This window comes from Viridibacillus sp. FSL H8-0110 (assembly GCF_038003565.1).
In the GTDB taxonomy this organism is placed as follows: domain Bacteria; phylum Bacillota; class Bacilli; order Bacillales_A; family Planococcaceae; genus Viridibacillus; species Viridibacillus arenosi.
Map to the genome: position 1 here is coordinate 1 of NZ_JBBOPJ010000001.1, position 57,671 is coordinate 57,671.

Here is a 57,671-nt window from a genome sequence, read left to right on the forward strand (position 1 = left end):
TTGGAACATTTAGAAGAGTTATGGGACAAAGTGCTCTCACAAGTTAAACAAAAGATCTCAAAACCAAGCTTTGAAACTTGGCTTAAATCCACGAAGCTACTTTCATACAAGGGTGATACCGTAACTATTGCAGCGCCAAATTCATTTGGGCGTGAATGGTTGGAAAATCACTATGTACAGCTAATTGCTTCTATTTTGGCAGAATTAACAGGAAAAGATTTGCATATCCGTTTTGTGGTTCAACAAGACCCAGGCTTTGATGATTTTGATATTCCATCGCCACGTGTTCAAGAAAAACAAGATGATCGTCCAGATTTCTCTCCTGGTATGCTGAACTTAAAAAACACATTTGATACATTCGTTATTGGATCTGGTAACCGCTTCGCACATGCTGCTTCGCTAGCCGTTGCAGAAGCACCAGCAAAAGCATATAACCCATTATTTATATATGGGGGAGTAGGTTTAGGAAAAACCCATTTAATGCACGCAATTGGCCACTATGTATTGGAACATAACCCTAATGCTAAGGTGGTTTATTTGTCATCTGAAAAATTTACAAATGAGTTCATTAACTCTATCCGCGACAACAAAGCTGTAGAATTTCGTAATAAGTATCGCAGTGTAGATGTCCTACTAATTGATGATATTCAATTCCTAGCTGGAAAAGAATCAACTCAGGAAGAATTTTTCCATACATTTAATACTTTGCACGAAGAATCGAAACAAATAGTTATCTCTAGTGATCGACCTCCAAAAGAGATTCCAACTTTGGAAGACCGCTTACGCTCACGCTTTGAATGGGGTCTAATAACGGATATCGCTCCACCTGATTTAGAAACGAGAATTGCAATATTACGAAAAAAAGCAAAGGCTGATGGATTAGATATTCCAAATGAGGTTATGCTATATATTGCAAACCAAATTGACTCTAATATTCGTGAATTAGAAGGTGCTTTAATCCGCGTAGTTGCTTACTCATCGCTTGTAAATCAAGATATTACGGCTGAATTAGCTGCACAAGCATTAAAGGATATTATTCCTAACTCCGTACCTAGAATGGTAACAATTTTAGATATTCAAAAGGCTGTTGGAGAACACTTTCATGTGAAATTAGAAGATTTTACTGCAAAAAAACGTACAAAATCAATTGCATTTCCACGTCAAATTGCTATGTATTTATCACGCGAGTTGACCGATTTTTCATTACCTAAAATTGGTGAAGAATTTGGTGGTCGTGATCATACAACGGTCATCCATGCACATGAGAAAATCTCAACCATGTTTAAAGAAGATCAGAAATTACAGCAAGATATTAAACAGATAAAGAGTATGCTAGGTAAGTAAAAACCTGTGGATAACCCGGAAAGTTAACAACATACTTATACACAGCCTGTCTACACACGGATAGGCTGATTTTATTCGTTAAATTGGACTTATCCACAAATCCACAGGCCCTACTACTATATCTATTAATCTTTTAATAAATAATAATATATATAAGTGAGGTATAATTTTATGAAATTTGATATCATGCGAGATCGTTTATTGGATGGACTAAATGATGTCATGAAGGCAGTTAGTTCAAAAACAACAATCCCTATTTTGACAGGAATAAAAATTGATGTAAGCGAAGAAGGAATGCGTTTAACTGGTAGTGATGCAGATATTACAATCCAAACGTATATACCTGTTGAAGAAAATGGCGAACAATTAATCAATGTTGAAAAACCAGGTTCAATTGTGTTGCAAGCAAAAATGTTCAATGAGATTGTACGTAAGTTACCTACTAATGACGTTGAATTTGAAGTATCAGAAAAATTCCAAACACGTATTCGTTCAGGTAAATCTGACTTTCACCTAATTGGTTTAGATTCAACTGAATATCCTTTATTACCAGAGTTGAGTGAAGACAATCAATTTACTGTTCCTGCTGATCTATTAAAATCAATTATTCGCGAAACAGTATTTGCAGTATCAACAAGTGAAAGTCGTCCAGTATTAACAGGTGTTCATTGGCAAATTAAAGACGGAGAGCTTGTATGTGTTGCAACTGATAGCCATCGTCTTGCTCGTCGTAAAGTTACTTTAGAACATTTACCAAGTGAACAATCTAGTGTTGTTGTACCTGGAAAAAGTTTGACTGAATTAAGTAAAATATTGAACGATGCAACTACTCCTGTAGATATTGTTATGACAAACCAACAAGTTTTATTCAAAACAAATGATGTTTTATTCTTCTCACGCTTACTAGAAGGGAATTATCCTGATACATCTCGTCTAATTCCTGAAGAATATAAAACAGATGTGACTGTAAATGGTCGCTCTTTACTTCAAGCCATTGACCGTGCTTCTTTACTTGCACGTGAAGATCGTAACAATGTAGTACGTTTTACAACTATGCAAGATGACACGATTGAAATTTCTTCGAATTCACCTGAGGTAGGAAAAGTAGAAGAACAAATTCAAGTTAGTTCACTTGTAGGGGAAGAATTGAAAATTTCTTTCAGTGCAAAATATATGATGGATGCATTAAAAGCAATTGATGGCCAAGATGTTGTTATTCAATTTACAGGTGCTATGAGACCATTTATTATTCGCTCTGTACATGACGATGCTATATTACAATTGATTTTACCTGTTCGTACTTACTAAAAATAACTATTTCGATATAACGATAGACGCAAATTATTTCCCAAGATTATTTATGACCTGGTCATAAATAACTGATTTTACTAAAGGATAGTCGTTTCGATGACTATCCTTTTTACTTATGAACAAAAGTTCGGTAAAATATAGGGATAGAGAAAAATAGAAGAGGATGAAATTAACTGTGAATGAAATTGCTATTGATACTGAATTTGTAACGCTTGGCCAATTATTAAAAATAACAGATGCTATTAGCTCAGGTGGAATGGCTAAATGGTTCTTGCAAGAGAATGATGTCTATGTAAACGGGGAAGTAGATAATCGCCGTGGACGTAAATTATATGTTGGCGATACTGTGAACATTCCTGGGACAGGGAGATTTCAGATAACTGGTCCAACGAACGGAGAATAACATGTATATAGATCGGTTAAAGCTGACGAATTACCGTAATTATGAATCGTTAGACTTGTCATTTTCTCCGAAAATCAATGTTTTCTTAGGAGAAAATGCACAAGGAAAAACAAATGTTATGGAATCTATATATGTTTTATCGATGGCAAAATCGCATCGTACCTCGAATGAGAAAGAATTGATACGGTGGAGCGAAGATTATGGTAAAATAGAAGGTGACGTTCAAAAAAAATATGGTCATCTACCTTTGGAATTAACCCTTTCTAAAAAAGGAAAAAAAGCAAGGGTTAACCATTTAGAACAAAGCCGTTTAAGTGATTATATTGGACAGATGAATGTCGTGATGTTTGCCCCGGAAGATTTAACTGTAGTAAAAGGCAGTCCCCAAATCAGAAGACGTTTTCTCGATATGGAAATCGGGCAAATTTCTCCAGTATATTTACATGATCTATTAACATTTCAAAAGCTATTAAAGCAACGGAATCACTTATTGAAAAAAAACCAAGGAAAATCGGCATTGCAAGATGTAATGTTTGAAGTATATACCGAACAATATATTCAAGCTGCAGTAAAAGTTATTCATAAAAGATTTCAATTTATGGATTTACTCCAGGAGTGGGCAGAACCAATTCATTTTGGTATCTCTCGAAATTTAGAGAGATTACAAATTCGTTATCGTCCAGTAAGTGGTATGGACCCGCATTGGACAACTGCTGAAATGGCGAATTTCTTAGAGAAGAAGTTACAAGATGCCTTGCCACGAGAGCTTGAACGAGGTGTCACATTAATTGGACCACATAGAGATGATTTGCAGTTTCTTGTGAATGACTATGATGTACAAACATATGGATCTCAAGGTCAGCAACGTACGACGGCTCTATCACTCAAATTAGCTGAAATTGAACTTATTAAACAAGAAGTTGGGGAAGCGCCAATTTTGTTACTAGATGATGTTCTTTCAGAGTTAGATGATTACCGTCAGTCACACTTACTGAATACTATTCAAGGTGAAGTTCAGACCTTTGTGACAACAACAAGTGTTGAAGGAATTGACCATGATACAATCCGAGAAGCAGCAATGTTTCATGTGAAACAAGGTTCTGTTGAGGTAGAAGAAACCTAGTATTAATACAGGTCAGTGGTTAGTAAAATAATTTAAAACGCATACTGATGTCATGAAAGAGTAGGTGGAACAAATGGCAATGGAAGAAAATAAACAGCCTGCTGCATATGATGCAGATCAGATACAAGTATTAGAAGGTTTAGAAGCAGTTCGTAAACGCCCGGGTATGTATATTGGTACTACAAGTTCTAAAGGTCTTCACCATTTGGTGTGGGAGATTGTAGATAACAGTATCGATGAAGCCTTAGCTGGATATTGTGATGAAATTAAAGTAACAATCGAAAAAGATAACTGGATTCGTGTTGACGATAATGGCCGTGGTATACCTGTAAGCAATCAAGAAAAAATGGGAAAACCAGCTGTTGAAGTTATCATGACAGTGCTACATGCCGGAGGTAAATTTGGTGGTGGCGGATACAAAGTATCTGGTGGTTTACATGGTGTTGGTGCATCTGTAGTAAACGCATTATCAGTTTCAACTGAAGTGTATGTAAAACGTGATGGTCATATACATTTCTTGAGTTTTAGTCGTGGTAAAACAGATCAGCCACTTCAAGTTATTGGCGAATCTGAAGAAACAGGAACAACAACACGCTTTAAAGCTGATCCTGAAATTTTCAAAGAAACAACAGTTTATGAATTTGATATATTAGCGCACCGTATACGCGAGCTAGCTTACTTAAATCGTGGTATTAGTATTACGATTGCTGATGAACGTGGTGAAGAAGTACGTTCAAATACATACCACTATGAAGGTGGTATTAAATCGTATGTTGAACATATTAACGAAAAGAAAGAACCTCTTCATGAAGCAATTGATTTAAAGGGCGAAAAAGATGGCATTTCAGTTGAAATTGCTATGCAGTATAATGCTGGATTTGCCTCTAATATTTTCTCGTTTGCTAACAATATCAATACGTATGAAGGCGGTACGCATGAATCTGGATTTAAAACAGCTTTAACACGAGTTATTAACGATTATGCGCGTAAAAATAATCTAATTAAAGATGCAGATGCGAATCTTTCAGGTGAAGATGTACGTGAAGGTTTAGTTGCTATTGTATCGATTAAACACCCTGATCCTCAATTTGAGGGGCAAACGAAAACAAAATTAGGTAACTCTGAAGTTAGTACAATTACAAACTCATTGTTCTCAGAACGTTTTGAGCGATTTTTATTAGAAAATCCTGCAGTTTCTAGAACAATTGTTGATAAGGGTTTAATGGCGGCTCGTGCACGCGTTGCAGCTAAAAAGGCACGTGAATTTACTCGACGTAAATCCGCTTTAGAAGTTTCTAGCTTACCAGGTAAATTAGCTGATTGTTCTTCTCGCCATCCTGATGAGAGTGAAATTTATATCGTAGAGGGTGACTCTGCCGGTGGTTCTGCTAAGTCTGGTCGTGATCGTCATTTCCAGGCAATATTACCTTTGCGTGGTAAAATTTTAAACGTTGAAAAAGCACGTCTTGATAGAATTCTATCCAATGCTGAAATTCGAGCAATGATTACAGCGATAGGTACTGGTATCGGCGAAGATTTCGAACTAAAAAAAGCACGTTATCATAAAATTGTTATCATGACCGATGCAGACGTCGATGGAGCACATATTCGAACGCTATTATTAACATTCTTCTTCCGATTCCTGCGACCGATAATTGAAGCGGGATATATCTATATTGCACAGCCCCCTTTGTACCAAGTAAAACAAGGGAAACATATTGAATATTGCTATAGTGATGAAGAACTTCAAGAAATTTTAGAGCGTCTTCCAAATTTACCAAAGCCAGGTATTCAGCGTTATAAAGGACTTGGAGAAATGAATGCCGAGCAATTATGGGATACGACAATGGATCCAGAACATCGTACATTACTGCAAGTTGAACTAGATGACGCAATAGAAGCGGACCGCACATTTGAACAATTGATGGGGGACGAAGTAGAACCGCGTCGTCAATTTATCGAGGAAAATGCTGTTTACGTGAAAAATCTAGATATTTAACGAGCTAGTGAAGGGAGGTAAGCACTTTGTCAGAAATTAATAATCCTGGTGTTAAGGGGATTAACATAAGTAAAGAAATTAAGACTTCATTTTTAAGTTATGCAATGAGTGTTATCGTCTCTCGTGCTTTACCAGATGTCCGCGATGGTTTAAAACCAGTACATCGTCGTATTTTGTACGGTATGCAAGAGTTAGGTAGTACTTCTGATAAGCCATATAAAAAATCCGCACGTATCGTTGGTGACGTAATGGGTAAGTACCATCCTCATGGTGACTCATCTATTTATGATGCAATGGTACGTATGGCGCAAGATTTTAGCTATCGATATATGTTAGTTGATGGTCATGGTAACTTCGGTTCTGTCGATGGTGATGGAGCCGCTGCCATGCGTTATACGGAATCCCGTATGTCTAAAATCGCAATGGAAATGCTGCGTGATATTAATAAAGACACTATTGATTACCAAGATAACTATGATGGCAATGAAAAAGAGCCAATCGTGTTACCGGCACGTTATCCAAACTTACTTGTCAACGGTGCTTCAGGTATTGCTGTTGGTATGGCAACTAACATTCCTCCTCATCAATTAGGTGAGGTTATTGATGGTGTTTTAGCAATCTCTGATAATCCAGCAATTACAACTGAAGAGCTAATGGAAATTATTCCAGGACCAGACTTTCCTACAGGTGGTACAATCTTAGGCCGAAGCGGAATCCGCCGTGCCTATGAAACCGGCCGTGGTTCTATTATTATTCGTGCTAAAGTTGAAATAGAACAAAAATCAAATGGTAAAGATACAATTGTTATTCACGAACTTCCTTTCCAGGTAAATAAAGCGAAATTAATCGAAAAAATTGCAGAGTTAGTACGAGATAAGAAAATTGATGGTATTACAAATATTAATGATGAGTCTGACCGTAACGGTATGCGTGTAGCTATCGATATTCGCAAAGATGCAAATTCTAATGTTGTATTGAATAACTTATATAAACAAACAGCGATGCAGTCGAGTTTCGGTATTAACATGCTTGCGTTAGTAGATGGACAACCAAAAGTTTTGAGTTTGAAAGAATCTCTTTATCATTACTTAGAACACCAAAAAGTAGTAATTCGCAGACGTACGCAATTCGAACTGAAAAAAGCTGAAGATCGTGCACATATTTTAGAAGGTTTACGTATTGCACTTGATCATATTGATGAGATTATTCACTTAATTCGCAGCTCACAGACAGGTGACGAAGCAAAAAGTGGCCTAATGGAAAAATTCAGCCTAAGTGAACGTCAAGCACAAGCGATTTTAGATATGCGTTTACAACGCTTAACAGGTTTAGAACGTGAGAAAATTGAAGGTGAATATCAAGAATTACAAGCTTTAATTGCTAAATTACGTGAAATTCTTGCAGACGAAGGTAAAATTCGCAAAATCATTCATGACGAATTACTTGAAGTGAAAGAACGTTTCAATGATAAACGTCGTACTGAAATCACTGCTGGCGGTATGGAAATGATTGAAGACGAAGATTTAATTCCTCGTGAGAATTCAGTTATTACTCTTACTCACAATGGCTATATCAAACGTTTACCTGCGAACACATATCGAAGTCAAAAACGTGGAGGTCGTGGCGTTCAAGGGATGGGTACAAATGATGATGACTTTGTTGAACATCTAATGAATACGTCTACGCATGATACAATTGTATTCTTTACATCTAAGGGTAAGGCATTCCGTGCAAAAGGCTATGAAATCCCTGAGTATGGTCGTACAGCCAAAGGTTTACCAATTGTTAACTTATTAAGTGTTGATAAGGATGAACAAGTAACAGCAATGATACGCGTTCCTTCGTTTGAAGATGATGCTTACTTTATCTTCACAACACGTACTGGTGTAACGAAACGTACTCCTGTATCATACTTTGCTAATATTCGTAACAATGGTTTAATAGCTATATCTCTACGTGAAGATGATGAATTAATTTCTGTCCGTCTTACAGATGGGAAAAAAGAAATCATCATTGGTACACGTAATGGTATGCTTGTACGATTTAATGAAGAAGACATCCGATCAATGGGGCGTACAGCTGCAGGGGTTCGTGGTATCCGCTTAAAAGATGATGACTATGTTGTCGGAATGGAAATGATTGAGCCAGGACAAGAAATTTTAGTTGTAACAGAAAAAGGTTACGGAAAACGCACGCCAGAAGAAGAATATAGAATTCAATCTCGTGGTGGTGTAGGTATTAAAACTTGTCAAATTACAGATAAGAACGGTCCCTTATCTGCTGTGAAAACAGTGGATGGTTCAGAAGACTTAATGCTTATTACAATTAACGGTATGTTGATTCGTATGGATATTAATGATATCTCTGTAACAGGACGTAGCACACAAGGTGTACGTCTAATTCGTCTAGGCGATGAAGAGCTTGTTGCAACAGTTGCAAAAGTTGCAAAAGAATCTGAAGAAGATGAAGAGTTAGATGAAAATGTAGAATCTGCTGGATTAGGAGAAGTAACAGTAGAAGAAACTGATGCAAGTTCTGAACCAACAGATACAGAATAATTGTATTTATTAATACGAAGAACCTCGATTAAAGCTAATCGAGGTTCTTTTTTTATTATTATTTTCATAACTTTATTAGACAGAGTGAAATTAAAATTGGAAATTAACTGTAATTTTTGTGGCTTTAGGAAAGAACAATTGACGAGGTGACATGATAAACAAAAAAACCAAATATTATAGGGTTTTTCTAGGAAATTTTATTTATAATTCTACAAAAAACGACAAAAAGTGTTATCACTCTAGGAATAAATATAATACTATAGAAAATTGTATATTATATTAAAATATTTTATTTAAATACTTTCTTACTTTAAAGTAATAGATTAATAGACGCTGTTAAGCGCTTTACATTACAAATAGATTGAATTTTCATATTTTTATACTATATTGAGAAAAAATAATTAAATAGATTGACTAAAATTGGAATGAGTGTGTAAAATGTAAATCAATATATAACATTTGTATGAGTTTTTTAAAGTAATTTACATATTATTTAATTTTATGTATATATTTTCGCTCAATACACTGTTATTATTTTCTTAATATTCTATCTACACTACGAGATTTTGAAAGGAGATACATTTTGGCTAGCTCAGAGAATTTATTAACCATCAGGAATTTACACACCGGTTTTCGAATAAAGGATACATATTATAATGCTGTAGATGATATTTCTATTAACTTAAATAAAAATGAGATTTTAGCAATTGTTGGAGAATCGGGTTGTGGTAAAAGTACACTTGCTACTTCCATTCTTGGATTACACGTTGCAAACAATACCAAAGTCACAGGTGAGATTCTTTATAAAGATTTAAACCTTGCGGGACTTTCAGAAGATAAGTTTAATGATATTCGTGGTAATGATATAGGGATGATATTCCAGGATCCATTATCTGCATTAAATCCTTTAATGCGAATCGGTGAACAGATTTCAGAATCTTTAGTTTACCATACGAAGTTTACAAAAGAGCAGAGAGCAGAACGTGTTCTTGAACTGTTAAATCAAGTTGGAATACCTAATCCTGCAAGAGTAGCAAATCAGTTTCCACACCAATTATCAGGGGGAATGCGTCAACGTGTCATGATTGCCATTGCCATTGCTTGTAAACCAGCTATTATCGTAGCAGATGAGCCAACAACTGCGCTGGATGTTACGATTCAAGCACAAATACTAGATTTATTGAAAGAATTACAAGCAGAGACAAAGAGTGGGATTATATTAATTACACATGACCTTGGAGTTGTTGCAGAAGTTGCAGATCGTGTTGCGGTTATGTATGCAGGTCAAATTATTGAAGAAGCGCCAGTAGAGGAGTTATTTAATAACCCTAAGCATCCTTATACAAGATCACTACTTAACTCAATTCCGCAGATGAATAGCGAAAATGAGAAACTTCAAGTAATTAAAGGTTTAGTACCATCACTTAAAAATTTACCGCGTCAAGGATGCCGTTTTTCATCTCGAATTCCGTGGCTTGCTGCAGATACACATGAGGAAGACCCAGTATTACATGAAGTTTCCCCTGGTCACCTTGTAAGATGTACTTGCTGGAAACACTTTGATTTCGAAGGTGCAGAAGGGGGACAACTAAGATGAGTTTTATGCAAATAAAAGATTTATGTGTACATTACCCAATTCGTGGTGGCTTTTTCAATACAGTTGTTGATCATGTTTATGCAGTTGATGGTGTTAGCATGGAATTTGAAAAAGGTAAAACATATGGTCTAGTTGGTGAATCTGGTTCTGGTAAATCAACCACAGGGAAAGCAATTATCGGACTTGAGAAAATTACATCGGGTAGCATTATTTATGAAGGAGAAAATGTTACTAATCAACGTCGCGAAAGAACTTCACCATATAACAGAGATATACAGATGATTTTCCAAGATTCACATTCTAGTATGAATCCAAGAAAACGTATTAAAGATATAATTGCTGAGCCAATTCGGAATTTTTTGAAGTTAAGTGATCAAGAGGAAAATAAACGGATTAATGAATTGCTAGCAATTGTAGGGATGCCAGAGGACGCTAAATATAAATATCCGCATGAATTTTCAGGAGGACAAAAGCAGCGTATTGGTATTGCACGAGCAGTTGCTTGTAATCCAAAAATGATTATTGCAGATGAACCTGTTTCGGCGCTTGATTTATCAGTACAGGCTCAAGTATTAAACTTTATGAAGGATATTCAACAGGAATATGGCTTGAGTTATCTATTTATCTCGCATGATTTAGGTGTTGTAAAACATATGTGTGATCATATCTCAATTATGTATAAGGGGCGCTTTGTTGAAACTGGTCGTCGTGAGGATGTTTATAAAAATCCTCAACATATATATACACAGCGCTTATTATCAGCAATACCTAATATTGAACCTTCTACTCGTATTGCACGCAAAGCAGAGCGTCAAGGAGTAGAAGCGCTTTATCAAACGGAACAACATAAGTATTATGATGAAAATGGCAAAGTCTATGCTCTAAAACAATTAAGTAGTACGCATTCGGTTGCCATGAATACGCAAGAAAAAGGAGGCAATTGAAATGTGGAAAACAGTATTAAGACGATTTTTAGTTATGATTCCACAGTTATTTGTCCTTAGTCTACTTATCTTTGTCATGGCGAAGTTTATGCCTGGTGATCCGTTTACAGGGTTAATAACACCAGAAACAGATCCAAACGTAATAGAAGAGTTAAGGATAAAAGCTGGATTCTATGATCCTTGGTATGTCCAATACTACAATTGGATTACAAATGCTTTCCAAGGTGACTTTGGTGATAGCTATACATTTAAAGTAGCGGTTTCATCACTTATTGGTGAGCGTGCTTTAAATACATTTTGGCTATCGTTATTAAGTGTTGTTTTACTATATGCTATTGCCATTCCGTTAGGTATTTTGGCTGGACGCTATCAGGATTCGTTGTTAGATAAGGGAATTGTTTTATATAGCTTTATTAGTTATGCGATTCCTACATTTGTATTATCGTTGATTTTCTTATTTATGTTTGGGTATCATATTCCAATTTTCCCAACTAGCGGAACGGTGGATGTTTCTCACGATCCTGGTACTTGGGGCTATTTCTGGAGCAAAGTGTATCATATGCTTTTGCCAGCTATCACTTATGCATTACTAGCTACTACTGGAGTAATTCAATACTTACGTTCGGAAATAATCGATTCGAAATCAATGGATTATGTTAAGACAGCACGAAGTAAAGGTCTTCCGATTTCGAAAGTTTATACTAAACATATTTTTAGAAACTCATTATTACCAATCGCTGCCTTCTTCGGATTTACTATTACAGGATTATTGGGCGGATCAGTATTTATCGAAACAATCTTTGGCTACCCGGGGATGGGGCAGTTATTTATTTCATCTATTGCATCGCGTGATTATAGCGTAATTACAACGCTTGTCATGCTATTCGGCTTCTTAACATTATTAGGTAGTCTACTGTCCGATATTATTATGAGTATTGTTGATCCAAGAATTCGGATAGAATGATGAATCTTAATGACAAAGGAGAGGTGAATAGAGATGACACAGCAAACAGAAAGTACTGCAATCACGACAAAAGATACAATTAGCTCTCCACCGACTGGATTCCAAGTCATATTAAGGGAGTTTAAAAAAGATAAACTAGCAATGTTCTCTTTAATTTTATTAGGGTTAATCATTGTAGGCATTTACGTAGCCTCATTTTTCATTGATCAAGAGGAATTAATGCGTATTAGCATAAGAGGTAAATATGCGGAACCAGGTGACGGCTTTATACTTGGAGCAGACCATGGTGGGCGATCCATTTTAGGGCAATTAATTATTGGGGCTAGAAACTCAATTACAATTGCAATTATTATTACGATTATCACTGGAGTTGCCGGTGTTGTTATAGGTTTAGTAACAGGCTACTTTGGTGGGCTTATCGATAATATATTTATGCGTATTATTGACTTCTTTTTGACACTGCCAACGACTATGATTATTATCGTGTTCGTTACAATTATTCCTAAATATACTGTAACGACTTTTATATTGATAATGAGTCTCTTCTTATGGATAGGTACTGCAAGACTTATACGTAGTAAATCCCTATCAGAAAGCAGAAGAGATTATGTTAGTGCTTCTAAGACAATGGGAACTCGTAATTCAACTATTATTTTCAAAGAAATCATGCCGAATATAAGTTCTCTTATTATTGTTGAATTGACATTGAACTTTGCAGGAAATGTCGGCATTGAAACAGGATTATCCTTCCTTGGCTTCGGTTTACCACCATCAACACCAAGTTTAGGAACTCTTGTTAGTTACGCAGCAAATCCCGAAGTATTGTCTACGAAGTTATGGGTTTGGTTACCTGCAGCATTACTAATTTTAGTATTGATGTTAGGAATAAATTATGTTGGACAGGCTTTACGTCGTTCAGCAGATGCAAGGCAGAGATTAGGATGATAAAGGAGGAAAAAAGATGAAGAAAAAGAATTGGTTTTTAGTTTCTATGCTATTAGCTTTAGTGTTAGTTTTAGCAGCATGTGGCGGAGACAAAGACAAGAAAAATGAATCTAGCGGTGGCGGGGATAAGCCGAAAGATGAAGAAAAAATAGATACAAGCGCATTCCCAGTAGCTGTAGAAAACAATGACGAGGCAATCAAAGGTGGTACTTTACAAGTCGCTCTTGTAAATGATTCACCGTTCAAAGGGATTTTCTCAGCGGAATTATACGAAGATGCATATGACAGTGAAATTATGGCCTTTGCAAGTAATTCAATCTTTAAGACAAAAGAAGATTTCTTAATCAGTGATGAAGGTATCGCTTCATTAAAAGTAGACGCTGATAACAAAAAAGTAACGGTTAAAATTCGTGAAGGCGTAAAATGGTCTGATGGTGAACCTTTAACTATAGACGACGTTATTTACCCATATGAGATCATTGGTCACAAAGATTACACTGGTGTTCGTTATGATGGGGATTTCAAAAATATTATTGGTGCTACAGAGTACCATGCAGGTAAAGCAAAAACTATCTCAGGTTTGAAAAAAATTGATGATTTAACTTTAGAAATTACATTCAAAAAATTATCACCAGCTATTTATAATGGTGGTGACGGTTTATGGGGCTATGCAGCACCAAAACATTACTTAAAAGACGTAGCAATCAAAGAATTAATCAAATCGGATAAAATCCGTAAAACACCAGTTACTCTTGGTGCATTTAAATTTGATAAAATTGTAAATGGTGAATCAGTACAATTCTTAGCTAACGAACATTACTGGAATGGCCAACCTAAAATTGATAAAGTTGTTTTAACAACTGTTCCTTCAACTCAAATTGCAGAAGGTCTAAAAGCTGGTAAGTATGACATCGCTACATCGTATAGATCAACGAATTATGATGCAGTTAAAGATTTAGAAAACTTAACAGTACTAGGTCGTAAAGAATTGGCTTACTCTTATGTTGGTTTTAAACTTGGTAAGTTTGACACTAAAAAAGGTGAAAACGTAACAGATCCAAACGCTAAAATGGGAGATGTTAGTCTACGCCAAGCATTTGCATATGCAATGGATGTTGAGCAAGTAGCTGAAGAATATTATGGTGGCTTACGTACACGTTCTAACTCATTGATTCCACCAGTATTCTCTGCATTCTATGACGATTCATTAGAAGGATTCAAATATGATCCTGAAAAAGCAAAAAAATTATTAGATGATGCAGGATATAAAGATGTTGATGGTGATGGATTACGAGAAGATAAAAACGGTAAAAAACTTGAAATCAAACTTGCTGGTATGGCTGGCGATGATAAAGATGAAGCTATGATGCAATTTTACTTGCAAAATTGGAAAGATGCTGGTTTAAATGTTGTTTTAACAACAGGTCGTTTAATCGAATTCAACAGTTTCTACGATAAAGTAAAAGCTGATGACAAAGATATTGACGTATATATGGCTGCGTGGGGTACTGGTACTAACCCATCTCCATCAGGTATTTATGCGCGTGATGCATCTTACAGTTATAGTCGTTTCACTTCTCCAGAGCTAGATAAATTACTAGCTAATATTGATTCTGAAGAAGCAATTGATCCAGAATACCGTGCAAAGGCATTTAAGGATTGGCAAGTCTACATGGCTGAACAAGCGCCAGTATTCCCAATTTACTACCGCACAGAAATCATGCCAGTTAACAAACGTGTGAAAAACTACAATAAAGACTGGGTTAACGAATCTGATTTAAACCAATTGGAACTTACTGCTGAAGAGCCAATTAAATAACAAAGTATGTAACCAAATTAAAGAAACTCCGAGCAACTGCACTATATGTGCAATGCTCGGAGTTTTTTTGTTCTAACAAAAATTTAATTAATTTGATAAAAGGACTGAATATTTATATTACAATTAAAGTAAGTTTTAGATACAATATATACTAGGACAAATTAATTATCTTTTAAAGGAGTGCGTGCATATGAGCGCTACATTAGTGAAAGTGGCTGATTTGCGATTGGGTAGTATTGTGGCAGAAGATATAATGGCAAATACACAATATCCTATTGTATATAAAGATACTAAAATTACTAGAGAGCATTTAATTGTATTTCAGGCTTTCCAAATTCCAAAAATTCCAGTGCTCACTACATCAATCATTGAAAAAAAAGAAAAGGAAATTACGGTAGTTCCTGATAATGTTAAGGAAGATGAAGTGGTAGTAGAAAGTATGACACCATTTGCTAGCCAATATGGAAAGAGTGTTGCGGAATTTAAAGCCGAATTTTTTAAATGGCAGGCGGGTAGTAAAGTTGATATTGTAAAGGTTCGTACTATTATACTTCCGTTAATAGATTATGTATTAAGAGATCGTGCACTTATTTTTTCGTTGAATGAACTTTCAGATTCTAAAAACTATATTTATCATCATTCAGTTGCACTGAGTTTAATCTCGGCTGTAATTGCGCATAAGATGGGCTTAACAAAAGGTGATATTATTCAAATTGCCAGTGCAGCTGCTTTAGCTGATTGCGGTATGGCAAAAGTAAATAAAAAGATTCTTGAAAAAGCAGGGGCTTTAACTGAGCTAGAACTTAAAGAAATTCAAGAACATCCCTTTTATAGTGCACAATTAGTGAAAGATATTCCTCTTTTAAAATCTGATATGAAAATTGCTATATATCAGCATCATGAGCGATTAGATGGTAGTGGTTATCCATTAGGTGAGAAAGGTAATTCCATTGCTGTGTACTCTCATATTATTGCAGTAGCTGATGTTTTTCATGCTATGACATGCGAACGAGTATACAGAGAAAAGGAATCATCATTTAAAGTATTAGAAATGATTCGCGAATCGCAATTCGGTAAATTTAATATTGAAGTTGTCCACACATTGTTTAGCTGTATAGCTGATTTACCGTTAGGAACAAAAGTAGAATTATCTAATTTTGCATTAGCAACAATTGTTTTTGTAAATAAGGATACCCCTACTCGTCCAGTTGTAAAGTTAATAGATACATCAGAAATTATAGACTTATCAAGGAATCGTATATTATATATCGAAAGATTAATCGTCGAATAGCTTTATTAATTCTATCCCTTAATTAAGTCGTTCTATAGGAAGAAACTCTTTAGAAAGATAAGTAGTTTTATATTTTAGGGATAGAATTTCATTTTTTATTAAAAAGTGTTGACAGTTATATCGAAAGTGTTATATTATATTACTTGTCGCTAAGACGTACTTAACAAAACTTAATAACTTTACTTTCAAATAAAACTTTTTAAAAAGCGGTTGACAGTTGAAGATATAAATGTTAAGATTTATAAGTCGTCAAAACAACACGATAAAATGAACCTTGAAAACTGAACATGCAAGACGTTAATCAATAAATGTTTTTGAACATCAACTCTGTTGGTGGATCAAAACAAAAATAGATATCATCTTCGGATGATACGCTAGCAAAGCTAATGAGCTTTCAAACTACTTTTATGGAGAGTTTGATCCTGGCTCAGGACGAACGCTGGCGGCGTGCCTAATACATGCAAGTCGAGCGAATGATGAAGAAGCTTGCTTCTTCTGATTTAGCGGCGGACGGGTGAGTAACACGTGGGCAACCTACCTAGTAGATTGGGATAACTCCGGGAAACCGGGGCTAATACCGAATAATCCATTTTGTCACATGGCAAAATGCTGAAAGGCGGTTTCGGCTGTCACTACTAGATGGGCCCGCGGTGCATTAGCTAGTTGGTGGGGTAACGGCCTACCAAGGCAACGATGCATAGCCGACCTGAGAGGGTGATCGGCCACATTGGGACTGAGACACGGCCCAAACTCCTACGGGAGGCAGCAGTAGGGAATCTTCCACAATGGACGAAAGTCTGATGGAGCAACGCCGCGTGAGTGATGAAGGTTTTCGGATCGTAAAACTCTGTTGTAAGGGAAGAACAAGTACGTTAGTAACTGAACGTACCTTGACGGTACCTTATTAGAAAGCCACGGCTAACTACGTGCCAGCAGCCGCGGTAATACGTAGGTGGCAAGCGTTGTCCGGATTTATTGGGCGTAAAGCGCGCGCAGGTGGTTTCTTAAGTCTGATGTGAAAGCCCACGGCTCAACCGTGGAGGGTCATTGGAAACTGGGAGACTTGAGTGCAGAAGAGGAAAGTGGAATTCCAAGTGTAGCGGTGAAATGCGTAGAGATTTGGAGGAACACCAGTGGCGAAGGCGACTTTCTGGTCTGTAACTGACACTGAGGCGCGAAAGCGTGGGGAGCAAACAGGATTAGATACCCTGGTAGTCCACGCCGTAAACGATGAGTGCTAAGTGTTAGGGGGTTTCCGCCCCTTAGTGCTGCAGCTAACGCATTAAGCACTCCGCCTGGGGAGTACGGCCGCAAGGTTGAAACTCAAAGGAATTGACGGGGGCCCGCACAAGCGGTGGAGCATGTGGTTTAATTCGAAGCAACGCGAAGAACCTTACCAGGTCTTGACATCCCAATGACCGCTCTAGAGATAGAGTTTTCCCTTCGGGGACATTGGTGACAGGTGGTGCATGGTTGTCGTCAGCTCGTGTCGTGAGATGTTGGGTTAAGTCCCGCAACGAGCGCAACCCTTGATCTTAGTTGCCATCATTTAGTTGGGCACTCTAAGGTGACTGCCGGTGACAAACCGGAGGAAGGTGGGGATGACGTCAAATCATCATGCCCCTTATGACCTGGGCTACACACGTGCTACAATGGACGATACAAAGAGTCGCTAACTCGCGAGGGTATGCTAATCTCATAAAATCGTTCTCAGTTCGGATTGTAGGCTGCAACTCGCCTACATGAAGCCGGAATCGCTAGTAATCGTGGATCAGCATGCCACGGTGAATACGTTCCCGGGCCTTGTACACACCGCCCGTCACACCACGAGAGTTTGTAACACCCGAAGTCGGTGAGGTAACCTTTATGGAGCCAGCCGCCGAAGGTGGGATAGATGATTGGGGTGAAGTCGTAACAAGGTAGCCGTATCGGAAGGTGCGGCTGGATCACCTCCTTTCTAAGGATAATTACGGAAACAGATCTTGGATCTGTCGATTAACGTCTTGCGTTCAGTTTTGAAGGCTCATTGTAAAATGATCTTCAAAACCTTGTTCTTTGAAAACTGGATAAAACGACATTGAAGCAAATTAAGTAACACATTTTTTATTATTAAGTTTTTTAGGCTTAATAACTAACTTTTAGGTTAAGTTATTAAGGGCGCATGGCGGATGCCTTGGCACTAGGAGCCGAAGAAGGACGGCACTAACACCGATATGCTTCGGGGAGCTGTAAGTGAGCTTTGATCCGGAGATTTCCGAATGGGGGAACCCACTGTTCGTAATGGAGCAGTATCTTGACGTGAATACATAGCGTCTTGATGGCAGACCCAGGGAACTGAAACATCTAAGTACCTGGAGGAAGAGAAAGAAAAATCGATTCCCTGAGTAGCGGCGAGCGAAACGGGAATAGCCCAAACCAAGAGGCTTGCCTCTTGGGGTTGTAGGACACTCTATATGGAGTTACAAAGGAATGAGTTAAACGAAGCGGTCTGGAAAGGCCCGCCAGAGCAGGTAACAGCCCTGTAGTTGAAAGTTCATTCTCTCTTGAGTGTATCCTGAGTACGGCGGAACACGTGAAATTCCGTCGGAATCTGGGAGGACCATCTCCCAAGGCTAAATACTACCTAGTGACCGATAGTGAACCAGTACCGTGAGGGAAAGGTGAAAAGCACCCCGGAAGGGGAGTGAAATAGATCCTGAAACCATGTGCCTACAAGTAGTTAGAGCCCGTTAATGGGTGATAGCGTGCCTTTTGTAGAATGAACCGGCGAGTTACGATTACATGCGAGGTTAAGTTTTAGAAGACGGAGCCGCAGCGAAAGCGAGTCTGAATAGGGCGAATGAGTATGTGGTTGTAGACCCGAAACCAGGTGATCTACCCATGTCCAGGGTGAAGGTAAGGTAACACTTACTGGAGGCCCGAACCCACGTACGTTGAAAAGTGCGGGGATGAGGTGTGGGTAGCGGAGAAATTCCAATCGAACCTGGAGATAGCTGGTTCTCTCCGAAATAGCTTTAGGGCTAGCCTCGTGATAAAGAATCCTGGAGGTAGAGCACTGTTTGAACTAGGGGTCCATCCCGGATTACCGAATTCAGACAAACTCCGAATGCCAGTGATTTATGCACGGGAGTCAGACTGCGAGTGATAAGATCCGTAGTCAAGAGGGAAACAGCCCAGACCACCAGCTAAGGTCCCAAAGTAATTGTTAAGTGGAAAAGGATGTGACGTTGCTTAGACAACCAGGATGTTGGCTCAGAAGCAGCCATCATTTAAAGAGTGCGTAATAGCTCACTGGTCGAGTGACGCTGCGCCGAAAATGTATCGGGGCTAAACAATTCACCGAAGCTGTGGATGGACATCTTAGATGTCCGTGGTAGGAGAGCGTTCTAAGTGCTGTGAAGTCAGACCGGAAGGACTGGTGGAGCGCTTAGAAGTGAGAATGCCGGTATGAGTAGCGAAAGACGGGTGAGAATCCCGTCCACCGAATGACTAAGGTTTCCTGAGGAAGGCTCGTCCGCTCAGGGTTAGTCGGGACCTAAGCCGAGGCCGATAGGCGTAGGCGATGGACAACAGGTTGATATTCCTGTACCACCTATTTACCATTTGAGCAATGGGGGGACGCAGTAGGATAGGGTAAGCATGCTGTTGGTTATGCATGTTCAAGCAGTGAGGCGTGAAATGAGGCAAATCCCATTTCTATAACGTTGAGCTGTGATGACGAGGACGTATGTCCGGAGTTCCTGATTTCACACTGCCAAGAAAAGCCTCTAGCGAGGTAAAAGGTGCCCGTACCGCAAACCGACACAGGTAGTCGAGGAGAGAATCCTAAGGTGTGCGAGAGAACTCTCGTTAAGGAACTCGGCAAAATGACCCCGTAACTTCGGGAGAAGGGGTGCTCTAGTAGGGTGAAAGCCCGAGAGAGCCGCAGTGAATAGGCCCAGGCGACTGTTTAGCAAAAACACAGGTCTCTGCAAAACCGTAAGGTGACGTATAGGGGCTGACGCCTGCCCGGTGCTGGAAGGTTAAGAGGAGTGCTTAGCGCAAGCGAAGGTGCGAATTGAAGCCCCAGTAAACGGCGGCCGTAACTATAACGGTCCTAAGGTAGCGAAATTCCTTGTCGGGTAAGTTCCGACCCGCACGAAAGGCGTAACGATCTGGGCACTGTCTCAACGAGAGACTCGGTGAAATTATAGTACCTGTGAAGATGCAGGTTACCCGCGACAGGACGGAAAGACCCCGTGGAGCTTTACTGTAGCCTGATATTGAATTTTGATACATCTTGTACAGGATAGGTAGGAGCCAGAGATTCCGGAGCGCCAGCTTCGGAGGAGGCGTTGGTGGGATACTACCCTAGATGTATTGAACTTCTAACCCATGCCCCTTAGCGGGGTAGGAGACAGTGTCAGGCGGGCAGTTTGACTGGGGCGGTCGCCTCCTAAAGAGTAACGGAGGCGCCCAAAGGTTCCCTCAGAATGGTTGGAAATCATTCGTAGAGTGTAAAGGCATAAGGGAGCTTGACTGCGAGACCTACAAGTCGAGCAGGGTCGAAAGACGGGCTTAGTGATCCGGTGGTTCCGCATGGAAGGGCCATCGCTCAACGGATAAAAGCTACCCCGGGGATAACAGGCTTATCTCCCCCAAGAGTCCACATCGACGGGGAGGTTTGGCACCTCGATGTCGGCTCATCGCATCCTGGGGCTGTAGTCGGTCCCAAGGGTTGGGCTGTTCGCCCATTAAAGCGGTACGCGAGCTGGGTTCAGAACGTCGTGAGACAGTTCGGTCCCTATCCGTCGTGGGCGTAGGAAATTTGAGAGGAGCTGTCCTTAGTACGAGAGGACCGGGATGGACACACCGCTGGTGTACCAGTTGTTCTGCCAAGGGCATCGCTGGGTAGCTATGTGTGGACGGGATAAGTGCTGAAAGCATCTAAGCATGAAGCCCCCCTCAAGATGAGATTTCCCATTACGCAAGTAAGTAAGATCCCTCAAAGACGATGAGGTAGATAGGTTCGAGGTGGAAGTGTGGCGACATACGGAGCTGACGAATACTAATAGATCGAGGACTTAACCAAATTTTACTTAACGAACTTCAATGTAATTTATCCAGTTTTGAGAGAACAAGTTCTCTAATATAGTCTAGTGATGATGGCAAAGAGGTCACACCCGTTCCCATGCCGAACACGGAAGTTAAGCTCTTTAGCGCCGATGGTAGTTGGGGGTTTCCCCCTGTGAGAGTAGGACGTTGCTAGGCACATCAAAGCACAGCTGATTTAATCAGTTGTGTTTTTTTATTACTTATATTTATAATTAAGTATAATGTTGTACTTAATTTAGAAGGTTTATATTCCATTAAAATACATTACCTAAACGTAGAATGAAAAGAATATTCAGGAACCCTATGTATCTATCTCGATTTATATATAAATACTCTATTTGAATTCGTTTTTCTTGTACAAATATTAAATAGAACATATGGTTAAAAGAAGTACAATCAAATAGAATGGCAGAATTTATTCTAACAGGAGGTATGGAACATGACAGTAGTCTATAATTTTACGGTTAAAAAGGTAGATGGAGAGCAAAAAAATTTAAGTGATTTTACTGGTAAACCGTTGTTAATTGTCAATACAGCAAGTAAATGTGGTTTTACACCACAATTTAAAGAATTACAAGCAATGTATGAAAAATATAACCATCAAGGATTTGAAATTTTAGGTTTTCCTTGTGATCAATTTAATAATCAAGAGTTTGCAGATATCGATGAAACAATGCAATTTTGCCAAAAGAATTATGGAGTAAACTTTCCAATGTTTGCAAAAGTGGATGTAAAGGGTGATAATGCTGATCCACTATTCAAACACTTAGTTTCAGAGAAAAAAGGTTTACTAACAGAGGGAATTAAATGGAATTTCACTAAGTTCTTAATAAATAAAGAGGGGAAGGTTGTAGCTCGTTATGCACCTCAAACTTCACCTACTAAAATTGAAAATGACTTAAAATCTGTATTGAAGTGAACAATTCTAAATAATCTTATTTATCGCAGAGTCCTTGACAAGTGAATAGTCACGTTGTTAATCTTACAATTAATATTCTTTTACAAAACAGGAGGAGTTACCGAAATGTGGGAAACGAAATTTGCCAAAGAAGGTTTAACGTTTGATGATGTATTACTTGTACCAGCACATTCTGAAGTATTACCGAAAGATGTAAGTTTATCAGTTAATTTAACACCAAAAATTAAATTGAATATCCCTATTATTAGTGCTGGAATGGATACAGTAACTGAGGCACCAATGGCAATTTCTATGGCTCGTCAAGGTGGTATTGGTATCATCCACAAAAATATGAGCATTGAAGAGCAAGCGGATCAAGTAGAGAAAGTAAAACGCTCTGAAAATGGAGTTATTACAAATCCGTTTTTCCTAACACCAACTCATCAAGTATTTGATGCAGAACATTTAATGGGTAAATACCGTATTTCCGGTGTTCCAATTGTAAATAACGATAAAGACCTTAAATTAGTAGGAATTATTACAAACCGTGATTTACGCTTTGTACAAGATTACTCCCAAAAAATTGAAGAAGTTATGACTAAAGAAGATCTAGTTACAGCTCCTGTTGGAACAACTTTAGATGATGCAGAAAAAATACTTCAACAATATAAAATCGAGAAATTACCAATCGTTGATGATGAAGGCGTCTTAAAAGGCTTAATCACAATTAAAGATATAGAAAAAGTTATGGAATTCCCGAATGCTGCTAAAGACCATTTAGGTCGTTTACTTGTAGGTGCTGCAGTTGGTGTTACGAAAGATTCTATGGTTCGTGTACAAAAGTTAGTAGATGCACAAGTAGATGTAATTGTAATTGATACAGCACATGGTCACTCACAAGGTGTTTTAGAAGTAGTACGAGATATACGCGCAGCATTCCCAGAATTAGATATTATCGCTGGTAACGTTGCAACAGGTGAGGCTACAAAAGCTCTTTACGAAGCTGGCGCTGATGTAGTTAAAGTAGGGATTGGACCTGGTTCAATTTGTACAACTCGTGTTGTAGCAGGTGTTGGTGTACCTCAAATTACAGCAATTTATGATTGCGCGGCAGAAGCTCGTAAACAAGGTAAAACAATTATTGCTGATGGCGGTATTAAATACTCAGGTGATATTATTAAAGCTTTAGCTGCTGGTGGACATGTAGTAATGCTAGGTAGCTTGCTTGCAGGTACTTCTGAATCTCCAGGGGAAACTGAAATCTTCCAAGGCCGTCGCTTTAAAGTATATCGTGGCATGGGTTCAGTAGGAGCTATGGAAAAAGGTTCAAAAGATCGCTACTTCCAAGAAGATGCAAAGAAACTTGTTCCAGAAGGTATTGAAGGACGTCTTCCTTACAAAGGACCTCTAGCAGATACAATCCACCAATTAGTTGGAGGTATTCGCTCAGGTATGGGGTATTGTGGAACGAAAGATCTTCGTGATCTACGCGAAAATGCACAGTTCGTTCGTATGACTGGTGCGGGTTTACGTGAAAGTCATCCACATGATGTTCAGATCACGAAAGAATCACCAAACTACTCAATCTCATAATTTCGAGACTTTCCCATCCTTTCTACGTCAAAACTAGATGTAGAAAGGGTGTTTTTTTATACACCGTAGTTGCGAGCCCTGAATCTATGTTAAAATGAGCGGAGTAAGAGGAGTAATATGAACACATATGGAGGTATTATGGTGAAAACATCAAGAAAAAACACATGGTTACGATTTATCATGGTTTCTGCTTTGCTGTTAAGTATGTTTGTAACAATACCTAAGGCAGCGAATGCAGAAGACGAGCTGAATTTGCGCGTTAAAGGTGCCATTTTAATCGATGCAGACTCAGGTAAAATTTTATACCAAAAGAATGCGGACAAGTCTTTAGGAATTGCTAGTATGTCAAAAATGATGACCGAATATCTATTATTAGATGCAATTAATGATGGTAAAATTACTTGGGATCAAAAATATAAAGTATCAGAGTATGCATATAAAATTTCCCAAAATCGTGCACTTAGTAACGTGCCTCTACGTGCTGACGGTGAATATACAATTCGTGAATTGTATGAAGCAATGGCAATATACTCAGCAAATGGAGCGACTATTGCAATTGCAGAAACAATTGCTGGCTCAGAAACAGAATTTGTGAACATGATGAATAAAAAAGCAAAAAAAATGGGTTTGAAGAATTATACTTTCGTTAACTCAACAGGCTTAAATAATGCACAACTAGACGGTATGGAACCAGCAGGTACTGGTAAAACTGCTGAGAATAAGATGCCCGCAAAATCTGTTGCTAAATTAGCTTATCATTTATTAAAAGATCACCCTGATGTATTGAAAACTTCAAGCATTACGAAAAAAACATTCCGTGAAGGTACAGATGATGCAATTAAAATGTCTAACTGGAATTTCATGCTACCGGGTCTTGTATTTGAATATGAAGGTGTAGATGGATTAAAAACGGGTACAACTGATTTTGCTGGTTACTGTTTCACAGGTACTGCAACACGCAACGGAACACGTCTAATTGCAGTTGTTTTAGATGCTGTAGATGCTAAAGGTGAAGGAACATATAAAGCTCGTTTTGATGCAACACGCGCATTATTCGACTATGGTTTCAATCAATTTACTACAGAAGAAATTGTCCCGGCCAACTATACGTTTAAAGGACAAAAATCGATACCTGTAATTGATGGTAAAGAAGATAAAGTGAATATTGCTACAAAAGAAGCAATTTCAATTATGGTAAAAACTTCAGATAGAGATTTATATAAACCAAAATTAGTACTAGATAAAAAAGAACTAGACGCACCTGTTAAAAAAGGTGCTGTTGTTGGACATGTTGAAATCGAAAAAACCGAAGGTAAAGATTATGGATTTATCGATGGAGAAGTAAATAATGCAGAGGTAGTCACTACAAATACTGTTGAGAAGTCTGGCTGGATTTCCCGAGCTTTCAAAGGTATTGGTAACTTCTTCTCAGATTTATGGAATAAAATATTCTAATATAAAAAAGGCAATCACGACGATTGCCTTTTTATTATGCCTTAATTCCCCAAGCATCCATTAATTGTTGCACAGATTGATTAATTTCTTCATCTTTGATTCCCCCAAAACCAAGGAGAAACTGTGCCGATTTTCCATTTAGAATTGTATCCATCATATATTCCTGAATAGGTATAATACGAATACCTTTTTCTTGAGCCAAGTCTTTCAATTCTGTTGCATTTTTTGTGTGAGAAATTGTTAGTACGATATGCATACCTGCTTGTTCACCTGAAATTTTAACTGTTGGTGAAAATGGTTCTAGAGCTATTGTAAGCTTTTCTAATTTTTTACGATAGATTTTACGCATTCGATTTAAATGCTTCGCAAAATGGCCATCTCGCATGAATTGTGCGAGAATATGCTGTTCAAAGCGAGGTACTGTCGATGTATAGTAATTAAATGCCTGGTTGTACACTTCTACTAAATTTGGAGGTAGTACAAAATAGGCAATACGTAGCGAAGGCATGAGTGATTTAGAAAAGGTACTTATGTAAATCACACTGTCACTTTTATCCATTCCCTGTAATGCAGCAATTGGTTTCCCAATATAACGAAATTCACTATCATAATCGTCTTCGATGATATAACGATCATCCTTTTGAGAAGCCCAGTTTAAAAGCTGTGCTCTACGCGGGGCAGATAATACTGCGCCAGTCGGAAATTGATGCGAAGGCGTGACATAGACAACGTTAGCCTTAGAGTTCTCCAAATCATTGACCAATAGACCTTCATCATCTACATTTATCGGTATAGCAGGACGATCTGTTTGCTTAAATATGTGATGGGTTAAAGGATAACCTGGATTTTCAATTCCAAAGCGAGAAGAGGCTCCTAGGAGGCGAATAATCATAGGCATAAGTTGTTCTGTTCCAGAGCCAATTACAATTTGATTGGGTGCGCATATAACACCTCTTGATTGATATAAATACGTTGCAATTTCCTCGCGTAATTCTTGCTCTCCTTGGGGCGAGCCAATTAGTAATAGATCTTGAGATTGCTCATCAATTGCTTCCTTCGCATATTTCCTCCATAGATGGAATGGGAATGATTCTGTATCAATTTGTCCCGGGTTAAAATCTATTTTAAATGTTTCTCGGGATAAGGAAGGTGGAATCGCTGGATGTTGAATATCTTTTTCTACATAAGCAAGTTCTTCAACAGCTTCTACAAAATATCCGACGCGAGGCATTGAGGCAATAAAGCCTTCTGCTAGCAATTGTGCATAGGCGAGTTCAATTGTTGTTTGACTAATATTTAAAAATTCAGCTAATTTTCTTTTTGAAGGGAGTTTAGATTCAGTTGGTATTGTACCTTCTGTAATGCCCTTCTTAATGCCTTCGTAAAGCTGTTCGTACATAGGTTTAATAGAGTTTCTTTCTAGCTGAAACATAAGCATATCCATCATATCACCTCTTCTGACCATATGATTTACGTGTAAACTGAATCTTTTTATATGGTCAATTTTCATTATACTAACATCATACAAGAAAATGGAGGCGATGGAAATGACAAATCTAACAGGTACAGTTCGAGTAAAACGTGGAATGGCAGAAATGCAAAAGGGTGGCGTAATTATGGATGTAATTAATGCTGAGCAAGCAAAAATTGCTGAGGAGGCGGGCGCAGTTGCTGTTATGGCTCTGGAGCGTGTACCGTCTGATATCCGAGCTGCTGGTGGAGTAGCGCGTATGGCAGATCCTCGAATTGTGGAAGAAGTGATGTCAGCCGTATCAATACCTGTAATGGCAAAAGCGCGAATTGGCCATATTGTAGAAGCTCGTGTTTTAGAAGCAATGGGCGTAGATTACATAGATGAAAGTGAGGTGTTAACACCAGCAGATGAAGAATATCATTTGCTAAAAAGCGATTATAAAGTGCCCTTTGTTTGTGGATGTCGCGATTTAGGTGAAGCAACACGTCGTATTGCTGAAGGGGCAACGATGCTTCGTACAAAGGGTGAGCCAGGAACGGGTAATATAGTTGAAGCTGTTCGCCATATACGTCAAGTGAATGCACAGGTACGTAAAGTTGCAAACATGACACCAGATGAACTAATGACAGAGGCAAAAATTTTAGGTGCACCTTATGAACTTTTATTAGAAATCAACCGTTTAGGTCGATTACCGGTTGTAAATTTTGCTGCTGGTGGAGTAGCAACTCCCGCTGATGCAGCATTAATGATGGAGCTTGGAGCAGATGGTGTTTTTGTAGGCTCAGGTATCTTCAAATCTGAAAATCCTGCCAAGTTTGCAAAAGCCATTGTAGAAGCAACAACTCATTACAAGGATTATAAATTAATCGCTGAAATTTCGAAGGAACTTGGGGTTCCGATGAAAGGTATCGAAATCTCCCGCTTAAATCCACAAGATCGTATGCAAGATCGAGGCTGGTAAGATGATGAAAATCGGTGTTTTAGGTTTGCAAGGTGCTGTACGTGAGCATGTTCAAGCTATAGAAGCAGCTGGTGCTGTTCCAATTGTTGTAAAGAATGCAGAACAATTAAAGGAGCTAGAAGGTCTTGTACTACCGGGTGGTGAAAGTACAACGATGAGGAAGCTAATTGACCGTTACAGCATGATGAAACCCCTTCGTCAATTTGCTGACGATGGTAAACCAATATTTGGTACTTGTGCAGGATTAATATTATTAGCGAAAAATGTCATTGGCCAGCAAACGCCCCATATTGGCGTAATGGATGTTATTGTTGAACGTAATTCATTTGGTAGACAGATTGATAGCTTTGAAATACCCCTTTCTATAAAAAATATTGGTGAAAACTTCCCGGCAGTATTTATACGTGCACCTCATATTGTATCAGTGGGATCGAATGTTGAAGTATTAGCACAGTGTAATGGACGCGTTGTTTTAGCGAAAGATGGACAGTTTTTAGGCTGTTCATTTCATCCGGAATTGACAGAGGATCAACGAATCATGGCATACTTTGTGCAGATGGTTGAGAAAAGTGTTTTGACCACACTTGCAAAACGGTGAAATCTATTGTAAAGTATGGATAAAATTCAAATTAAACACGATGATAGGAAGTAGTAGCAAGTAAGTTTTTTTTATAGAGAGTCGACGGTTGGTGTAAGTCGATAAAAAACCTTGTGAATCCGTCCTGGAGTTGCTCAGCTGAATCTTTAGTAGGCTGTGGCCGGCCAACAAGCCGTTATGAAACAAGTGGATTGCATTTAGGTGCAATCAATTAGGGTGGCAACGCGGGTATGCTCTCGTCCCTTTCATGGGGATGAGGGCTTTTTTGTTGCTTATTTTTAGTATATCCTAGACCTAAAGTATTGTTTTGTAAGATTACCTTGATACATTTCTATTATCGAATTTACAAAACTGGAGGAATGGACATATGTTAGATATTAAACGAATCCGTGATAATTATACGGAAATTAAAGAAAAGCTATCTCACCGTAATGAAGATTTAGGAACCTTTGATCAATTTGAAACTCTTGATCAACAACGCCGTGATTTAATCGCAAAAACAGAAGTATTGAAAGCTGAGCGCAACCAAGTTTCTGAACAAATTGCTCAAAAGAAACGTAATAAAGAAAATGCGGATGCTGAAATCGCACATATGCGTAAAGTCGGCGATGACATTAAAGCATTGGATACAGAGCTTCGTGAGGTGGAAGGTAAATTCCAAGATATGATGATGCGTTTACCAAATATTCCACATGAAAGTGTACCAGTTGGAGACACGGAAGATGATAATGTGGAAGTAGCTAAATGGGGCGACATTCCTGAGTTTGATTTTGAGGTTAAAGCACACTGGGATCTAGGTACAGATTTGAACATCATCGATTTTGAAAGTGCTGCAAAAACAACGGGTAGCCGTTTCGTATTTTACCGTGGTCTAGGTGCTCGTTTAGAACGTGCTTTAATGAGTTTCATGATGGATTTACATTCTGAAGAACATGGCTATGAAGAGATGTTACCACCTGTAATCGTTAATCGCGATAGTTTAACAGGTACGGGTCAGCTTCCAAAATTTGAAGAAGACGTCTTCAAATTAGCGGATACAGATTACTTCTTAATCCCAACAGCAGAAGTACCGGTAACAAACTTCTTCCGTGATGAAATTTTAGATGCTGATATTTTACCGAAAGGCTTTTCAGCTTATAGTGCTTCTTTCCGTTCTGAAGCGGGATCTGCTGGCCGTGATACGCGTGGTTTAATTCGCCAACACCAATTTAATAAAGTAGAACTTGTGCGTTTCGTAAAACCAGAAGATTCTTATGATGAATTGGAAAAATTAACAGGCCACGCTGAAAAGGTTCTTCAACTTTTAGGTCTACCATATCGTAAATTAAAAATGTGCACATCAGATTTAGGCTTTACTGCTGCGAAAAAATACGATTTAGAAGTATGGATTCCAGCTCAAGGTACTTACCGTGAAATCTCTTCTTGCTCTAACTTTGAAGATTTCCAAGCGCGTCGTGCCAATATCCGTTTCCGTCGTGAAACAGGGGCAAAACCTGAATATGTGCACACATTAAATGGTAGTGGTCTAGCAATTGGGCGTACAGTTGCAGCACTTCTTGAAAACTATCAACAAGCAGATGGTTCTGTAGTTATTCCTGAAGTTTTACGTCCATATATGGGCGGTAAAGAAGTAATTCAAGCACCAACTAAATAATTTATAAACGAAAAGGCTAATGCTAGGGGACTCTCCTGCATTAGCCTTTTTTTGTTTTATTTATAATGCTCTCTGCTTCACAGCGAATTTGATAAAATTGCTGAATAGTAGGATGAACTCCAGTCATGTTTAAATTTTGTAATCTGCGTTTTCCTAAACGGTAATCAAACATTGCAAAGGCTTGAATGAGTACATTTTCTGATAGTAATGATTCTTCAATGGATAATTGCATATAGTACATGATTGCTTCATACAAGTAAAAGCTTTCGAAATTTCCTCGTTCCATTAAAGTTTCTTCAGCTAAATCATAGGCATCCTCTAATGCTCGTCTTTCAGGGAATCCTAACATTACATTGAAGTCTCTATTATATGGTATTGGTTTTAGCATATGTTGTTCTTTTAGTTGCGCATACAGTATGTTCCTCGGAACGATAAAACTTAAATCATCTGCATTTAAAATTTTTTGTTTATCTAATGTAAGCCAAACACTTGCTGGGTTATCATGTGCTTTGCGATATGTTGTTGCATAAAGCTTCACGCGACCTTGCAACTTTTTACAAAGAAAGCTTTCGTATCTTTTTTTGATTTTGCTAAATTGCATAGGTTATCTCCCTTGAGTCTAATAGTGAATACCTTCTGCCTCACAACGGATATGATAAAACTTTCTTTCTAATGAAGACTGTGGTGCAGTCATGTTTTTTAATTTACGTTTCCCTACACGACGATCAAGTAATGAGTATGCACGGATAATTGGGTTTGTTGAAGCTAGTGCATCTACAATTGATAAATGAGGGTATTGAGTAAATGCTTCATATAAATGTAAGCTAGCAATTTTATTTTGTTCAGCTATTTGTAATTCTTTAGAGAGTAGTTCAGAACAATACTTTCCTTGAATTTGTCCGTTAATAAATGCTAAATCATCTACATTAAAAATAGGGTCTTTATTTAGAGTTAACCAAATGTGTGGTATATCATCACGGGATTGATTATGTGTGGCAGATTGAAGTTCGACCTTTCCTTGTAACGACTCGCATAAGAAATTTTCAACGTCTGATTTTAATTTGGAAAATGGTATAACTTTAGAGACAGGAGTTGCTCGTTCAGCTTTTTTCTTACTACGTAAACTACTGAAGAAATCGCTTAATAATTGGCCACATTCAGCTGTTAAAATGCCCTCTGTCACTTCACACTTATGATTGAACCGTGAGTCATTAAGTAAATGATAGAGTGAATCTACACAACCCGCTTTACTGTCTCTAGCTCCATAAACGACGCGTGGCACTCTGGATTGTAAAATCGCTCCTGCGCACATAGGGCAAGGCTCTAAAGTAACATAGAGAGTTGTTTCTTCTAATCGCCAACTACCAATTTTGTTGCAAGCTTGTTGAATTGCCATGAGTTCAGCGTGGGTAACTGCATTCTGTGAAGTTTCGCGTAAATTGTGTGCACTGGCGATGACTTCATCCTTGTAGACAATGATGGCCCCAATTGGTACCTCTCCTAGTGATGCAGCCTTTTTTGCCTCTTCGATGGCCAATTGCATAAAGTATAGATCTTTTTTTAATACGTCCATAGATTCATCGCTCCTTGCAAAATAGTGTAGCACGGTTTAAACCCAATTCGCATATATTACTGGAGAAATAATGCTAGAGGAGGTTGCACTTGATTTATGTAGTGAAGCAAGGCGATAACATATATAATATCGCGAGGGCGCATAATACGACAGTCGCGACGATTGTTGCGCTTAATGAAATTCCAGATCCAGATGTTCTAGTTGTTGGGCAAGCGCTTGTATTACCTGAAACGCCAAATCCAAATCGCCCTACAATCGATACTAACGGTTATGTCGAATGGTATACAGCTGAAATTCCAGAAAGTTTAATAGCTCAGCTGAGAAGACGTGCACCACTATTAACTTATATGATGCCATTTTCATATGAAGTACGACGTGATGGCACTCTTACACCGCTAGATTGGGGAAGTATACCAGAGATAGCGAATGCAAATCAGACGGCAACAGCCATCGTATTAACAAATATAGAAAATAACGCTTTTAGTGATACATTAGCACATACTATTTTAAACGATACTACATTACAAGACTTAATCATTGGAGCAGCTTTAAAAGAGGCCTCTAATAAAGGGGCAAAAGATATTCATTTAGATTTTGAGTATTTGTTAGCTGAGGATAAGGGACGTTACGTTGATTTTTTGAACAGGTTCAGACAAAGAGCTCATGCTCAAGGATTAACGATTTCGGCAGCAGTCCCTCCCAAAACAAGTGCAAATCAGCCAGGAAAGTGGTATCAAGGGCACGACTATAAAGGGATAGGTGAAGCGGTTGATTTTGTTGTCATTATGACATATGAATGGGGATATAGCGGAGGTCCGCCAATGGCGGTATCACCAATTGGTCCAGTACGCCAGGTGTTAGAATATACTATAACCGAAATACCTGCTGATAAAGTAATGATGGGACAAAATTTATATGGATATGATTGGACATTACCATATAAAACAGGAAATCCGCCCGCAAGAGGATTGAGCCCTCAACAGGCTGTTGCTCTGGCAAGAAACCAAAATGCGGCGATTTCGTATGATCCAATAGCTGAAGCGCCATTCTTCCATTATTGGAGTGATGGGGTAGAGCATGTGGTGTGGTTTGAAGATGCACGTTCTATTGAAGCGAAGTTCAATTTGCTGAAGGAATTAAAGTTAAGGGGTATAAGTTATTGGCATATGGGTTTTGCCTTCCCTCAAAACTGGGCACTTTTACAAGAAATGTTCCACGTGAAAAAACGGTAATATTTAAACCTTCAGTTGATACTGGGGGTTTTTTTGCACACATTGATGATATTAAAATTTAGGGTATAAGTTACTTTTTATAAAATCACCTGTACTTAACGAGTCACTTCTGCTTTTCTTATTACTATGATAAAATGATAAGCACTGACTAAAAAAGACGATGAAGGGGGACTTCTGATGCCTGTACCGTTTATCACGGTTGAGGGGCCAATTGGCGTCGGAAAAACGTCACTTTCTAAAATAGTTGCTGAGACTTTTCAGTTTCACTTATTGAAAGAAATCGTGGACGAAAATCCGTTTTTAAATAAATTTTATGAAGACATTGATGAGTGGAGTTTCCAAACAGAGATGTTTTTCTTATGTAATCGCTATAAACAATTAACAGATATAAAGAATCATATACTATCGCATGAGAAAGCTGTAGTTGCAGATTATCACATTTTTAAAAATTTAATCTTTGCTAAAAGAACATTAAAAGAGTCTGAATTTCACAAGTATGAAGAAATATATCGGATATTAACTGCAGACATGCCATGTCCAAATGTAGTGGTTTATCTGCATGCAAGCGTCGATACTTTGATGAAACGAATTGCCATGAGAGGTCGCGAATTTGAAAAAATGATTTCAAGAGACTATATGGAGCAGCTCGTGACGGATTATCATGTATTTATTGAACGATTTGAAAAACAAAATCCAGATATTCCGGTATTACGAATAAATGGCGATGAAATTGATTTTGTGAAAAATCCATCAGATTTACAAAAAATCTTAAGAACTGTTGAAGAAACATTAGAAAAAGGGAGTTTCGAGTCATGAATTTAAGAGAAAAATACGGCATTCCTGCTAATGCAGTTATTACAATCGCGGGAACAGTAGGTGTCGGCAAATCGACAATGACAAAGGCGTTAGCAAATGCATTAAATTTCCGTACGTCATTTGAAAAGGTCGATTCGAATCCATACTTGGACAAGTTCTACGATGATTTCGAAAAATGGAGCTTCCATTTACAAATATATTTCTTAGCAGAACGTTTCAAAGAGCAAAAACGTATTTTTGAATATGGTGGTGGCTTTATTCAAGATCGTTCAATCTATGAGGACACAGGAATTTTTGCTAAAATGCATGAAGAAAAAGGCACGATGAGTAAAATTGATTATGAAACATATAAAAACTTATTCGATGCAATGGTTATGACACCTTATTTTCCACATCCAGATTTGCTAATTTACTTGGAAGGGCCAATTGAAGATATTTTATCGCGTATAGAAGAACGGGGTCGTCCGATGGAACAACAAACACCAAAGGATTATTGGTATGAAATGCACGGACGTTATGAAAACTGGATCGACAGTTTTAATGCATGTCCGGTATTACGTTTAGATATCAACGACTACGATTTGATGAAAAATCCAGATACAGTAGAAGTAATTGTGGAACGTATTAGTCACTTTATGGAGCAGACATCACATTTACGTCGTAAATAATCGGTTAAAAAAGACTGTCATTTCAATGACAGTCTTTTTTATAGCAATAAATAATATGTTTAAAATTACTATAAGAAATGGAGGAATATAATCATATATAGGTGCATTATTTTATATTTTTAAATAAGAGGGGGTGCACTTTATGAGGGTAGCAATTTACTGTGGATCTAAGATGGGGAGGAATTCTATATATGCTGAGAAAGCTATAGAGCTCGGTAAGTTTTTGGCTATACATGGTGTTGGGGTTGTTTATGGAGGATCAATTGTAGGTCTAATGGGTAAAGTGGCAGATGAGGTATTAGCTCATGGAGGAGAAGTAATTGGTGTTATGCCTACTTTTATGCAATGGAAAGAGGTTACACATCAGGGGTTATCAGAATTGGTTTTTGTAGATACTATGTATGAGCGTAAGGCTAAAATGGGGGAGTTAGCAGATGCCTTTATCGCATTGCCAGGTGGCGCGGGGACAATGGATGAGTTTTTTGATGTACTAACACTTTCTCAAGTAGGCCAGCATTCGAAAGCTGTATGCTTATATAACATCAATTCTTATTATGATTTTCTTCAAGCACATTTACAACATACTGTGGATGAAGGCTTCATGTTAAAAAGTCAGCAGAGGAAAATCGGTGTTGTAGGTTCGCCTGAAGAGCTCTTACTATTTATTAATCAATTTGATAAATAAAAAAAGAAACAAACATAAATGTTTGTTTCTAAAATTTCTGACTATATGTATTAGAGAAAAAATTCGTCACTTTAGCAACGAATACAATCTCAATATTATGCGCGTGTTTTTAAAAATAAAATGGAGGAGGAAGAGGGATTCGAACCCCCGCGCGGTATGACCCGCCTGTCGGTTTTCAAGACCGATCCCTTCAGCCAGACTTGGGTATTCCTCCGAAGAAAGTATGTTGTTGTCTTTCTGACAAGTAATACTTTATCATGTATTAAATATCTCGTCAACACTTTTTAATAAAAAAATTAAATTAATATTTAAAAGGTCTATTTTACAGAGTTTTTTAAAGTGAAAAGTATTTTAATTAGAAGGTGAAAAATCGCTTGAAATAAGATATTAATCGATCTTAGGACTATTCTTTTGTTAATTGTAATATTTCGTTTCATGCTTTTATATTGATTTTTTTCATTATTCTTCGTATACTAATAGATGCCGTGCTAGGTGGGAAGGTAGCGGTGTCCTATAACTCGCAATCCGCTCTAGCGAGACTGAAGTCCTTTTCTAAGGCTGTCCGTATGTTTGGTCTGCCTTTTGCACGTAGTGTTGACGATTGGGTCCTACGCAATGCGTACCCGCGAACCATGTCAGGTCCGGAAGGAAGCAGCATTAAGCGGCTTATCGCATGTGCCGTAGGGTTGCCTAATCAGAGCTAACGACAAAAGTAACGCTTATGTACGGCTGTCGAAGGAAGGTGCACGGCATTTATCGTGCAAATTTCAAACTCATTCGTCGTTTTCGGCGAATGAGTTTTTTATTTTATCTAAAGGTATCGAGCGGCTTTAATAAGCGCTCTTATGGTATAATAAATACATTCAAATAATCGGCAAAAAAGGAGAGGGAAACGTTGACGTATCAAGCTTTTTATCGTGTGTATCGCCCGCAATCATTCAGAGAAATGTCAGGACAGTCGCATGTTAAACGGACCCTCCAAAATGCTCTCCTTGCCAATAAAACTACGCATGCTTATTTATTCTCTGGACCTCGTGGTACAGGGAAAACAAGTACAGCGAAAATATTTGCAAAAGCATTAAATTGTGAGCATGCACCAACTGAAGAACCGTGTAATACATGTGCAACGTGCATTAGTATCACAAATGGGTCACATCCTGATGTCATTGAATTTGATGCTGCATCTAACTCTCGCGTGGAGGAAATGCGTGAGATTATTGAAAAAGTACGTTTTGCACCTGCAAGTGCCCGATTTAAGGTGTATATCATCGATGAAGTCCATATGTTATCTACAAGTGCATTTAATGCTCTACTTAAAACTTTAGAAGAACCGCCTGCGCATGTTGTATTTATATTGGCAACGACGGAGCCGCATAAGCTGCCAGCGACTATTATTTCACGTTGTCAAAGATTCGATTTTAAACGACTTTCTTCTATTGATTTATTGGAACGTATGAAAATCGTTTTAGAAGATATAGAACTACAATATGATGAGCAAGCGTTGAAGGTCATCGCTCAATCTGCTGCCGGAGGTATGCGAGACGCATTGAGTATGTTGGATCAAGTTGTATCTTTCAGTGGGGACAAGTTAACGCTAGAGGATGCTCTATTCGTGACAGGGTCTATAAGTCAGGAAGTCTTCTATGATTTAGCAAAAGCATTAGGAGATAAAGATATTGCACAAGTATTAGCGCTTTTAGAAAAATTAATAAGTGAAGGAAAAGATGCGGTGCGTCTATCAGAAGATCTCATCACATTTTTCCGTGACCTATTACTAATTCAAACAGCCCCTGATTTAGAGGATCTACTTGAGCTTGCCTCGTCAGATGAAAAGTTCAAAACTTTAGCCAACCAATTTACAACGGATACGTTATATGGATATGTTGATATCCTTTCGAAGACGCAACAAGAAATGCGTTTTTCACACCATTCCAAAATTTACTTAGAGACTGCTTTACTGAAAATGGCGCAATTCGCTCCAGGTCAACCCATCACTCAAGCCACTATTCAAGAAAATAGTCCAATGATGACGCAATCTACCGGCGAATCACCTAACGTTGCAGACCTTGAATCGAAAATTGCCTCTTTAGAACAAATTGTTCTGCAACTTCAACAAGGTGGCCAACAGCAACGTGATGCAGCACCTGCTCAACAACGACAACGACCAAAAGTGGATAGTGGTATGAAAATTAATGTTGGTCGTATCCAAGAGGTACTTAAAGTAGCAACGAAAAAAGATTTGCAAATGATAAAATCAGCGTGGTCTGATGTGCTAAACCAACTTCAAAAATCGCAATCAGCACTTTTGGAAGACGCTGAACCTGTGGCAGCATCTTCTAATGCGTTTGTGTTAAAATTAAAGCAGGGAGTTTATTGCACGATAGGTACTAATAATGGTACATTTTCAGCGATGTCTACAATCTTACAACCATTAACAGGTGTGGCCTATGAAATTGTAGTAGTGCCCGAGGATAATTGGCTGAAAATACGTGCAGACTTCATTCGTCAGCATGGTCTGGACAAACAGGTGCATTCATTAGAAGAAACACCTGCAGATAATGTAAACGAAATGACAGAACCTCTTTTTGTAGAGGAGCGAATTCCTTCAGAGGATCCGCTTGTCGCAAAAGCAGAGGAGCTTTTTGGTAAAGGTTTTGTAGAAATACTAGAAGAGTGAATTTTAATTATTTTGAGGAGGAAACTAATATGCGTGGTATGGGAAATATGAATAACATGATGAAACAAATGCAAAAAATGCAAAAGAAAATGATGGAAGCTCAAGAAGAACTAGCTGTTCAGGTATTTGAAGGTGTAGCTGGTGGTGGTATGGTGAAAGTAGTTATATCTGGTGAGAAGAAAGTGACTGACGTAATTCTTGATGAATCAGTAGTAGATCCAGAAGATATCGAAATGTTACAAGATCTAATTATCATCGCTACAAACGAAGCGATTAAAAAAGTAGACGAAACTACAAATGCTACAATGGGACAATTCACGAAAGGTATGAACCTTCCCGGCATGTTCTAGGAGGAATTGATATGCATTATCCTGAACCGATATCAAAATTAATTGATAGTTTTATGAAATTGCCAGGTATCGGGCCGAAAACCGCGGCTCGACTGGCGTTTTTTGTGTTAACAATGAAGGAAGATACTGTCCTATCATTTGCAAAAGCATTAGTTGATGCTAAACGTAACTTAACTTATTGTTCAGTTTGTGGTCATATTACTGATGTGGATCCATGTCATATTTGTCAGGATAAACAGCGTGATGCTTCAACGATCTGTGTTGTTCAAGATCCTAAAGATGTGATAGCCATGGAAAAAATGCGTGACTATCACGGCTTATATCACGTGCTTCATGGTGCAATCTCGCCAATGGACGGTATTGGCCCGGAAGATATTAATGTACCTACATTGTTGAAAAGATTACAAGATGATCAAGTACAGGAATTAATTTTAGCTACAAACCCTACTATAGAAGGTGAAGCTACTGCAATGTACATTTCGCGCCTAGTAAAACCATCGGGTATACGTACAACTCGTATAGCTCACGGTTTACCTGTAGGTGGCGATTTGGAATATGCTGATGAAGTAACTTTATCAAAAGCGTTAGAAGGAAGACGTGAACTGTAAAGTAAGGGGCGAACATGATGTTTTTTCGTAAACAAAAGCTACGTCAAGAATTTGATGAGAAGTTAGTGGTTCTAATGAGAGAAACCAAAGAAGACTGGCAGCAGACGCAAGAGATTGAAGGTTTACTAGATGATTATGATCTAGATACAATCGCGCAGCGTAAAATTGCTGAAAGTAAACACTTCTATCTATTTAAAGAAGCGCGTATTCGAAAAATCTTATTAAGAAAATGAATTAAAAACAGCATCCCAATCATATATTTCACTACTATCATAAAAGGAGTGGGATATATATGATGTGGAAACCGATTGTTGGTTTCGTAGGGGTGTTGTTTTTTTTCTTCCTATTAATGAGAACAAGAAAGCATTGGGGTAAAGCAATTGAGTGGCTATCGATTTTTTGGTTTCGTATAGCATTTTCTTTTGTACTACTGTTCGCACTACACTATTTATTAGGTTTTGCAGGATTGTTTGTTCCTATTAACTTTTTCTCTAGCTTGTTGGTTGCACTATTAGGTATACCAGGAGTAGCCTCTGTATTAGCAATTTCAATCTACTATAACTTTTTTTGAAAAACACTTGCGCACGCTTATAAAGCGTGTTATATTAGTTAAGTTGCTAATTTAAGTAACAGATCAACTAAAAAAACAATCTTAAAAAGTTGTTGACAACGAGAAGTGAAGTTGATATAATATAAAGGTTGCTACTAAAACTAAGCAACTTGTCAGGACGATAACTAAAAAAGAAATTTTTTAAAAGTTATTGACAACGAAATGTTATCCTGATATAATATTAAAAGTCGACTAGACATCGACCGAATACAATGAACCTTGAAAACTGAACATGCAAGACGTTAATCAATAAATGTTTTTGAACATCAACTCTGTTGGTGGATCAAAACAAAAAATAGATATCATCTTCGGATGATACGCTAGCAAAGCTAATGAGCTTTCAAACTACTTTTATGGAGAGTTTGATCCTGGCTCAGGACGAACGCTGGCGGCGTGCCTAATACATGCAAGTCGAGCGAATGATGAAGAAGCTTGCTTCTTCTGATTTAGCGGCGGACGGGTGAGTAACACGTGGGCAACCTACCTAGTAGATTGGGATAACTCCGGGAAACCGGGGCTAATACCGAATAATCCATTTTGTCACATGGCAAAATGCTGAAAGGCGGTTTCGGCTGTCACTACTAGATGGGCCCGCGGTGCATTAGCTAGTTGGTGGGGTAACGGCCTACCAAGGCAACGATGCATAGCCGACCTGAGAGGGTGATCGGCCACATTGGGACTGAGACACGGCCCAAACTCCTACGGGAGGCAGCAGTAGGGAATCTTCCACAATGGACGAAAGTCTGATGGAGCAACGCCGCGTGAGTGATGAAGGTTTTCGGATCGTAAAACTCTGTTGTAAGGGAAGAACAAGTACGTTAGTAACTGAACGTACCTTGACGGTACCTTATTAGAAAGCCACGGCTAACTACGTGCCAGCAGCCGCGGTAATACGTAGGTGGCAAGCGTTGTCCGGATTTATTGGGCGTAAAGCGCGCGCAGGTGGTTTCTTAAGTCTGATGTGAAAGCCCACGGCTCAACCGTGGAGGGTCATTGGAAACTGGGAGACTTGAGTGCAGAAGAGGAAAGTGGAATTCCAAGTGTAGCGGTGAAATGCGTAGAGATTTGGAGGAACACCAGTGGCGAAGGCGACTTTCTGGTCTGTAACTGACACTGAGGCGCGAAAGCGTGGGGAGCAAACAGGATTAGATACCCTGGTAGTCCACGCCGTAAACGATGAGTGCTAAGTGTTAGGGGGTTTCCGCCCCTTAGTGCTGCAGCTAACGCATTAAGCACTCCGCCTGGGGAGTACGGCCGCAAGGTTGAAACTCAAAGGAATTGACGGGGGCCCGCACAAGCGGTGGAGCATGTGGTTTAATTCGAAGCAACGCGAAGAACCTTACCAGGTCTTGACATCCCAATGACCGCTCTAGAGATAGAGTTTTCCCTTCGGGGACATTGGTGACAGGTGGTGCATGGTTGTCGTCAGCTCGTGTCGTGAGATGTTGGGTTAAGTCCCGCAACGAGCGCAACCCTTGATCTTAGTTGCCATCATTTAGTTGGGCACTCTAAGGTGACTGCCGGTGACAAACCGGAGGAAGGTGGGGATGACGTCAAATCATCATGCCCCTTATGACCTGGGCTACACACGTGCTACAATGGACGATACAAAGAGTCGCTAACTCGCGAGGGTATGCTAATCTCATAAAATCGTTCTCAGTTCGGATTGTAGGCTGCAACTCGCCTACATGAAGCCGGAATCGCTAGTAATCGTGGATCAGCATGCCACGGTGAATACGTTCCCGGGCCTTGTACACACCGCCCGTCACACCACGAGAGTTTGTAACACCCGAAGTCGGTGAGGTAACCTTTATGGAGCCAGCCGCCGAAGGTGGGATAGATGATTGGGGTGAAGTCGTAACAAGGTAGCCGTATCGGAAGGTGCGGCTGGATCACCTCCTTTCTAAGGATAATTACGGAAACAGATCTTGGATCTGTCGATTAACGTCTTGCGTTCAGTTTTGAAGGCTCATTGTAAAATGATCTTCAAAACCTTGTTCTTTGAAAACTGGATAAAACGACATTGAAGCAAATTAAGTAACACATTTTTTATTATTAAGTTTTTTAGGCTTAATAACTAACTTTTAGGTTAAGTTATTAAGGGCGCATGGCGGATGCCTTGGCACTAGGAGCCGAAGAAGGACGGCACTAACACCGATATGCTTCGGGGAGCTGTAAGTGAGCTTTGATCCGGAGATTTCCGAATGGGGGAACCCACTGTTCGTAATGGAGCAGTATCTTGACGTGAATACATAGCGTCTTGATGGCAGACCCAGGGAACTGAAACATCTAAGTACCTGGAGGAAGAGAAAGAAAAATCGATTCCCTGAGTAGCGGCGAGCGAAACGGGAATAGCCCAAACCAAGAGGCTTGCCTCTTGGGGTTGTAGGACACTCTATATGGAGTTACAAAGGAATGAGTTAAACGAAGCGGTCTGGAAAGGCCCGCCAGAGCAGGTAACAGCCCTGTAGTTGAAAGTTCATTCTCTCTTGAGTGTATCCTGAGTACGGCGGAACACGTGAAATTCCGTCGGAATCTGGGAGGACCATCTCCCAAGGCTAAATACTACCTAGTGACCGATAGTGAACCAGTACCGTGAGGGAAAGGTGAAAAGCACCCCGGAAGGGGAGTGAAATAGATCCTGAAACCATGTGCCTACAAGTAGTTAGAGCCCGTTAATGGGTGATAGCGTGCCTTTTGTAGAATGAACCGGCGAGTTACGATTACATGCGAGGTTAAGTTTTAGAAGACGGAGCCGCAGCGAAAGCGAGTCTGAATAGGGCGAATGAGTATGTGGTTGTAGACCCGAAACCAGGTGATCTACCCATGTCCAGGGTGAAGGTAAGGTAACACTTACTGGAGGCCCGAACCCACGTACGTTGAAAAGTGCGGGGATGAGGTGTGGGTAGCGGAGAAATTCCAATCGAACCTGGAGATAGCTGGTTCTCTCCGAAATAGCTTTAGGGCTAGCCTCGTGATAAAGAATCCTGGAGGTAGAGCACTGTTTGAACTAGGGGTCCATCCCGGATTACCGAATTCAGACAAACTCCGAATGCCAGTGATTTATGCACGGGAGTCAGACTGCGAGTGATAAGATCCGTAGTCAAGAGGGAAACAGCCCAGACCACCAGCTAAGGTCCCAAAGTAATTGTTAAGTGGAAAAGGATGTGACGTTGCTTAGACAACCAGGATGTTGGCTCAGAAGCAGCCATCATTTAAAGAGTGCGTAATAGCTCACTGGTCGAGTGACGCTGCGCCGAAAATGTATCGGGGCTAAACAATTCACCGAAGCTGTGGATGGACATCTTAGATGTCCGTGGTAGGAGAGCGTTCTAAGTGCTGTGAAGTCAGACCGGAAGGACTGGTGGAGCGCTTAGAAGTGAGAATGCCGGTATGAGTAGCGAAAGACGGGTGAGAATCCCGTCCACCGAATGACTAAGGTTTCCTGAGGAAGGCTCGTCCGCTCAGGGTTAGTCGGGACCTAAGCCGAGGCCGATAGGCGTAGGCGATGGACAACAGGTTGATATTCCTGTACCACCTATTTACCATTTGAGCAATGGGGGGACGCAGTAGGATAGGGTAAGCATGCTGTTGGTTATGCATGTTCAAGCAGTGAGGCGTGAAATGAGGCAAATCCCATTTCTATAACGTTGAGCTGTGATGACGAGGACGTATGTCCGGAGTTCCTGATTTCACACTGCCAAGAAAAGCCTCTAGCGAGGTAAAAGGTGCCCGTACCGCAAACCGACACAGGTAGTCGAGGAGAGAATCCTAAGGTGTGCGAGAGAACTCTCGTTAAGGAACTCGGCAAAATGACCCCGTAACTTCGGGAGAAGGGGTGCTCTAGTAGGGTGAAAGCCCGAGAGAGCCGCAGTGAATAGGCCCAGGCGACTGTTTAGCAAAAACACAGGTCTCTGCAAAACCGTAAGGTGACGTATAGGGGCTGACGCCTGCCCGGTGCTGGAAGGTTAAGAGGAGTGCTTAGCGCAAGCGAAGGTGCGAATTGAAGCCCCAGTAAACGGCGGCCGTAACTATAACGGTCCTAAGGTAGCGAAATTCCTTGTCGGGTAAGTTCCGACCCGCACGAAAGGCGTAACGATCTGGGCACTGTCTCAACGAGAGACTCGGTGAAATTATAGTACCTGTGAAGATGCAGGTTACCCGCGACAGGACGGAAAGACCCCGTGGAGCTTTACTGTAGCCTGATATTGAATTTTGATACATCTTGTACAGGATAGGTAGGAGCCAGAGATTCCGGAGCGCCAGCTTCGGAGGAGGCGTTGGTGGGATACTACCCTAGATGTATTGAACTTCTAACCCATGCCCCTTAGCGGGGTAGGAGACAGTGTCAGGCGGGCAGTTTGACTGGGGCGGTCGCCTCCTAAAGAGTAACGGAGGCGCCCAAAGGTTCCCTCAGAATGGTTGGAAATCATTCGTAGAGTGTAAAGGCATAAGGGAGCTTGACTGCGAGACCTACAAGTCGAGCAGGGTCGAAAGACGGGCTTAGTGATCCGGTGGTTCCGCATGGAAGGGCCATCGCTCAACGGATAAAAGCTACCCCGGGGATAACAGGCTTATCTCCCCCAAGAGTCCACATCGACGGGGAGGTTTGGCACCTCGATGTCGGCTCATCGCATCCTGGGGCTGTAGTCGGTCCCAAGGGTTGGGCTGTTCGCCCATTAAAGCGGTACGCGAGCTGGGTTCAGAACGTCGTGAGACAGTTCGGTCCCTATCCGTCGTGGGCGTAGGAAATTTGAGAGGAGCTGTCCTTAGTACGAGAGGACCGGGATGGACACACCGCTGGTGTACCAGTTGTTCTGCCAAGGGCATCGCTGGGTAGCTATGTGTGGACGGGATAAGTGCTGAAAGCATCTAAGCATGAAGCCCCCCTCAAGATGAGATTTCCCATTACGCAAGTAAGTAAGATCCCTCAAAGACGATGAGGTAGATAGGTTCGAGGTGGAAGTGTGGCGACATACGGAGCTGACGAATACTAATAGATCGAGGACTTAACCAAATTTTACTTAACAAACTTCAATGTAATTTATCCAGTTTTGAGAGAACAAGAAAAACTTATTAAAAAAGTTTAAAAAACACTTGCTTTTAGCTAAGTGAAGTGATATAATAATTCTTGTCTTAAAATAGTCTAGTGACGATAGCAAAGAGGTCACACCCGTTCCCATGCCGAACACGGAAGTTAAGCTCTTTAGCGCCGATGGTAGTTGGGGGTTTCCCCCTGTGAGAGTAGGACGTTGCTAGGCACATCAAAGCACAGCTGATTTAATCAGTTGTGCTTTTTTATTGATTTTGAAAATAAAATACATCAAATATATAAAAGCCTAAGTGATCTTAGACGTTTATGGTTAAAATGAGCTTTTCTGTAGTTGTTTTCTCTGTTTATCCAATCGATTAACTTTTGTTTAATTCAATTGGTTGATTTAATACTTTATATATATGTATATATGGTTATTAGAATATTTTAATCATTAAATAACCCGCTGGCTGCATTATGGATTAATCGATTGATATTAATTCTAGTATCAAGTAAGAGATTTTCATCTCCTCAAATTGAGTAGTAATTTATAAGTATTTTAAAATACAGGATATCAATTATTGTAAAAGGTAGTAGGGTTAAATAATTTGAAATAGGGTAATTAAAAACTATTTAGTATGCAATTGGACTTTTTGATTAATGAAATTAAGCATGAGTGACGGGTTTTAAGAATAGATATTGTATAATAGAGTAAATCGAAACTAATCCGTTATCGGAGGAACATATAATAATGAAGAAAAATTTATTTATAACATTTGAAGGACCAGAGGGAGCAGGGAAAACTACTGTATTGAAAATGGTTGTTGAAAGGCTACAAAGGGAGGGGAAAGAGTTCGTTGCAACACGTGAACCAGGGGGCAACGAAATAGCTGAAAAGATTCGCGATATCATATTAAACCCTGCCCATACAGCAATGGATGCACGGACGGAGGCTCTATTATATGCAGCTGCTCGCAGCCAGCATTTTGCGGAAAAGGTAGAACCAGCTTTAGCTTTAGGTATCCCGGTCTTATGTGACCGCTTTATTGATTCATCATTAGCTTATCAGGGACATGCCAGAGGTCTTGGAATGGAAGGGGTTCGTTCTATCAATGAGTTTGCTATTGGGGATAGAATGCCTGATTTAACGATATTATTTGATTTAGAGCCAGAGGCGGGACTTGCACGAATTAATGCGCATAGTGACCGTGAAATTAACCGTTTAGATGTAGAGAGCCTAGCTTTCCATACAAAGGTTTGTGAAGCCTATAAATTATTAGCAGATCAAAATCCAGAACGTTTTCGTATAGTAGATGCAAGTAAAAGTTTAGATGAAGTAGTTGAGAATGTTTGGGAAATTTTGAAAAATGAATTATAAAGAAAATGAAGAAATTAGCTTGTTTGTGTTATAATTATTTAAAGAACCTATTTAATTAAGGGGTGAGTGCCGATGAAATTAGTTGTAGCAGTTGTACAAGATCAGGATAGTAACCGTCTTTCAAACGCTTTGACGAAAAATGAGTTTCGTGCAACAAAATTGGCAAGTACTGGAGGATTCCTACGCTCAGGAAATACAACATTCCTTATAGGTACTGAAGATTCATTGGTTCCAAAAGCTTTAGATATCATTCGTGATAATTGTCGTGCTCGTGAACAAATGGTAGCACCAATATCACCGATGGGTGGGAATGCAGATTCGTATATTCCATATCCTGTAGAAGTTGAGGTTGGGGGAGCTACCGTTTTCGTATTACCGATTGAACAGTTCCACCATTTCTAATAATGGAGGCGACTGGTAATTGAAAATTAATCAAGACTTACGAACTGGCTTAGATCAATCACGTCAGCCGCTACAAAATCATCAACCCGTAACGCGTTTTGGTGACGTAGTAGTGAAGCAGGGGCAGCGATTGCAAACAGAGCAACTAACAAGACTATTAGGTGATATTTCAACAGCTGGCGATCGTATTGCCAAATCTCGTAATTTACGTGACTTAGCTAAATTTAAAATGCTTGTAAAACGCTTCTTAAAAGAGGCAGTTGATTACGGTATGGAGCTTAAACAATCGCATACATGGAATCGTTTTGGTGAAGGTCGACGATTGAAGGTTGTATCAACAATTGATGAAAAGCTTATCGAATTGACAGAGGACATTTTAAATCAGGAGAAAGACTCCGTTGAATTATTAAGTAAAATAGGCGAAATTAAAGGGTTGTTAATCAACTTATATACGTAAATAAACCCCGTGCCTTTCGGAACCCCGGAGCACGGGATTTTTTCAAACAATGAAAAGGTGATGAATGATGGTGCAGACAGCTGAAGAGCTACTAAAATTACAACCCGTAGTGATGAAGCAGCTCCAAACAATTTTCGATAAAAAAAGACTTGGTCATGCTTACATATTTGAAGGTGGAAAAGGCTCTGGAACTGAAGCTATAATGCATTTCTTTGTGCAATTAATGTTTTGTGAGGAACCTCGAAAAAATGTTCCATGTGAAACATGTCGAAATTGTCAGCGTATAAAATCAGGAAATCACCCAAATTTCCACCAAATATACCCTGATGGTCAATTTATTAAAGTAGCAGCCATCGAGGCCTTGTTACATGAAATGAATAAGACAGGCTTAGAAGCAGGGCGAAAAGTATATGTCGTTCATGAGGCCGACCGTCTGAATCCGCAATCTGCCAATAAATTATTGAAATTTCTCGAAGAGCCTGAAGGTATTGTGACGGCAATCTTCATTACAGATAATATAAATGCTATGTTGTCGACTATTCGTTCACGTTGCCAACATATAAAGTTTCAAGGAATATCAAAAGACGCTATGATTAAAGAGCTTGTAGCAGAGGGAATTACGGTTTCAATGGCTGCTACGGTTAGCATGGTGACAAGCGATTTAGAGGAAGCTTTTTCTCTATCAAAAGATGATGAGTTTGCGCAGGCCCGAAAAACAGTGTTAAAATTGGTTGAGGCAACCTTTACTAATGTGCATGAATCTATGTTATCAGTACATGAAGATTGGCTGCCACTATTTAAAGAGAAAGAGCAAATGGAGTTGGCATTAGATTTACTGCTATTTGCATTTCGTGACATTGTTGCGATTAAAGCAAATCCCGAAGCAGTGTGTACGTATCCAGATTGGTTATCGTATTGGAAGAAAGTTGCATTGCAGACGACATATGCTCGTTTATCGACGCAGTTACAAGCGATATTACAAGCTCGTCAGCAATTACAGCGCAACATGAACCGAACGCTGATGATGGAGCAGCTTATGCTGAATCTGCAGGAGGGAAAATCCTTTGTATAATGTAGTTGGTGTCCGCTTTAAAAAAGCGGGTAAAATATATTATTTTGATCCTGGAGAATTTTTATTAAGTAAGGGTCAATATGTAATTGTCGAAACTGCGCGTGGCATTGAGTATGGCAAAGTTGTTGTTCCAATGAAACAAGTAGGCGAAAGTGATGTTGTACTACCGTTAAAGCAAGTTGTACGTCCAGCCGATGAAAGCGATCGATTCCAGGTTGACGAAAATGCTATAGAATCTAAACGTGCTTTTGAATCAGCAACAGAAAAAATTTCAGAACATGAACTAGAAATGAAATTAGTTGATGTTGAATATACATTTGACCGTAATAAAATTATTTTTTATTTTACTGCGGAGGGTCGAGTAGATTTCAGAGAGTTAGTAAAAGACTTAGCTGCTATTTTCCGCACACGAATCGAACTTCGCCAAATTGGAGTGAGAGATGAGGCGAAGATGCTTGGTGGTATAGGTCCATGTGGAAGAATGTTATGTTGTTCTACATTTTTAGGTGATTTTGAGCCAGTTTCTATAAAAATGGCGAAAGATCAAAACTTATCGCTTAACCCTTCTAAAATTTCAGGGTTATGTGGACGTTTAATGTGTTGCTTGAAATATGAAAACGACGAGTATGAAGAAGCAAGGGAGCAAATGCCTGATATTGGTGCTGTAATTACAACACCAGATGGTAGTGGAAAAGTAGTAGGTATGAATATATTAGAGCGCGTACTACAAGTAGAGCTTTCTGAGCAACAACGTATTTTGGATTATACATTGGAAGAAATTTTACAACACGAAAAAAGTTCTGTCCAATAGTGGAAATAATGAGGTGGCTTGAGTGGAGGACCGTAATTTCTTAGATACTGTTATGGAGTTCGAACAACAGCTAGAATCGATGCAAAAACAATTTGAGGCACTGAAGAAATTCGTTGCACTCATGATGGAAGAGCATCAAACACTCCAAATGGAGAATCGTCATCTTCGCACTCGTCTAGAGGAAGTACTCTCTTCTAAACCTGAGGGGAAGGTTATCAAAGACGTTACAGCGAAAAAAGTAGAAATCATTGATGTCGGTGAGGGTTATGATAACTTGGCACGTCTTTATCATGAAGGATACCATGTATGTCATGTCCATTTCGGAGGATCACGTAAGGGCGAGGATTGTTTATTCTGCCTATCATTTTTAAATAAACAAAACGGCTAAACAAAGACTGATTCCATTTTCTCAAAAAGTGGAGGTCAGTCTTTTGCTATGTTGGAGGTAATTATATGGAACAGTGGTTGAAAGAAGATGAGAGGCTCGATTATCTTTTAGCAGAAGAGTTACGCATTATTCAGAGTCCGTCGGTGTTTTCGTTTTCTCTTGATGCAGTATTACTTGCAAAGTTTGTAAATGTACCTTATCAAAGGGGAAAGCTTGTTGATTTATGCGCTGGTAATGGAGCTATTCCGTTGTTCTTGAGTGCTCGAACAAAAGGGCATATTACTGGAGTAGAATTGCAAAATCGTCTTGTTGATATGGCTCAGAGAAGTGTTCATTATAATAAATTAGAACAACAAATTGAGATTATGCAAGGTGATGTGAAGACAATTGCATCTGTACTTGGCGCGGAAAAGTATGATGTCGTGACATGTAATCCACCGTATTTCCCTGCGCATGAAGCGAGTGATAAAAACTTGAAGGAGCATGTCGCGATTGCTAGACATGAAATCCACTTAACATTAGATCAAATGATTTTTTCTGCAAGTAAATTGTTAAAGCAAGGTGGAAAGGCAGCGTTTGTTCATCGTCCGAGTCGTCTACTTGATATTATAACGGCAATGCGTGCAAATCGATTGGAGCCAAAACGTATTCGCTTTGTTTATCCTAAAGCTGGTAAAGAAGCGAATACATTGTTAATAGAAGGAATTAAAGATGGCAAGCCAGATTTAAAGATTTTGCCCCCACTTTATGTATATGGAGAAGATGGTGAATATACAGATGAAGTGAGAGAGATGCTATATGGAAAAGAACAATAAGCATCTCATGTATGTACTAGAATGTGGTGATGGAACTTACTATACAGGTTACACAAATGATTTAGAACATCGACTCGGCGTGCATAACCAAGGAAAAGGTGCCAAGTATACAAGAGCACGTTTACCTGTACGTTGCATTTATTTTGAAGAATATGAGACAAAGCAAGAGGCGATGCGAGCTGAATACGCATTTAAACAATTAACACGTAAACAGAAGATCAATCATATAAGGAGCGAAGAATTGTGAAATCACAAAAAAGTACCATGCATGAAAATAAGAGTTGCTTATACTTAGTCGCTACACCTATTGGTAATTTAGAGGACATGACTATGCGAGCTATTCGTATTCTAAAAGAAGCTGATGTCATCGCAGCAGAAGATACGCGTAATACTAAAAAACTTTGTAACTACTTTGAAATTGATACACCACTTGTTAGTTACCACGATCATAACAAAGAGTATGGTGGTGAAAAGCTTCTTAATTATTTACGTGAAGGTAAAACAGTAGCATTAGTAAGTGATGCAGGACTACCATGTATTTCAGATCCAGGTGCAGATATTGCTGCAAAGGCAATTGAAGAAGACTTTGCGGTAGTGCCGATTCCAGGTGCTAACGCGGCTATCACCGCTTTAATAGCATCGGGCTTAATCCCTCAACCATTTTTCTTCTATGGATTTTTAAGTCGTCAAAAGAAGGAGCGTAAAGAAGCTTTAGAAAAATTAAGTAAGAGACCAGAGACGATTCTATTTTATGAAGCTCCACACCGTTTGAAAGATACATTAAAGGATATGCAAACAATTCTTGGTAATCGTCAGATTGTTTTAGCACGCGAATTGACGAAGAAATTTGAAGAGTTTTTAAGAGGCACAGTTGATGAAGCATTAGAGTGGGCAATTGAGAGTGAAATTCGAGGAGAATTTTGTATTGTTTTAGAAGGTAATGTAAATGCTGATGAAGAAGAGGAAGCAGCTTGGTGGGATGAGTTGACTGTTGTCGATCACATAAATAAGTTAATAGAAGAACAGCAACTATCTTCTAAAGATGCTATTAAAGAAGTGGCAAAAGTAAGAGGTCTTGCAAAGCGAGATGTGTACCAAGCCTATCATGTGGAATAATAAGGTCTGTAAATAAAAAAAACATCCGAAATTGCGAATATTTCGGATGTTTTCTATATATGAAATCACATTTGAAAAACAAGATAGGTAATAATCTATTTGTTATTGTATAACTTGTTACTCGAATATAATTAAATCCTCTAAATTATTTAGTTAATTTAGATTGGATTTCTTTTACAAGGATTTCAGCGCCTTCAGGGCTTAGGATTAAGCTACCACCAGCAAGACGGAAGTTATCATCAGACACTTCGCCTGTTACAGCGCAAGTCATATTAGGTAAGTATTTTTTTAAGATGATTTTATCATCATCAACGTAGATTTCAAGAGCGTCTTTTTCAGCAATGCCTAGAGTACGGCGAAGTTCGATAGGAATAACCACGCGACCTAATTCATCAACTTTGCGGACGATACCAGTAGATTTCATGACAAGAATTCCTCCTATATTATTATGATTTTTCGTCAAAATTCGACATATATTCTGTGTCTGTTGACTATCATACCAACTAATGCCATAAACGTCAATTATTTTTGTTTGAAAAATGATATTTTATTTCAAAAATATTCCGTTCTTTAAGTAGAATTTACATACGAATTTGATTAATTTCCTCGAAAATGCTTAAAATGCATGAGTTTTTTGCTATATTTAAGTATCTCGAATTCGAAAAGTAATATTCGACATTTTTCGTCAAAAAGTCAAAAAGCCATTTAATAAACTTTGATTGAAAGGTTTTTCGTACTTGGTTAGAATAGAAAGTATACTGTAGAACACTGGAGGAAGTTTTCGTGGACAATCAAAAGAAAACATTCTATATAACAACACCTATTTATTACCCTAGTGGTAAATTTCATATTGGAACTGCATATACAACTGTAGCTTCTGATACGATTGCACGCTATAAACGTTTGAGAGGATATGACGTACGTTTCCAAACGGGTATGGACGAGCATGGTCAAAAAATTCAAGAAAAAGCAGCTGAGGCTGGCAAAGAACCACAGCAATATGTGAATGAAATTGCTGAATCAGCAAAAGCTGTTTGGAAGTTAATGGACATCTCTTATGATGATTTTATCCAGACAACTGAAAAACGTCATACAGACGCTGTCGAAAAGATTTTCCAAAAATTCTTAGACAACGGTGATATTTACAAAGGGGAATATGAAGGTTGGTATTGTACACCGTGTGAATCATTCTTTACTGAGTCACAATTGGACAATGGTAACTGTCCTGATTGCGGTCGCCCTGTTCATAAGGTAAAAGAAGAATCTTACTTCTTTAATATGAAGAAATACGCTGATCGCCTTTTGAAATATTACGAAGATAATGCTGAATTTATCGAACCAGAGTCTCGTAAAAATGAAATGATCAATAACTTTATCAAACCTGGTTTAGAAGACCTATCTGTTTCGCGTACATCTTTTGACTGGGGAATTAAAGTTCCTGGAGATCCAAAGCATGTTATTTATGTTTGGGTAGATGCCTTAACAAATTATATTACAACGTTAGGCTATTTATCTGATGAGGATACATTATTTAAGAAATACTGGCCAGCAGATGTACATGTAGTTGGTAAGGATATAGTACGTTTCCATACAATTTATTGGCCAATCTTCTTAATGGCTCTAGATTTACCATTACCTAAAAAAGTATTTGCACACGGTTTTATTATGATGAAAGATGGTAAAATGTCTAAATCTAAAGGTAATGTTGTATATCCTGAAATGTTAGTTGAGCGTTATGGATTAGATGCAACACGTTACTTCTTATTACGTGAGTTACCATTTGGATCGGATGGGGTATTCTCACCAGAATCATTTGTCGAACGTACAAACTTTGATCTTGCAAACGACCTTGGTAATTTATTAAACCGTACCATTTCTATGATGAACAAGTATTTTGATGGACATATACCGACTGAAGGTTTAGAACCAACAGAATTTGATGCAGCACTAATCGCACAAGCTACGGATACAAAAATGAAATATGAAGAAAACATGGAAAAAATGCAATTTAGTGTAGTTCTTTCAGACGTATGGGCATTGGTTTCACGAACAAACAAATATATTGATGAAACAGCACCGTGGGTTTTAGCTAAAGATGAAGCGTTAAAAGGTCAATTAGCAACAGTAATGGCTAATTTAGCAGAAAGCTTACGACAAATTGCTGTTATGATTCAACCATTTATGACAATTGCACCAAAACAGATTATGGAACAGCTTGGATTAGGGGAAGAATTATTGGCTTGGGATACGCTAGAGACATTTGGTGCAATACCATCTGGTAAAAAAGTCATTGAAAAAGGTGTGCCAATTTTCCCTCGTCTAGATAATGAGGTAGAAGTTGGCTATATTCGCGAACAAATGCAAGGTTCAGTTAAGCCTACTGAGGAGCCTAAAAAAGATGCATTAGCTAAAAAAGAAGAAGATGTTCCTGAAATTTCTTTTGAAGATTTCATGAAAGTGGATCTTCGTGTTGCAACCGTCATTGCATGCGATAAAATGCCAAAAGCTGATAAATTATTAAAATTACAATTAGAGCTAGGATATGAGCAACGCCAAGTTGTATCAGGTATTGCTGAGTATTATAAACCAGAAGAATTAATTGGTCGTAAAGTAATTGTTGTTGCTAACTTAAAACCAGTAAAACTTCGTGGCGAACTTTCTCAAGGTATGGTTTTGGCAGGAAGTAAAGATGGTGTTTTAACTTTAGCGACTGTCGATGAAAAACTAGAAAACGGCGCAAAAGTAAAATAAATATATAATAACAACTATAGAATCATTGTTGATGATGGGAGAAGTTTAGAATTCCTCAAAAATCGCGTTTTTTCTTAAGTTTGTATAAAAAAACCAAGAGCCTACTACATGACATAGTAGGCTCTTGGTTCTATTTATGGATATGATATTTTTTTGCTGAATTGTATTTTGTGAATGTGACCTTAGTATAAAAATATCATATTTTGTTTTTTTGCACCTATAAATATCCCTTTATATGGTTGTGAAATAATTAGAGGGGTCTTTGTAATTAAAATGTAATATGAATGACAACTCTGAAATCTGTTCTTTGTCTAAAATAAATTACTGTGAGGAGAATGACGATGTTTATCGATACACACGTGCATTTAAATGCTGACCAATACGAAGAGGATTTGCAAGAAGTGATCCAACGCGCATTAGACGCTGATGTAAAAGAAATGGTTGTCGTAGGTTTCGACAGACCAACAATTGAAAAAGCGATGAAATTGATTGATGAATATCCATTTTTGTATGCAGCAATAGGTTGGCATCCCGTCGATGCAATTGACTGCACAGAAGCGGATTTACAATGGATTGAGGAATTAGCAGCTCATCCAAAGGTAGTAGCAATCGGTGAAACAGGACTTGATTATTATTGGGATAAATCTCCAAAAGAAATCCAACAGGAATTATTGCGTAAACAAATTCGGTTGGCACAAAAGTTAGATTTACCAATTGTCATTCATAATCGTGATGCAACAGAAGATTGTGTACGGATTTTGAAAGAAGAACATGCGGAAATTACTGGTGGAGTTATGCACTGTTATAGCGGTAGCGTAGAGATTGCAAAAGAGTGCATCAACATGAACTTCATGATCAGCCTAGGTGGCCCTGTTACGTTTAAAAATGCAAAAAAACCAAAAGAAGTTGCAACAGAAATTCCGCTTGAGTATTTGATGATTGAAACAGATGCTCCTTACTTGGCACCTCATCCACATCGAGGTAAAAGAAATGAGCCATCTTTAGTACCGTTAGTTGCGGAAGAAATAGCGCGCCTAAAGGAAATATCGGTAGATGAAGTAGCATCGGCAACAACTGCCAATGCCCACCGTTTTTATAAAATTACGAAATAAAATGCAAGGTCGCCTCCCTTACTTCGGATAGGAAAACTTGCCTGGTTGTCAAAATTAGGTAAAAACCTTAGGTGTTGACAGCTAAAAAGAAGGTCTATATAATCCAACGAGTGATAAGGAGGCGTTTTTCATGACAAAAAATTCCATGAAAAACCTGTTTTCAAGATCATTGAGGAATAAGCAAGCAGTGATGATGGTATTATCAATCGCACTAGTAATTGCTTTCGTAGCTTCGAATTTATTCGAAAGTACAAACACAGCCGTGGTAAACGGTGATTATCAAGAAGTTACAGCACAAAACAATATTGTTGGAGTTAAAACATCTGACAATGATAAAATACAAACCTCAGTGAATACGAATTTTAAAAATAATAATACAAATTCGTATGAACAGGCATTAAATTTAACCATCCAAGGTGATGGTAGCAACAAGATAGCAGGATCCACTTCGACTACGGTCGCTGACTTTTTAAAGCAACCAATAGTTGAGTCAGGCGAGATAGAACGCGCTCAACCAGACACTAAGGCGCTAGCTAAAACACCTAACACAACGGCTTTTGATGATGTTCGAGTACAAAAAGTCACCGATGTGGTGGAAGGCTCTAAAGGCTCCACAACTGACGTTAGCAACAAGAAAATTACACAAGTTAGCAAAGCCAAAACCTATAAAACTAAAGGTCGTCTTAATTTACGAAAAGGTGCAAGCACAAAATATAAAGTGCTTCTGACAATTCCAAAAGGTAAAAAAGTGACGTACAAAGGTAAAAAGGGCTCTTGGTATAAGGTGAAATATAAAAGTAAAACGGGTTATGTTTCATCAAAATATTTAACATCAATTAAAAAAGTTTCAAAATCTAAGACACCATCTCGTTCAGATGAGCCGTCTAGTGGTCGAACTATGTATGTAACAGCTACAGCTTACACTGCTTTTTGTAATGGTTGTTCGGGTAAAACAGCTACTGGTATCGACTTACGAAAGAATCCAAATTTAAAAGTAATTGCGGTTGATCCAAGGGTTATTAAATTAGGTTCTAAAGTTTGGGTAGAAGATTATGGTTATGCGGTTGCTGGGGATACTGGCGGCGCGATTAAAGGAAACAAAATCGATGTCTTTATTTCAAATAAGCAATCTGTTTATAATTGGGGACGCAAAAGAGTTAAAATAAAAGTATTAAACTAATACATCTCGTTTAACATATAGATATGAAAAGCTTTCCTTACAGTTGTAAGGAAAGCTTTTTTTATAGGGAGCAGTCATACTGATTGAAAACGAGCCTTCTTGCTTAAGCTACTGTACAATATAAGTAATATAGCAGTAAAATGGTCAAAGGACATTTTAGAAAAGAGGATAAAGTATCCGTGGAAATAAAAGAATTTATTGTGGTAGAAGGAAAAGACGATACAACAGCAATTAAACGAGCTGTTCATGCAGATACAATCGAAACGAACGGTTCTGCTATTTCAGAGGAAGTTCTACGACGAATTCAACATGCCCAAGTAAAACGAGGTGTCATTGTCTTTACGGATCCAGATTACCCAGGGAGACGTATTCGAGCTATTATTGAAGAAAGAGTGCCAGATGTAAAACATGCGTTTTTACCGAAAAAGAAAACAATTGCTAAAAACGGTAAAAGTCTTGGTATAGAACATGCAAAAGATGAAGATATCCGTTATGCCCTCTCAAACGTATATACACCTAGAGTGGCATCAGAGGATGTGCAGATTATCACATTAGATGATTTAATCGTAGCTCAGCTACTATCACATCCTAATGCGAAAGTACGTAGAGAACGTTTAGGTGAGTTATTAAATATAGGTTCAACAAACGGTAAACAATTGCACAAGCGATTACAAATGTTTCAAATAACTTTAGAGCAATTCGGTGAAGCGATTGCACAGATAAATCAGGAGGAACAAAATGCATAAAGATATTGCAACACCTTTACGCACGCAAGAGATTTTAAAGAAATATGGTTTTTCATTCAAAAAAAGTTTAGGGCAAAATTTTTTAATTGACCCTAATATTCTTCGTAACATAGTAAGTTATGCCGATTTAACAGAAGATAGTGTGGCGATTGAGGTTGGTCCAGGTATAGGTGCCTTAACGGAGCATTTAGCTCGCTCTGCAGGGCAAGTTGTATCATTTGAGATCGATCAACGTTTATTACCTGTTCTAGAAGACACATTAAGCCCATATGATAATGTAAAAGTTGTTCATTCGGATATTTTAAAAGCGAATGTAGCTGAGGAGTTAAGTTCGGAATTTGCGAAGTATAAAGACATCATGGTAGTTGCAAATTTACCTTATTATGTAACGACTCCTATTTTACTAAAATTATTAATGGAGAAATTACCTATACGCGGTATGGTAGTAATGATGCAAAAAGAAGTAGCAGATCGTATTTCTGCCAAACCTGGTACAAAAGCTTATGGCTCACTTTCAATAGCTATCCAATATTACATGAAGGCTGAAGTAGTGATGACTGTACCAAAAACTGTCTTCATGCCACAGCCAAATGTAGATTCAGCCGTTATTCGGCTAACTCGACATGCAGAGCCACCAGTGCATGTAATTGACGAAGAATTCTTATTTGAAGTATCAAGAAGTTCCTTTGCACAACGTCGTAAAACAATTTTAAATAACTTACAATCTCAGTTGCCAAGAGGTAAAGAAAAGAAAGAACAAATTCTAGCGGCACTAGCTGAATGTGGTATTGACCCAACGCGCCGAGGCGAAACTTTATCTATTATTGAGTTTGGTCAATTGGCAGATGCACTTTATCCTACCTTCCGTCAATAAACGTTTCTGTTACATTCTTAGCACACTCGTAAAAAAAATATAGATTTTCGAATAAAAAACAATTGACATCACTATGATGGATTGATAAAATAATTTATTTAACTTGACGAATTAAATGTCCTCGTGTATAATGGTTTATAGTGAGGTGTAAGCGAAAATGCCAAAAACTTTAGCCGACATTAAGAAGTCGTTAGATTGTCATTTGGGTAGACGTTTGCAATTAAAAGCAAACGGTGGTCGCAAGAAAACGGTTGAGCGCGCTGGAATATTACGTGAAACATATCGCGCAGTAT

46 protein-coding genes, 1 tRNA gene, 6 rRNA genes, 1 other RNA gene, 1 pseudogene and 1 other annotated feature (1 of these 56 running past the window's edge) are annotated in these 57,671 nt (G+C 38.8%); of the genes and pseudogenes, 49 read left to right on the forward strand and 6 right to left on the reverse strand.

Going from position 1 to position 57,671, the window contains the following annotated elements:
• From dnaA to MHH98_RS00090, 18 genes are all read left to right on the forward strand, one after another.
• The coding region (gene dnaA, locus MHH98_RS00005; protein WP_445329600.1) for a chromosomal replication initiator protein DnaA at positions 1-1,344 on the forward strand (1,344 nt) is incomplete at its 5' end.
• Between the two features lie 171 nt (positions 1,345-1,515).
• Complete coding sequence (gene dnaN, locus MHH98_RS00010; protein ID WP_038178757.1) at positions 1,516-2,652, forward strand: DNA polymerase III subunit beta; 1,137 nt, start codon at positions 1,516-1,518, stop codon at positions 2,650-2,652.
• A 178-nt stretch (positions 2,653-2,830) separates the two neighbouring features.
• Positions 2,831-3,058: a S4 domain-containing protein YaaA gene (gene yaaA / locus MHH98_RS00015; protein ID WP_038179148.1), complete on the forward strand. Its 228-nt coding sequence runs from the start codon at positions 2,831-2,833 to the stop codon at positions 3,056-3,058.
• Position 3,059: 1 nt separating this feature from the next.
• Positions 3,060-4,181, forward strand: a complete 1,122-nt coding sequence (recF, locus tag MHH98_RS00020) for a DNA replication/repair protein RecF (protein WP_038178755.1) — start codon at positions 3,060-3,062, stop codon at positions 4,179-4,181.
• Between the two features lie 73 nt (positions 4,182-4,254).
• The gene (gene gyrB / locus MHH98_RS00025) at positions 4,255-6,180 is read left to right on the forward strand and encodes a DNA topoisomerase (ATP-hydrolyzing) subunit B (protein ID WP_179078269.1); all 1,926 of its coding nucleotides are present in this window, start codon (positions 4,255-4,257) and stop codon (positions 6,178-6,180) included.
• 26 nt (positions 6,181-6,206) lie between these two features.
• Positions 6,207-8,738, forward strand: coding sequence for a DNA gyrase subunit A (gene gyrA / locus MHH98_RS00030; protein WP_038178753.1), 2,532 nt, complete (start codon positions 6,207-6,209; stop codon positions 8,736-8,738).
• Between the two features lie 583 nt (positions 8,739-9,321).
• The gene (locus MHH98_RS00035) at positions 9,322-10,335 is read left to right on the forward strand and encodes an ABC transporter ATP-binding protein (RefSeq protein ID WP_038178751.1); all 1,014 of its coding nucleotides are present in this window, start codon (positions 9,322-9,324) and stop codon (positions 10,333-10,335) included.
• Positions 10,332-11,279, forward strand: coding sequence for an ATP-binding cassette domain-containing protein (locus MHH98_RS00040; RefSeq protein ID WP_038178750.1), 948 nt, complete (start codon positions 10,332-10,334; stop codon positions 11,277-11,279). The genes MHH98_RS00035 and MHH98_RS00040 overlap by 4 nt, the downstream gene beginning before the upstream one ends.
• Position 11,280: 1 nt before the next feature.
• Positions 11,281-12,243, forward strand: coding sequence for an oligopeptide ABC transporter permease (opp4B, locus tag MHH98_RS00045; protein WP_038178748.1), 963 nt, complete (start codon positions 11,281-11,283; stop codon positions 12,241-12,243).
• A gap of 33 nt (positions 12,244-12,276) precedes the next feature.
• The gene (locus MHH98_RS00050) at positions 12,277-13,188 is read left to right on the forward strand and encodes an ABC transporter permease (RefSeq protein ID WP_038178746.1); all 912 of its coding nucleotides are present in this window, start codon (positions 12,277-12,279) and stop codon (positions 13,186-13,188) included.
• A gap of 16 nt (positions 13,189-13,204) precedes the next feature.
• Positions 13,205-15,007 (forward strand): oligopeptide ABC transporter substrate-binding protein, encoded by a 1,803-nt coding sequence (locus MHH98_RS00055; protein ID WP_038178744.1) that lies wholly within the window; start codon positions 13,205-13,207, stop codon positions 15,005-15,007.
• A gap of 190 nt (positions 15,008-15,197) precedes the next feature.
• Positions 15,198-16,298 (forward strand): HD-GYP domain-containing protein, encoded by a 1,101-nt coding sequence (locus tag MHH98_RS00060; RefSeq protein ID WP_038178742.1) that lies wholly within the window; start codon positions 15,198-15,200, stop codon positions 16,296-16,298.
• A gap of 404 nt (positions 16,299-16,702) precedes the next feature.
• Positions 16,703-18,255 (forward strand): 16S ribosomal RNA (locus MHH98_RS00065).
• A 184-nt stretch (positions 18,256-18,439) separates the two neighbouring features.
• Positions 18,440-21,369, forward strand: a 23S ribosomal RNA gene (locus tag MHH98_RS00070).
• Positions 21,370-21,432: 63 nt separating this feature from the next.
• Positions 21,433-21,548: ribosomal RNA gene (gene rrf, locus MHH98_RS00075) — 5S ribosomal RNA — on the forward strand.
• The 16S, 23S and 5S rRNA genes sit together here, the layout of an rRNA operon.
• A 283-nt stretch (positions 21,549-21,831) precedes the next feature.
• Positions 21,832-22,311, forward strand: a complete 480-nt coding sequence (locus tag MHH98_RS00080) for a glutathione peroxidase (protein ID WP_038181043.1) — start codon at positions 21,832-21,834, stop codon at positions 22,309-22,311.
• A gap of 105 nt (positions 22,312-22,416) precedes the next feature.
• Entirely contained in the window at positions 22,417-23,883 is a 1,467-nt protein-coding gene (gene guaB / locus MHH98_RS00085) for an IMP dehydrogenase (protein ID WP_038181040.1), read from the forward strand.
• 117 nt (positions 23,884-24,000) lie between these two features.
• A complete protein-coding gene (locus MHH98_RS00090) occupies positions 24,001-25,338 on the forward strand; it encodes a D-alanyl-D-alanine carboxypeptidase family protein (RefSeq protein WP_340712164.1) in 1,338 nt (445 codons plus the stop codon).
• Positions 25,339-25,372: 34 nt separating this feature from the next.
• Here MHH98_RS00090 and pdxR read toward each other — a convergent pair whose 3' ends face one another.
• Complete coding sequence (gene pdxR / locus MHH98_RS00095; protein WP_076035515.1) at positions 25,373-26,782, reverse strand: MocR-like pyridoxine biosynthesis transcription factor PdxR; 1,410 nt, start codon at positions 26,780-26,782, stop codon at positions 25,373-25,375.
• A gap of 103 nt (positions 26,783-26,885) precedes the next feature.
• On the opposite strand from pdxR, the gene pdxS reads away from it, so the two are divergent.
• The 3 genes from pdxS (at position 26,886) to serS (ending at position 30,025) form a co-directional block, all read left to right on the forward strand.
• Entirely contained in the window at positions 26,886-27,773 is an 888-nt protein-coding gene (gene pdxS / locus MHH98_RS00100) for a pyridoxal 5'-phosphate synthase lyase subunit PdxS (protein WP_038181033.1), read from the forward strand.
• Positions 27,774-27,777: 4 nt separating this feature from the next.
• On the forward strand, positions 27,778-28,371 hold the full coding sequence (gene pdxT, locus MHH98_RS00105; RefSeq protein WP_076035514.1) for a pyridoxal 5'-phosphate synthase glutaminase subunit PdxT: 594 nt from the start codon (positions 27,778-27,780) through the stop codon (positions 28,369-28,371).
• Between the two features lie 31 nt (positions 28,372-28,402).
• Positions 28,403-28,618 (forward strand) — a binding site (T-box leader).
• A gap of 120 nt (positions 28,619-28,738) precedes the next feature.
• Complete coding sequence (gene serS, locus MHH98_RS00110; protein ID WP_076035513.1) at positions 28,739-30,025, forward strand: serine--tRNA ligase; 1,287 nt, start codon at positions 28,739-28,741, stop codon at positions 30,023-30,025.
• A 40-nt stretch (positions 30,026-30,065) separates the two neighbouring features.
• Here serS and MHH98_RS00115 read toward each other — a convergent pair whose 3' ends face one another.
• From MHH98_RS00115 to tadA, 3 genes and pseudogenes are all read right to left on the reverse strand, one after another.
• Positions 30,066-30,626: an SF0329 family protein gene (locus tag MHH98_RS00115; RefSeq protein ID WP_076066005.1), complete on the reverse strand. Its 561-nt coding sequence runs from the start codon at positions 30,624-30,626 to the stop codon at positions 30,066-30,068.
• 18 nt (positions 30,627-30,644) lie between these two features.
• Positions 30,645-31,100, reverse strand: a complete 456-nt coding sequence (locus tag MHH98_RS22030) for an SF0329 family protein (protein WP_445684010.1) — start codon at positions 31,098-31,100, stop codon at positions 30,645-30,647.
• A gap of 21 nt (positions 31,101-31,121) precedes the next feature.
• Positions 31,122-31,598 (reverse strand): annotated as a pseudogene (tadA, locus tag MHH98_RS00120) (tRNA adenosine(34) deaminase TadA); the annotation flags it as partial.
• Between the two features lie 89 nt (positions 31,599-31,687).
• Between tadA and MHH98_RS00125 the strand changes: the two are divergent.
• From MHH98_RS00125 to MHH98_RS00140, 4 genes are all read left to right on the forward strand, one after another.
• Complete coding sequence (locus MHH98_RS00125; RefSeq protein ID WP_038181023.1) at positions 31,688-32,830, forward strand: glycosyl hydrolase family 18 protein; 1,143 nt, start codon at positions 31,688-31,690, stop codon at positions 32,828-32,830.
• A gap of 177 nt (positions 32,831-33,007) precedes the next feature.
• On the forward strand, positions 33,008-33,646 hold the full coding sequence (locus MHH98_RS00130; RefSeq protein WP_038181021.1) for a deoxynucleoside kinase: 639 nt from the start codon (positions 33,008-33,010) through the stop codon (positions 33,644-33,646).
• Entirely contained in the window at positions 33,643-34,314 is a 672-nt protein-coding gene (locus MHH98_RS00135; protein ID WP_038181019.1) for a deoxynucleoside kinase, read from the forward strand. The genes MHH98_RS00130 and MHH98_RS00135 overlap by 4 nt, the downstream gene beginning before the upstream one ends.
• A gap of 142 nt (positions 34,315-34,456) precedes the next feature.
• The gene (locus MHH98_RS00140) at positions 34,457-34,999 is read left to right on the forward strand and encodes an LOG family protein (RefSeq protein WP_179078298.1); all 543 of its coding nucleotides are present in this window, start codon (positions 34,457-34,459) and stop codon (positions 34,997-34,999) included.
• A gap of 121 nt (positions 35,000-35,120) precedes the next feature.
• On the opposite strand, the gene MHH98_RS00145 is transcribed toward MHH98_RS00140, so the two are convergent.
• Positions 35,121-35,213, reverse strand: a tRNA-Ser gene (locus tag MHH98_RS00145).
• A gap of 269 nt (positions 35,214-35,482) precedes the next feature.
• Between MHH98_RS00145 and ffs the strand changes: the two genes are divergently transcribed.
• The 18 genes from ffs (at position 35,483) to rsmI (ending at position 50,715) form a co-directional block, all read left to right on the forward strand.
• Positions 35,483-35,749: signal recognition particle sRNA large type (gene ffs, locus MHH98_RS00150), an RNA gene on the forward strand.
• 145 nt (positions 35,750-35,894) lie between these two features.
• Positions 35,895-37,676 (forward strand): DNA polymerase III subunit gamma/tau, encoded by a 1,782-nt coding sequence (dnaX, locus tag MHH98_RS00155; protein WP_076066004.1) that lies wholly within the window; start codon positions 35,895-35,897, stop codon positions 37,674-37,676.
• Positions 37,677-37,705: 29 nt separating this feature from the next.
• Complete coding sequence (locus tag MHH98_RS00160) at positions 37,706-38,026, forward strand: YbaB/EbfC family nucleoid-associated protein (protein WP_038181016.1); 321 nt, start codon at positions 37,706-37,708, stop codon at positions 38,024-38,026.
• 11 nt (positions 38,027-38,037) lie between these two features.
• Positions 38,038-38,634: a recombination mediator RecR gene (gene recR, locus MHH98_RS00165; protein ID WP_038181014.1), complete on the forward strand. Its 597-nt coding sequence runs from the start codon at positions 38,038-38,040 to the stop codon at positions 38,632-38,634.
• Between the two features lie 17 nt (positions 38,635-38,651).
• Positions 38,652-38,867, forward strand: coding sequence for a YaaL family protein (locus MHH98_RS00170; protein WP_081730036.1), 216 nt, complete (start codon positions 38,652-38,654; stop codon positions 38,865-38,867).
• 59 nt (positions 38,868-38,926) lie between these two features.
• Entirely contained in the window at positions 38,927-39,205 is a 279-nt protein-coding gene (locus MHH98_RS00175; protein ID WP_038181008.1) for a pro-sigmaK processing inhibitor BofA family protein, read from the forward strand.
• 389 nt (positions 39,206-39,594) lie between these two features.
• Positions 39,595-41,147, forward strand: a 16S ribosomal RNA gene (locus tag MHH98_RS00180).
• Between the two features lie 184 nt (positions 41,148-41,331).
• Positions 41,332-44,261 (forward strand): 23S ribosomal RNA (locus tag MHH98_RS00185).
• 128 nt (positions 44,262-44,389) lie between these two features.
• Positions 44,390-44,505 (forward strand): 5S ribosomal RNA (gene rrf, locus MHH98_RS00190).
• A 522-nt stretch (positions 44,506-45,027) separates the two neighbouring features.
• Positions 45,028-45,654, forward strand: a complete 627-nt coding sequence (gene tmk, locus MHH98_RS00195) for a dTMP kinase (RefSeq protein WP_038179219.1) — start codon at positions 45,028-45,030, stop codon at positions 45,652-45,654.
• A gap of 72 nt (positions 45,655-45,726) precedes the next feature.
• Entirely contained in the window at positions 45,727-46,056 is a 330-nt protein-coding gene (locus tag MHH98_RS00200) for a cyclic-di-AMP receptor (protein WP_038179221.1), read from the forward strand.
• Positions 46,057-46,075: 19 nt separating this feature from the next.
• The gene (locus tag MHH98_RS00205) at positions 46,076-46,513 is read left to right on the forward strand and encodes a YaaR family protein (RefSeq protein WP_038179223.1); all 438 of its coding nucleotides are present in this window, start codon (positions 46,076-46,078) and stop codon (positions 46,511-46,513) included.
• A 67-nt stretch (positions 46,514-46,580) separates the two neighbouring features.
• Entirely contained in the window at positions 46,581-47,585 is a 1,005-nt protein-coding gene (gene holB, locus MHH98_RS00210; protein ID WP_076035405.1) for a DNA polymerase III subunit delta', read from the forward strand.
• Positions 47,578-48,396, forward strand: a complete 819-nt coding sequence (locus tag MHH98_RS00215; protein WP_038179225.1) for a PSP1 domain-containing protein — start codon at positions 47,578-47,580, stop codon at positions 48,394-48,396. The genes holB and MHH98_RS00215 overlap by 8 nt, the downstream gene beginning before the upstream one ends.
• 22 nt (positions 48,397-48,418) lie before the next feature.
• The gene (gene yabA / locus MHH98_RS00220) at positions 48,419-48,784 is read left to right on the forward strand and encodes a DNA replication initiation control protein YabA (protein WP_038179226.1); all 366 of its coding nucleotides are present in this window, start codon (positions 48,419-48,421) and stop codon (positions 48,782-48,784) included.
• A 65-nt stretch (positions 48,785-48,849) separates the two neighbouring features.
• The gene (locus MHH98_RS00225; protein WP_038179227.1) at positions 48,850-49,599 is read left to right on the forward strand and encodes a tRNA1(Val) (adenine(37)-N6)-methyltransferase; all 750 of its coding nucleotides are present in this window, start codon (positions 48,850-48,852) and stop codon (positions 49,597-49,599) included.
• The gene (locus MHH98_RS00230) at positions 49,583-49,846 is read left to right on the forward strand and encodes a GIY-YIG nuclease family protein (protein WP_038179228.1); all 264 of its coding nucleotides are present in this window, start codon (positions 49,583-49,585) and stop codon (positions 49,844-49,846) included. Before MHH98_RS00225 ends, MHH98_RS00230 begins: the two co-directional genes overlap by 17 nt.
• Positions 49,843-50,715, forward strand: coding sequence for a 16S rRNA (cytidine(1402)-2'-O)-methyltransferase (rsmI, locus tag MHH98_RS00235; protein ID WP_038179229.1), 873 nt, complete (start codon positions 49,843-49,845; stop codon positions 50,713-50,715). Before MHH98_RS00230 ends, rsmI begins: the two co-directional genes overlap by 4 nt.
• A 145-nt stretch (positions 50,716-50,860) precedes the next feature.
• Here the strand turns inward: rsmI and MHH98_RS00240 are convergent, their stop codons facing one another.
• A complete protein-coding gene (locus tag MHH98_RS00240; RefSeq protein ID WP_038179230.1) occupies positions 50,861-51,139 on the reverse strand; it encodes an AbrB/MazE/SpoVT family DNA-binding domain-containing protein in 279 nt (92 codons plus the stop codon).
• Between the two features lie 359 nt (positions 51,140-51,498).
• Here MHH98_RS00240 and metG point away from each other — a divergent pair, with 359 nt between their 5' ends.
• The 6 genes from metG to veg form a co-directional block, all read left to right on the forward strand.
• On the forward strand, positions 51,499-53,466 hold the full coding sequence (gene metG / locus MHH98_RS00245; protein ID WP_038179231.1) for a methionine--tRNA ligase: 1,968 nt from the start codon (positions 51,499-51,501) through the stop codon (positions 53,464-53,466).
• Between the two features lie 341 nt (positions 53,467-53,807).
• Positions 53,808-54,578 (forward strand): TatD family hydrolase, encoded by a 771-nt coding sequence (locus MHH98_RS00250; RefSeq protein ID WP_038179232.1) that lies wholly within the window; start codon positions 53,808-53,810, stop codon positions 54,576-54,578.
• Positions 54,579-54,708: 130 nt separating this feature from the next.
• Positions 54,709-55,758 (forward strand): 3D domain-containing protein, encoded by a 1,050-nt coding sequence (locus MHH98_RS00255; protein ID WP_051448546.1) that lies wholly within the window; start codon positions 54,709-54,711, stop codon positions 55,756-55,758.
• A gap of 179 nt (positions 55,759-55,937) precedes the next feature.
• Positions 55,938-56,504: a ribonuclease M5 gene (gene rnmV / locus MHH98_RS00260; RefSeq protein WP_038179234.1), complete on the forward strand. Its 567-nt coding sequence runs from the start codon at positions 55,938-55,940 to the stop codon at positions 56,502-56,504.
• Complete coding sequence (gene rsmA, locus MHH98_RS00265) at positions 56,497-57,378, forward strand: 16S rRNA (adenine(1518)-N(6)/adenine(1519)-N(6))-dimethyltransferase RsmA (RefSeq protein ID WP_038179235.1); 882 nt, start codon at positions 56,497-56,499, stop codon at positions 57,376-57,378. The genes rnmV and rsmA overlap by 8 nt, the downstream gene beginning before the upstream one ends.
• 157 nt (positions 57,379-57,535) lie before the next feature.
• Positions 57,536-57,671, forward strand: partial view of a biofilm formation stimulator Veg gene (gene veg / locus MHH98_RS00270; RefSeq protein ID WP_038179237.1) — the 5' portion only. The gene runs 128 nt beyond the window's last position; the window shows 136 of its 264 coding nt (coding positions 1-136); it begins with the start codon at positions 57,536-57,538; its stop codon lies beyond the right edge, outside the window.

Excerpts from the sequence above, each read along its gene's own strand:
- MHH98_RS00160 (WP_038181016.1), top strand. The coding sequence starts at position 37,706 with ATGCGTGGTATGGGAAATATGAATAACATGATGAAACAAATGCAAAAA.
- MHH98_RS00250 (WP_038179232.1), top strand. The coding sequence starts at position 53,808 with ATGTTTATCGATACACACGTGCATTTAAATGCTGACCAATACGAAGAG.
- MHH98_RS00175 (WP_038181008.1), top strand. The coding sequence starts at position 38,927 with ATGATGTGGAAACCGATTGTTGGTTTCGTAGGGGTGTTGTTTTTTTTC.
- holB (WP_076035405.1), top strand. The coding sequence starts at position 46,581 with ATGGTGCAGACAGCTGAAGAGCTACTAAAATTACAACCCGTAGTGATG.
- MHH98_RS00255 (WP_051448546.1), top strand. The coding sequence starts at position 54,709 with ATGACAAAAAATTCCATGAAAAACCTGTTTTCAAGATCATTGAGGAAT.
- MHH98_RS00170 (WP_081730036.1), top strand. The coding sequence starts at position 38,652 with ATGTTTTTTCGTAAACAAAAGCTACGTCAAGAATTTGATGAGAAGTTA.
- MHH98_RS00225 (WP_038179227.1), top strand. The coding sequence starts at position 48,850 with ATGGAACAGTGGTTGAAAGAAGATGAGAGGCTCGATTATCTTTTAGCA.
- MHH98_RS00040 (WP_038178750.1), top strand. The coding sequence starts at position 10,332 with ATGAGTTTTATGCAAATAAAAGATTTATGTGTACATTACCCAATTCGT.
- MHH98_RS00200 (WP_038179221.1), top strand. The coding sequence starts at position 45,727 with ATGAAATTAGTTGTAGCAGTTGTACAAGATCAGGATAGTAACCGTCTT.
- serS (WP_076035513.1), top strand. The coding sequence starts at position 28,739 with ATGTTAGATATTAAACGAATCCGTGATAATTATACGGAAATTAAAGAA.
- rsmA (WP_038179235.1), top strand. The coding sequence starts at position 56,497 with ATGCATAAAGATATTGCAACACCTTTACGCACGCAAGAGATTTTAAAG.
- gyrB (WP_179078269.1), top strand. The coding sequence starts at position 4,255 with ATGGCAATGGAAGAAAATAAACAGCCTGCTGCATATGATGCAGATCAG.
- tmk (WP_038179219.1), top strand. The coding sequence starts at position 45,028 with ATGAAGAAAAATTTATTTATAACATTTGAAGGACCAGAGGGAGCAGGG.
- guaB (WP_038181040.1), top strand. The coding sequence starts at position 22,417 with ATGTGGGAAACGAAATTTGCCAAAGAAGGTTTAACGTTTGATGATGTA.
- MHH98_RS00050 (WP_038178746.1), top strand. The coding sequence starts at position 12,277 with ATGACACAGCAAACAGAAAGTACTGCAATCACGACAAAAGATACAATT.
- MHH98_RS00060 (WP_038178742.1), top strand. The coding sequence starts at position 15,198 with ATGAGCGCTACATTAGTGAAAGTGGCTGATTTGCGATTGGGTAGTATT.
- MHH98_RS00130 (WP_038181021.1), top strand. The coding sequence starts at position 33,008 with ATGCCTGTACCGTTTATCACGGTTGAGGGGCCAATTGGCGTCGGAAAA.
- MHH98_RS00080 (WP_038181043.1), top strand. The coding sequence starts at position 21,832 with ATGACAGTAGTCTATAATTTTACGGTTAAAAAGGTAGATGGAGAGCAA.
- MHH98_RS00140 (WP_179078298.1), top strand. The coding sequence starts at position 34,457 with ATGAGGGTAGCAATTTACTGTGGATCTAAGATGGGGAGGAATTCTATA.
- MHH98_RS00055 (WP_038178744.1), top strand. The coding sequence starts at position 13,205 with ATGAAGAAAAAGAATTGGTTTTTAGTTTCTATGCTATTAGCTTTAGTG.
- opp4B (WP_038178748.1), top strand. The coding sequence starts at position 11,281 with ATGTGGAAAACAGTATTAAGACGATTTTTAGTTATGATTCCACAGTTA.
- MHH98_RS00090 (WP_340712164.1), top strand. The coding sequence starts at position 24,001 with ATGAACACATATGGAGGTATTATGGTGAAAACATCAAGAAAAAACACA.
- pdxR (WP_076035515.1), bottom strand. The coding sequence starts at position 26,782 with ATGGATATGCTTATGTTTCAGCTAGAAAGAAACTCTATTAAACCTATG.
- dnaN (WP_038178757.1), top strand. The coding sequence starts at position 1,516 with ATGAAATTTGATATCATGCGAGATCGTTTATTGGATGGACTAAATGAT.
- MHH98_RS00115 (WP_076066005.1), bottom strand. The coding sequence starts at position 30,626 with ATGCAATTTAGCAAAATCAAAAAAAGATACGAAAGCTTTCTTTGTAAA.
- MHH98_RS00135 (WP_038181019.1), top strand. The coding sequence starts at position 33,643 with ATGAATTTAAGAGAAAAATACGGCATTCCTGCTAATGCAGTTATTACA.
- recR (WP_038181014.1), top strand. The coding sequence starts at position 38,038 with ATGCATTATCCTGAACCGATATCAAAATTAATTGATAGTTTTATGAAA.
- MHH98_RS00230 (WP_038179228.1), top strand. The coding sequence starts at position 49,583 with ATGGAAAAGAACAATAAGCATCTCATGTATGTACTAGAATGTGGTGAT.
- recF (WP_038178755.1), top strand. The coding sequence starts at position 3,060 with ATGTATATAGATCGGTTAAAGCTGACGAATTACCGTAATTATGAATCG.
- pdxS (WP_038181033.1), top strand. The coding sequence starts at position 26,886 with ATGACAAATCTAACAGGTACAGTTCGAGTAAAACGTGGAATGGCAGAA.
- pdxT (WP_076035514.1), top strand. The coding sequence starts at position 27,778 with ATGAAAATCGGTGTTTTAGGTTTGCAAGGTGCTGTACGTGAGCATGTT.
- MHH98_RS00240 (WP_038179230.1), bottom strand. The coding sequence starts at position 51,139 with ATGAAATCTACTGGTATCGTCCGCAAAGTTGATGAATTAGGTCGCGTG.